The following is a 54,314-nucleotide window of genomic DNA, read 5'->3' on the forward strand; positions in this document are numbered from 1 at the left end:
GCTGCGCCTGAGCGACGACCAGGGCCACCTGCTCTGGCGCGCCACCCCGGACGACTGGGCCGCCGTGCGCGATCAACAAGGCGACACCGACCAGCCGATCCGCTTCCAGGGCCAGTACCATGACGAAGAAAGCGGCCTGTACTACAACCGCTACCGCTACTACGCCCCCGACCTGGGCCGCTACGTGAGCCAGGATCCGATCGGGTTGTTGGGGGGGATGAATGGGTATGGATATGTCGAAGAACAACCCTCATTAGGCTTTGACCCCTTAGGCCTAGAAGTCGCTGTTACTATCTGGCAACCGGTAGGGTGGGGCGAATCATCATTCGGACATGTATCCACTAATATAAATGGAACTACCTATTCCTTTGGGCCTGCGGGAATGAAGATTATTCCAACAGAAACCTATGTAGATATGAATTCCTTCCGCGAAGGGCAGGCCGTCATACTAGATATCAGTAAAGAGCAAGAGGTGAATTTGCAACAATGCCTTTCCAATTCCAGGAGAAAATATAATTTTCTAGATAATAATTGTGGTACTCCCATACAGGAGTGCCTAAGTAACATCGGAATTGAAACTCAAAAGCAAATAATGCCAGTATCCTTAGGAAACAAGCTTATTGACATGGGTATAGCAAAGAGCTATCGAAACTATGCCGCTACTAAACCTTCTAATGGCAGTAGCGCTCCATGGGCACATTAAGGAAAATATCTTTAGCGGTACTTACAGTTCTCGTCTTGCTCGGACTTGCATATGCCACGGGTCGATTACTCTCATCCGTCCAAAACGGCTACAGCTGGGAGGAAATGGACTGGGAACAAAAAGGTTATACGAGTTTTGATGATTTCTGGCGTGCGAGTGAAGTTGGCAAGCGCACTGCCATATCTAAGGGGAGAAAATGCTTCGATTATTTTTCATATAAAGACGGCATTACCATAAAAATGGTATGCCCTACTAATCAGTAGCCAATCGTGAGTTATGTATGACTTCACGCAGAAAAAAGACTGGTATAACCCTATAGGGCACCTCTAAAACCGCCCCCTGGAGCAATTACCGACCCCGTGCGCTACTGCGCACGGGTAAGTCTGGCCGAGGTGACTCGGCATCGGCCCGGATCAGGCCATTTCCAGCGGGCTCGTCATTCGTTTCAGGTTGTATACCGCTGACTTGAACGTCAGGCCAAACTCTGCCCGTGCCAGACCGATACCTCTGATCGCCTTGCCCCCCATCTGCGCCAAGCTGGCGAAGATATGTTCGACCCTCGCTCTGGGGCTGGCTATTCGCCGATTACGCGCTTGGTCGCGTACTCCAATCGGCTTGCCAGCCTTCCCCTCGCGCTGGATATGCGGCCGCCAGCCAATCGGCTTGAGCCAGCGCTCACAAGGGCGATCGTGATAACCCCGATCGGCCCAGACATCACGGCTGCTGTTGTGCCGATCCAGCACATCCACGAGATGCAGGGTATCAGCCACGCTGGTGTCACTGACCTTTACCTGTGGCGGATCAGCTTGTGCCGCCGGTCGACGCTGACCGAGAGTTTGTAGCCGAAATAAGACTTGCCATGCTTCTTCGTCCAGCGCGCCTGGACATCCTTTTGCCGACGCTTGACCGACGACACTCGACAGAAACCGCTTGGGCTTTGACCAATGCCTGCTCCTCAGAACGGTTGTGCTGGGTCGGTGCGCGGACGATGCTGGCGTCGATGATCTGCCCCTCGCGTGTGCTGAAGCCATACAGTTGAAGCTGGCGTTGCACTTCGTTAAAGATCAGGTGCTCAACCTTGGCTTTGACCAGCCGCTCACGGAAATTCCAGACCGTGTTGCGGTCCGGAACCCGTGCCGAGGTTTCCCCCGGTTAACCTTCGCGCCGGCCTGGCCGGCGCGTGCCGCATCAGAACTTGTAGCCGATGCCGACCATGTAGACCCAGGGGTCCACGTCCACGTCGACCTTGACCTTGCCCACGCCGTCCAGGTTGGTGGTGGCCTTGGTGTCGATGTCCATGTACCAGACGGCGGCGTTGAGCATCAGGTGGTCGGTCAGCATGTAGTCCATGCCGGCTTCCAGGGCCAGACCCCAGGAGTCGTCGAGGTCGAGGTTGCTGAAGCCTTGTTCTTTACGCTGGCCGGTGAGTTTCTCGTCGAAGAACACGGTGTAGTTCAGACCGGCGCCGACATAGGGCTGGAATGCCGAGTGCGGGTCCAGCGGGAAGTACTGCAGGTTCAGGGTCGGCGGCAGGTGCTTGATATCGGCCAGTTTGCCGTCGAGCGCGCCCAGGCCTTTCACGCCCACTTCATGCTTGAAGGGGGTCGCGGCGATCAGTTCGATACCCAGGTTATCGGTGAGCATGTAGGTGCCGGTCAGGCCGAGTTGGGTGTCGCTGTCGAGGGTGGCCTTGGTGCCGCCCACTTTGGAGCCGGCGATGGACAGCTTGGAGCTGTCTTCGTGCGGGTCGACGGTGGCGGCGCCGGCACGAATGATGACGTCGCCGGCCTGGTGCGCGTGCGCCAGCGGCGAGGCGATGGCCAGTGCAAGCAGGGAGGCGGTGAAAAGAGACTTACGCATGATGGGCTCCATCAGGTTATGAGCTGTGTTGGCTGAGTCCAATGTTAGGGGCCGTGACGCCGCCGGTCTTGATCCAGCTCAATGGATGGATGCGTGGCGGGCCCATCGAGTGAACGATTGGCCCTTGCCGTGGACTCAGTCGGGTATTTCGTACGGGTAAATGCGAGTGGCGCGCATCCGGTAGCCGGCATCCGCCAGTTCGCTCCGGGCGGCCTCTACCTTCAGCGCACCCTCGACCCAGAACGGCTGATACAGCGCATCGAGGGCGATGCCTTCGGCGCTTTCAACATAGACGATCTGGTTCGAAGGTGGCGGCGGAACGTGAATGCAGGCGCCGAAGTAAGGAACGAGGAGGAAGGACGTCGCTTTACCGGCTTCGCTGACCTCCAGGGGCACCACGTAGCCCGGTAGCTTGACGCCCAGACCGTCCAGCGCCTGCACCACCGGGGCATCCGGCTGGCGCTGCACGGCGGCCGGGCCGCTTTCGGCGGCGAGTGCATCGGCCAGTTGCGACAGGTCGTGCAGCGGCGCTTGCGCCTCGGGCCGCGAAGGCGTACCCGCCGGGATCAGCTCGTCCCAGGACAATTCCCGTAGCTCCGCCGAATGACAGGGCAGCGCGAGGGCCAGCGACAGGCACAGGGCCCACCCTTTCCCTTTCATCTTCGAGGACCGGTTCATAGGCGGATCGACAGGCCGTCCAGCAGCGACTGCCGGTAGGCGCGCCAGGCGGGTACGCAGCCCATCGCCAGCGCCGCGGTGAGGATGCCGCCGAGCAGGGTCCACTCGTAGGCGCTGGGGGCGTCCAGCGGCAGGTACAGGCCGTAGGCCGACTGCACGTAGCCTTGGCCGGCGGCGATCCCCAGGTACAGCAGGGCAACCCCGAGGGCGGCGCCCGCCAACGCCAGCGCCAGGGCCTCGAAGATCAACAGGCAGGCGACCTGCCAGGGGCGCGCGCCCACCGAGCGCAGGATCGCCATTTCCCGGCGCCGTTCGTTGAGGCTGGTGAGAATCGCCGTGAGCATGCCGATCAGCCCGGTCAGGACGACGAACAGGGACACCACGAACAGGGCTTTTTCCGCCGTTCCCATCAGGCTCCAGAGCTCTTGCAGGGCCACGCCGGGGAGGATCGCCAGCAAGGGCTCGCCGCGGTATTCGTTGATTTCCCGTTGCAGGGCGAAGGTCGCGACCTTGTTGTCCAGGCCCAGCAGCATCGCGGTGATCGCCTGGGGTTCGAGGTTCATCGTTCGCGCCTGCTCGGCGCTCACCTTGTCGGCCCCCCGCGCGGGCATGCCGTTGCGCCAATCGACATGCAGGGCCTCCATGCCTGCCAGGGAGATGTGCAGGGTGCGGTCCACCGGGGTGCCGGTGCGGGCAAGGATACCGACGACCCTGAAGGGCTTGTCGTCGTGCTTGGTCAGGCTGACCTGGCTCACCCCGTGGGCCAGCACGATGCGGTCGCCCAGTTCGTAGTGCAGGGCCTCGGCCACCTCGGCGCCGAGCACCACGTCGAACAGGTCGGCGAAGGCCGCGCCCTGGGCCAGTTGCAGCGCTCGCCCGCGGCCGTAGCGATAGTGCTCGAAATAACCGGAGTCGGTGCCCAGCACCCGGTAGCCGCGATGGGAATCGCCCAGGGACAGCGGCACGGCCCAGGCGACCTTGGGGTGATGGGCGAAGCGCTCGAAGCTGTCCCAGCGGATGTTGTTGGTGGCGTTACCGATGCGGAACACCGAGTACAGCAGCAGATTCACCGACCCCGAACGGGCACCGACGACCAAGTCGGTGCCGCTGATGGTGCTGGCGAAGCTGCTGCGCGCCTCGGTGCGGATGCGTTCCACGGCCAGCAGCAGGCACACCGACAGGGCGATGGCGAACACCGTGAGCAGGGCGGTGAAGCGGCGATTGTTCAGGCTGGCCAGGGCCAGGCGCATCAAGTACATGTCAGCGCTCCATGGGTTGGCTGGCGCGGTTGAGATCGCTCAGGGACAGGTCGCGGTCGAACAGCCCCGCCAGGCTGCGGTCGTGGCTGACGAACAGCAGGCTGGCGCCGGCCTCGCGGCATTCGGCGAACAACAGGCGCAGGAAGGCTTCGCGGGTGTCGGCGTCGAGCGCGGAGGTGGGTTCGTCGGCGATCACCAGTTCGGGTTGGCCGATCAAGGCTCGGGCGGCGGCGACCCGCTGCTGCTGGCCGATGGACAAGCTGTCCGCGCGTCGCTCCAGCATCCCCTCGGGTAGGCCCAGGTGGGTCAGCAAGGCCTCGGCGGCCCGGGCGACCCCGCCGTGGCGCTGGCTGGCCCGCGTGCGCCTGAGCCGGGAAAAGCGGCAGGGCAGCTCGACGTTCTCCCGCACCGACAGGAACGGCAGCAGGTTGAATTGCTGGAAGATGTAGCCGGTGTGCTCGACGCGGAAGCGGTCGCGCGCCCCGGCGGACAGGCTGCCCAGGTCTTCGCCGAGCAGGCGGACGCGACCGCGTCCGGGCGTCTGCACGCCACCGAGCAGGCCGAGCAGGGTGGTCTTGCCGCTGCCGCTAGGCCCCTTCAGAAACAGGGTTTCACCCGGGGCCAGTTGGAAGTGTGGAATGTCCAGCAACTCCGGCTGGCCTGGCCAGGCGAAGCCGAGGTCGGTGAGTTCGAGCAATGCAGTCATGGCGAGTCCGGTAGACGCTGGCGCGGGGAGGGCCGGCGCCCGCAGGATCCGCCGGCGCAGGGCGGGGCGGGTGTCAGAAGCTCACTCTCGGCTGGGCCGGCGTGAGCTCGATGCCCTGTTGGCCCTTCGGCCCGATCAGTTGCACGTGAAGGCTGTGGGTCTCGGGGAAGCGCTTGAAGAATGCCGTCAGGTCCAGGCCGGAGAGCGCGTCGGGGCGGGCGCAGGCGAGGCTGTAGTCGGCGTCGATGTCATTGTGGACGTGGCCGGGGTGGGCTTCCTCGGCCGCCTCGTGCGCAGGGGCGGCCGGCGCGTCGCCGAACAGCGGGCTTTTCAGCGCATGGCTGGAGAGGGCGCAGTCGGCCGCTGGCGGAATGCCGAACAGTTCCAGCGGCCGCTCCAGTTGCGTGCGCGCCGCGGCCAGGGTGGCTTTGTCGATGTCGCTGGAAGCGGCGTGTTCGAAGCCGAGGATGTTCATCGCGGGCGTTTCCAGCTCGATGTCCAGGGTCTTGTCTTCCAGCGCCAGATTCAGCGCCGCCACGCCATGCTCGTGCTTGCCGAGGCTGCCGTGGGCGTCCTCGTCAGGGTCGTGGGCCTGTGCCGAGAGGGGCAGCAGCGCGAAGGGCAGAAGGAGCAGCAGGTGGCGCATGGGAATCTCCGGAAGGGCTGAATTGGTTTGTTATAGTATTACTATTGCGGCGGCTTGACCAGATCGCTTGGCGCTGTTCGGATGGCATGGGAGCATGGGTTCTTTTGGCGGGGAACGACCCATGCGCATTCACGGCACGATCGGCGGGTGGCCGGTGGACTTGACCCTGGAACTGGACGAACACGAGTGGGCGGCCCTGGCTCCCGGGCTGTCGGGGCCGCCGACGGCCGTCGAGGCGCCCGTCCGCCACGAGCCCGCCGCGACGCCACAGGAGGGTCTCTGGCAAGGCGCGCAGGACCTGTTGCGCGAGGCCGGCTCCATGGAAGGCCCGCAGTTGCTGGCTGACCTCGAGGCCCTGGCCGGCGGTGCGGCGGCCGGCAAGCGCCTGCTGGTGCGCTTGCGCCACAGTCCCCAGGTACGGCTGGAGGCTGGCGTCGATGCGCCGGTCTATCACTGGATCGGCTGAGCCCTCGGCGGATCAGCGGTTGCGGTCGCCCGGATTGGCGTTGACGGGCATCCGCCCATGGGCCGCCCAGGACGACCCCGCGTGCGGTGGAGGGCTCGCGACGAGCCGACGGCGGGTGCCTCGTTGCGGAGCGGCCGCGAACTACGAAAAAGAGGGATGACGGGCTACGCGGCCGCCCGGGCGAGGATGCCGGCCGATGTCCGGCCGTCGTCGCGCGGACAGGGCGCGGACGACGGCCGAGGCGATCAGTAGATCGCCTGGTACAGCTTGCGCCGGTAGGCCGTGACCAGCGGGTGGGCACTGCCCAGCAGGTCGAAGACTTGCAGCAGGGTCTTGTGGGGCAGGCCGCCGGCGTACTCGCGGTTGCGCACGAAGATCCGCAGCAGCGCTTCCAGGGCCGGCTCGTACTGCTGCCGGGCCAATTGCTGGACCGCCAGTTGGTAGGCCGCCTCGTCGTCCTCGGGGTTCTGCGCCAGGCGACTTTTCAGGGTGGCCACGTCCGGCAGGTCGCCGGCCTGGCGGAGGAAGGTCAGTTGCGCGCGTGCCCCGGCCAGCGCCTGCTTGTGTTCGTCGCCCTGGACCGCGTCCAGCACGCTCTCCGCTTCGCCCAACTGGCCCCGCTCGGCCAGGCAGCGCGCGTAAAGGATCAGCGCCGCGGCGTTCTGGTTGTCATCCTCCAGCACCTGCTTGAGCAAGGCCTCGGCTTCTCCGATGCGGCCCTCGGCGAACAGCGCCTGCGCGCGTTCCAGCAGGTCGGCCTCGGGCTCGGGCGGCAACTGCACGTGGGGCGCCAGCATCGCGCGGATCGCCGACTCGGGCTGGGCGCCGGCGAAGCCGTCGACCGGCTGGCCGTCCTTGAACAGCACCACGGTGGGCAGGCTGCGCACGCCGAAGCGCATCACGATGTCCTGTTCGATGTCGCAGTTCACCTTGGCCAGCAGCAGTTCGCCCTGGTACTCCTCGGTGATCTTCGCCAGTAACGGCATCAGGGCTTTGCAGGGCGCGCACCACTCGGCCCAGAAATCCACCAGCACCGGTTTGTGGAAGGAGTTCTCGATCACCAGTTGATCGAATTGGGCCGTGCCGGATACGTCGAAGAGGTAGGGGAGATCGCTCATGGGGTGTCTCGAAGAAAGGTCTCTAGGGAAGACGATGGGCCATAGGCTATAGGTTGCGAGGGCGGCATAAAAGCGTTGGCGATCTGGATCGGCGCCTCAGGCCGGGAGCGCCTCGCGTCGCGCGTGGTACAGGCTCACCGTACGGAATTCCGCCGGCTCGGCCAGATCCGGCCAGGTGCAGGCCTCCAGGCGATCCAGCCGGCGGTAGAGCGGGTGCTGGAAGTCGCGCACCCGCGAATCGGCCACCAGGGCCTGCCGGCCGCGGCTGAGGAAATGGTCCAGCAGGGGCAGGTTGGCGCGGTCGTAGAGCACGTCGGCCACCAGGATCAGGTCGAAGCGGTCGGCCTCGGCGAAGAAGTCGGCGGAGTAATCGAGGGTCACGCCGTTCAGCGCGGCGTTGGCCCGGCAGGCTTCGAGCGCCAGCGGGTCGAGGTCGCAGGCCACCACATGCGCCGCGCCGGCCTTGGCCGCGGCGATCGCCGCGACCCCGGAGCCGGCGCCGAAATCCAGGACACGTTTGCCACGCACCCACTCCGGACGCGCCGCCAGCCAGCGCGCCAGCACCAGGCCGCTGGCCCAGCAGAAACACCAGTAGGGCGGTTCGTCGAGGATGCGCCGGGTTTCGTCGGGGCTGAATTCGCGGTCCATGTTCGCCGCGTCGATCAGCCACAGCGCCAGGTCCGTGCCCGGCAGGGTTTCCGCGACCAAGCGGGCGTCGCCGAGCAGTTCGTCCAGCGCCGCCCGCAGGGGAGCGGGTGCGGTCAAGGCGCGGCGTCCAGTTGCAGTTCGCCGAGGCTCTGGTTCTGCGCCTGGCGGATGGTCCGCGGTTGCAGGTGCTGGATCAGCAATCCCGACTGATTGACCCGGGCGCGCAGCTCGACGCGGGCATCGGCGGGGAACACCTCGGGGTTGAAGGTCAGGGCGAAGGGCAGCGGCTGGCCGGTGCCGGCGAGGGTCAGGTTGCCCAGCAGGCGCTGCGGGCGGTCGCGTTCGTCGATCACCAGCAGCGCCAGTTCCACTTCGCTGCCCGCCGGCGGAGTGGCCAGGCTGCCGCTCAGGGTGCGCAGGTTGGCCGGGGTGGCGGGGGCCGGTGCGGTCGGTTTGCTCACTGCCGGGACGGACTTGGACGGCGGCGGCTCGTGCACGCAGGAGGCCAGCAGGAAGGACGATAACAGCAGGCAGAGCAGACGCATCGACATCGCAGGAAACCATCGCAAGGGGACCGGGTGCCGGCCTGTATACCGCAAAGCCCGTGGCTTGTCTTGCCGTCCCGATGCGCTACCATGGGCCCTCTTTTGCCTACCTGTCGACCCCCATGCACTGTCCTTTCTGCGGCGCCAACGACACCAAGGTGATCGACTCGCGTCTGGTCGCCGAAGGCGAGCAGGTGCGCCGCCGGCGCGAATGCCTCGCCTGCGAAGAACGCTTCACCACTTTCGAGACCGCCGAACTGGTCATGCCGCGCATGATCAAGCAGGACGGCAGCCGCCAGCCGTTCGACGAGCAGAAGCTGCGCGCCGGCATGCAGCGCGCCCTGGAAAAGCGGCCGGTGAGCGTCGAGCGCCTGGAAGAAGCCATCGCCCACATCAAGCACAAGCTGCGCGCCACCGGCGAGCGGGAGATCAAGTCGCTGGTGCTCGGCGAGCTGGTGATGGTCGAGTTGCAGAAGCTCGACGAAGTCGCCTACATCCGTTTCGCCTCGGTCTATCGGCGCTTCCAGGACCTCAATGAGTTCCGCGAGGAAATCGAACGACTGGCCCGCGAGCCGGCCAAGGAATGAGCGCGAGCGATCAGGCCTACATGGCGCGGGCCCTGGAGCTGGCGCGCAAGGGCCTCTATTCCACCCATCCCAACCCCCGTGTCGGCTGCGTGATCGCCGCCGCCGGCGAGATCGTCGGCGAAGGCTGGCACGCCCGCGCCGGCGAGCCCCACGCCGAGGTCTACGCGTTGCGCCAGGCCGGCGCCAAGGCCCGCGGCGCCACCGCCTACGTCACCCTCGAACCCTGCAGCCACCATGGCCGCACGCCGCCTTGCGCGGACGCCTTGGTGGCCGCGGGCGTCGCCCGGGTGGTCGCGGCGATGCAGGACCCCAACCCCCAGGTCGCCGGACGTGGCCTGTTGCGCCTGGCCCAGGCCGGCATCGCGGTGCACAGCGGTGTCCTCGAGGACGAAGCGCGGGCCCTGAACGCGGGTTTCGTCAAGCGCATGGAGCAGGGCCTGCCGTTCGTCCGGGTCAAGCTGGCGATGAGCCTGGACGGGCGCACCGCCATGGCCAGCGGCGAGAGCCAATGGATCACCGGCCCGGCGGCGCGCTCCGCGGTGCAGCGCCTGCGGGCCCGCGCCAGCCTGGTGCTCACCGGGGCGGACACGCTGCTGACGGACGACGCGCGCCTTACCGTGCGTCCCGACGAGCTGGGCCTGAACGCCGAGCTGACCGCCCTGTCGATGACCCGGCCGCCCTTGCGCCTGCTGGTCGACGGCCGCCTGCGGGTCCCGTTGAGCGCCGCCTTCTACCAGGCCGGTCCGGCCTGGGTGGCCACCTGCGCCGCCGCCTCGGCGCGGGATCGCTTCCAGCTGGAGGGCCACGAGCTGCTGGCGATGCCGGGCAGCAACGGTCACGTCGACCTGCGCAAGCTACTCGCCGAGCTGGCCGCGCGGGGCATCAACGAGGTGCTGGTGGAGGCCGGGCCGCGCCTCGCCGGGGCCTTCGCCCGCCTCGGCCTGGTGGACGAATACCAGGTGTTCGTCGCCGCCAAGTTCCTTGGCTCCAGCGCCCGCCCGCTGCTCGACCTGCCGCTGGCGCGGATGGCCGAGGCGCGTCCGCTGAAGATCGTCGACATCCGCGCGGTGGGCGACGACTGGCGCATCGTCGCGACGCCGGCGACCGCCTAGCCCCCTGGCGAACGGCTTGGCCTGCCCGCGACCTCACGCGCCTCAGGGCGAACGGTCACCGCGTTTCCAGCGAATCCGCCCGCGCGCGCCGGGCGATGCCGGGTCCTGGCACCGACGCGGCGACCTTCCTCGGGGCTTTTTAGCGCTTTCGGCCCGGCGTCCATCTGTGTTAAAAAACCGACCGGTCCTTTCACGGGACCGAAAACGTTCTCAGGGCGGGGTGGAATTCCCCACCGGCGGTAATGGCCTCCAGGCCTAGCCCGCGAGCGCTTGGTACGGCCGCACGCCGCCCAAGGTCAGCAGATCCGGTGTGATTCCGGAGCCGACGGTTAGAGTCCGGATGAAGAGAGAGCGGGATGCCGAGCCGGCCGCCTTTCGCGCGTCCGCGAAAAATCCCTTTCGATCAGTCGCCCTGTTTTTCCCGAAAACAGGAGTTTCCTACATGACACATTTCCCGATCCGGGCCGCCGCGCAGCGCACTCGCGCGCCGGTCGTCGATCGCTCCCGCCTGTCCCGTCCGCCGCGTGGCGCGGTCGCCGAGGAGGTCGCATGTTCACCGGCATAATCGAGGCCATCGGCAGCGTCCGCGCGCTGACGCCCAAGGGCGGCGACGTACGCCTCTACGTGCACACCGGCAAGCTCGACCTGGGCGACGTCAAGCTCGGCGACAGCATCGCGGTGAACGGCGTCTGCCTCACCGCGGTGGAATTGCCCGGCGACGGCTTCTGGGCCGATGTCAGCCGCGAGACGCTCAGCCACACCGCGCTGGCCGAGCTGAAGAGCGGCAGCCCGGTCAACCTGGAGAAGGCGCTGACGCCCAGCAGCCGCCTCGGCGGTCACCTGGTCAGCGGTCACGTCGACGGCGTCGGCGAGGTGCTGGCGCGGGAAGAAAACGCCCGCGCGGTGCAGTTCCGCATCCGCGCGCCGCGCGAGCTGGCCAAGTACATCGCGCTCAAGGGCTCGATCACCGTCGACGGCACCAGCCTGACGGTGAACGCGGTGAACGGCGCGGCGTTCGAGCTGACCATCGTCCCGCACACCCTCGCCGAAACCATCATGGCCGACTACCGCCCCGGACGCCGGGTGAACCTCGAAGTGGACCTGCTGGCCCGCTACCTGGAGCGCCTGCTGCTCGGCGACAAGGCCGCCGAGCCCGCTGCATCCACCCTCAGCGAAAGCTTCCTGGCCGAACACGGCTACCTGAAGAATTGAAGGAAACGCCAACCATGGCACTCAATACGATCGAAGAACTCGTCGAAGACATCCGCCTGGGCAAGATGGTCATCCTCATGGACGACGAGGACCGCGAGAACGAAGGCGACCTGATCATGGCCTCGGAATGCGTGCAGGCCGAGCACATCAACTTCATGGTCAAGTACGCCCGCGGCCTGGTCTGCATGCCGATGACCCGCGAGCGCTGCGAACTGCTCAAGCTGCCGCTGATGGCGCCGCGCAACGGGTCCGGCTTCGGCACCAAGTTCACCGTCTCCATCGAGGCCGCCGAGGGCGTCACCACCGGCATTTCCGCGGCCGACCGGGCGCGTACCGTCCAGGCTGCCGCGGCGAAGGGGGCCAAGGCCGATGACATCGTCAGCCCCGGGCACATCTTCCCGCTGATGGCGCAGCCGGGCGGCGTGCTGGCCCGCGCCGGGCATACCGAAGCGGCCTGCGACCTGGCCCGGATGGCGGGTTTCGAGCCGAGCGGGGTGATCTGCGAGGTGATGAACGACGACGGCAGCATGTCGCGCCGCGCCGAGCTGGAGGCCTTCGCCGAGCAGCACGGGATCAAGATCGGCACCATCGCCGACCTGATCCACTATCGGCTGATCCACGAGCGCACCGTGGAGCGCATCGCCGAGCAGCCGCTGGACAGCGAGGTCGGCCCCTTCACCCTGGTGAGCTACCGCGATTCGGTGGAAGGCGACGTGCACATGGCGCTGACCCTCGGCACCATCAGCCCGGAACAGCCGACCCTGGTGCGGGTTCACAACATGGACCCGCTGCGCGACCTGCTGATGGTCCGCCAGCCCGGACGCTGGAGCCTGCGCGCGGCGATGGTCGAGGTGGCCAAGGCGGGCAGCGGCGTGGTGCTGCTGCTCGGGCATTCGCTGGACGGCAACGAGGTGCTGGCGCACCTGCGCGACGCCGGCGGCTGCGCGCCGAAGACGCCGAGCACCTACAGCACCGTGGGGGCCGGCTCGCAGATCCTGCGCGACCTCGGCGTGCGCAAGATGCGCCTGATGAGCTCGCCGATGAAGTTCAACGCGATATCCGGTTTCGACCTGGAGGTTGTAGAATACCTGCCCGCTGACTGATCCGCAGGGCGCCGCTTTCCGAACGGCGCCCTCGTTCTTTAAAGACACGAGAGTTCGTCCATGACCCTGAAGACCATCGAAGGTACCTTCATCGCCCCCCAAGGCCGTTTCGCCCTGGTGGTCGGCCGCTTCAACAGCTTCGTCGTCGAAAGCCTGGTGAGCGGCGCCGTCGACGCCCTGGTGCGCCACGGTGTGAGCGAAAGCGACATCACCCTGATCCGCGCGCCGGGTGCCTTCGAGATTCCCCTGGTGACCCAGAAAGTCGCCCAGCGCGGCGAATACGCCGCCATCATCGCCCTCGGCGCGGTCATCCGCGGCGGCACCCCGCACTTCGAATACGTCGCCGGCGAATGCACCAAAGGCCTGGCCCAGGTGTCCATGGAGTTCGGCATCCCCGTCGCCTTCGGTGTACTGACCGTCGACTCCATCGAGCAGGCGATCGAACGTTCCGGCACCAAGGCTGGCAACAAGGGCGCCGAAGCCGCGCTTTCCGCTCTGGAAATGGTCAGCCTGCTGGCGGCCTTGGAGGCCAAGTGAGCTTCAACAGCGATATCGATCACCCCGAGGAGCCCGCCGCCAAACCCAAGGGCAAGACCGCGGCGCGCCGCGCTGCCCGCAGCCTGGCGATGCAGGCGCTGTATCAATGGCAACTGGCCGGTCACTCGCTCAACGAGATCGAAGCGCAATTCCGCGTCGACAACGATTTCTCCAGCGTCGACGGCGCCTACTTCCGCGAAATCCTCCACGGCGTGGCGACCCAGAAGACCGAGCTGGACGAGGCCATCGCGCCCTGCCTGGACCGCCCGCTGGACGAGCTCGATCCGGTCGAGCTGTCGATCCTGCGGCTGTCCACCTTCGAACTGCGCAGCCGGGTCGACGTGCCCTACCGCGTGGTGATCAACGAAGGTATCGAGCTGGCCAAGGTCTTCGGCGCCACCGACGGGCACAAGTTCGTCAATGGCGTGCTGGACAAGCTGGCGCCCACCCTGCGGGCCGCCGAAGTCCGCGCCGGCCGCCGCTGACGGCGACAGGAGGGGCGGAGATGACCGAGTTCGAGCTGATCCGCCGTTTCTTCGCCGAATCCCCCAGCGCGCGCCCGGCCCCGGGCGTCGCGCGCGGCATCGGCGACGATTGCGCGCTGCTGGCGCTGCCGGCCGGCGAGCAACTGGCGGTGTCCACCGACACCCTGGTCGCCGGCGTGCATTTCCCCTCGGCCTGCGACGGCTTCCTGCTCGGCCAGCGCGCCCTGGCGGTTGCCGCCAGCGATCTCGCCGCGATGGGCGCCGCGCCCCTCGGCTTCACCCTGGCGCTGACCCTGCCGGACGTCGATCCGGCCTGGCTGGAGGCCTTCGCCCACGGGCTCGACCGCATGGCCTCGGCGTGCGGCCTGGCGCTGGTCGGCGGCGACACCACCCGCGGGCCCCTGAGTCTAACCCTTTCCGTCTTCGGTCGCGTACCGACGGGCCAGGCCCTCTGCCGGGACGGCGCCGTCGCCGGCGACCTGCTCTGCGTCGGCGGCTCCCTGGGCGACGCCGCCGGTGCCTTGCCGCTGGTGCTGGGCGAACGCCAGGCCGACGCGCAGATCGCCGAGGCGCTGCTGGCGCGCTACTGGACACCGCAGCCGCAGTTAGCCCTGGGCCAGGCGCTGCGCGGTCGGGCCAGCGCGGCGCTGGACGTCTCCGACGGCCTGCTGGCCGACTGCGGCCACATCGCCAGCGCCTCGCGCCAGGCGCTGTACATCGAACTGGAACGCCTGCCGTTGTCCGCGCCCTTGCTGGCCTTCGCCGGCGTCGAGGGCGCGCGTCGCTGCGCCCTGGCCGGCGGCGACGATTACCGGCTGGCGTTCACCTTACCGCCGGCGCACTGGCCGGCACTGCAGGCGGCCTGGCCGGATCTGCGGGTCATCGGCCGCGTGGCCGCGGGCAACGGGGTCCATCTCCTGGATGCCGAAGGCCGCGAGCATGCGGTCCCGGTTCATGGCTACCAACACTTTGGGCATTCCCGTGACTGATCGTCCCGATTCAAATCCCGCCGGGCACGCACCGCCGTCGGTATGGCGTGATCCCTGGCATTTCCTCGCCTTCGGGTTCGGCTCCGGCACCCTGCCGAAGGCGCCGGGCACCTGGGGCTCGCTGGTGGCGCTGCCCTTCGTGCCGTTGTGGCAGATGCTGCCGGACTGGGGCTACTGGCTGATGCTGGGGTTGACCATGCTGTTCGGCTTCTGGCTGTGCGGGAAGGTCGCCGAAGACCTGGGCGTGCACGACCATGAAGGCATCGTCTGGGACGAGATGGTCGGCATGTGGATCACCCTCTGGCTGGTGCCGGAAGGCTGGCAATGGCTGGCGGTGGGTTTCCTGGTGTTCCGGGTGATGGATATCCTCAAGCCCTGGCCGATCCGCTGGATCGATCGCCACGTGCATGGCGGCGTGGGCATCATGCTCGACGACGTGCTGGCCGCCGTGTTCGCCTGGTTGATCATGCAGGGCATCGTCCGGGTCACGGCGATTTTCTGGTCCTGAGCGGGAGGCGAGCATGCGCGCCTGGGTACTCTGTCTGCTGACACTCTGGCTGTTGCCGCTCCAGGCCGCGGAGCGCTTGCCCGAACGGGTACGCCTGGTCAGCGACGAATGGCCGGGGTACGCCGAACGCGACGGCAGCGGCCTGGCCTGGGAGATCATGCGGCTGGTCTTCGAGCCCGCCGGCATGCGCATCGACCACCGCACCGAGCCCTATACCCGCGGCGTCGGCCTAGTACAGCGCGGCGAGGCCGATGGCTGGCTGGGCTCCTACCGCGGCGAAGGCTTCGAGAAGGTCATCTATCCGCAGCGGACCTACGGGATCGACCCGGTCGCCGCCCTCGGCCTGGCGAGCGCCCCGGCGCCGGACCTGAGCGCGTTGAAGCGCTATCGGTTGGCCTGGATGCGCGGCTACGGCTACCAACGCTACCTGCCGGATGTCGGCGGCTACCAGGAAGTCCAGCGGCGCGTGGGCATCCTCGAGATGCTCGAGCGCGGCCGCGCCGACTACTACATCGACGCCCGTCCCGAGATACTCGACATGCTGGCGAAAAGCCCGGAGCCGCAGCGCTACCGCATCACCGACCTGCGCGGGATCCCGCTCTATCCGGGGTTCGCCGATACCGGGCTCGGCCGCGCGCTGGCCGCCCTTTACGACCGGCGCATGGAGGCGATCCTCGCCGACGGCAGCTTGCGCGCCTTGTATGCCCGCTGGAACCAGCCCTACCTCATCGATACCTATTCGGAGCAAACCGATGCATCCCATTGAGCGGCTCGCCGCCGGTCTCTGCCTGCTGCTCAGCCTGAGCGGCTCCCTGTGCGCCGCCCCCCAGGTCCAGGTGGTCGGCCTGTTTCCCAACGCCGCGGTGCTCAACGTCGATGGCGTGCGCAAGCTGGTGAAAGTCGGCCAGGTCGGGCCGGGCGGGGTCCAGGTGGTCAGCGCCGACAGCCACGGCGCGATATTGCGGGTGGGCGGCACCGAGCAGCGCTATGAAATGACCCGCGAGTACAACCAGGCCGGCGGCGCCGCGCCGCTGCGGGCCCAGGTGAGCATCGCCAAGGGCGTCGGCGGGCATTTCTGGGTGGCCGGCTCGATCCAGTCGCAGCCGGTGCAGTTCCTGGTGGACACCGGCGCCACTTCGGTGGCGATGAACGAATCGCAGGCCCGGCGCCTGGGCATCGATTACCGGGTGAATGGCCGGCCGATGATGGTCAGCACCGCCAGCGGCACCGCCAAGGCCTGGCAGATCAGCCTCAACAGCGTGAAGATCGGTGCTATCGAGGTCCTGGGCGTGGACGCCGTGGTGCTGCAGGGCGACTCGCCCACCGAGGTGCTGCTGGGCATGAGTTACCTCAACCGGGTGCGCTGGCGCGAGGAGCAGGGCGCTCTGCTGTTGGAGTCGAAAATCTGAGCGACGGTATCCACCGCCGCTGACCGCGGATCGAAGCCCGGGGCGTCGCGCCCATCGATGTTTTCGATCCTTGACCCCGGAAATTCGCGCTGACCGGCTGCGGAACCCTGCTGCTACAATGCCGGCCTCGCGAATTTCCCGTTTATTGCAGGAGTGCCTCTCCGGTGTCCGTCGTGTTCGTCGCCGCTTCCCAACTGCCGACCCCGTTCGGCGTGTTCACCATGCATGGCTTCCTCGATGAGGAGACCGGCAAGGAGCATGTGGCGCTGACCCTCGGCCGCGTCGACGACGGTGCGCCGGTGCTGGGTCGCCTGCACTCCGAATGCCTCACCGGCGATGCCCTGTTCAGCCTGCGCTGCGACTGCGGTTTCCAACTGGAGGCGGCCCTGCGCGCGATCGCCGACGAAGGCCGTGGCGTGCTGCTCTATCTGCGCCAGGAGGGGCGTGGCATCGGCCTGCTGAACAAGATCCGTGCCTATGAGTTGCAGGACGGCGGCGCCGATACCGTGGAGGCCAACGAGCGCCTGGGCTTCGGCGCCGACCAGCGCGACTACGCGATCTGCCTGCCGATGCTGCGGCACCTGGGCATCGCCTCGATCAAGCTGATGACCAACAACCCGCGCAAGGTCAACGCCCTGGAAGGCTTCGGCATCCGCGTGGCCGAGCGCCGGCCGTTGCAGATCGATCACAACCCGCATAACCAAAAGTACCTGGCGACCAAGGCCGGCAAGCTCGGCCACATGCTCGGTCAGCGGCACCAGGGCGAGGTGGAACCGCAGTGACGCGCAGCCAGGTCCGCCGCCGCCTCGCCCTCGAATGGTGGCGGCAATTGGCGCTGACCCTGGCGCCGCTGCTGGTGCTCACCCTGTCGTTCGGCGCCACGCGCGGCAACGTCGAGGTGTTGCAGATGCCGCTGTTCATCGCCGGCGCCGCCTCGATGTTCGTCAGCCTGCCGCTGTTCGGCGCCTACAAGCGCGCCCTGGTGGCCACCCAGCAGGCCCTCGACAGCGACGCCGAGCCAGCGGCCTGGATCGAACTGGCGCAGCGCCGGCGCATCGCCTTCCTCGGCGCCGGCCTGCCGGCCTGGATCGCCGCCGCGGCCTCGCTCACCGGTCTCAACGCGGTGGCGCTGGTGCTGCTGGCGCTGAGCAGCATCGTATTGCTCTACCTCTATCGCATTCCCCGTCAACTGGGCTGATGCGCGCGCTGCTCGCTGCCCTGGCGCTCGCGTTCTGCCTCGCGACGCCGCCGGCCTGGGCCGGGTTGCGGGTGGTCAGCCTGGCGCCTTCGCTATCGGAAATCATGCTTGATCTGCAGGCCGGCGACCTGCTGGTCGGGGTGCTCGACGGCGGTGAGCGGCCCGAGGCGCTGCGCGAGCTGCCGTCGGTGGGCCGGTACGGACACCTGGAGATGGAGCGCCTGCTGGCGTTGAAGCCGGACCTGATCCTGCTCTGGCCGAGCAGCGTGCCGGCGGCGCAGCGCGAGCAGTTGGCGCGCTTCGGGATTCCCACCTACGTCGCCGAGCCCCACGACCTGGCGCAACTGGCCGGGCAGTTCGCCGAGATCGGCGAGCGCATCGGCCGTGCCGCGCGCGGCCGGGAACTGGCGGCGCAAGCCACGGAGCGCCTGGCGGACATGGCCCGGCGTTACCGTCGCGACACGCCCCTGCGGGTCTTCTACCAGGTCTGGAACCGGCCGCTGTACACCGTCGGCGGGCGCCAGATCATCAGCGACGCCCTGCGCCTGTGCGGCGCGCGCAACCTGTTCGAGGATCTCGACCTGCCGGCGCCCCAGGTCAGCCTGGAGGCGGTGCTGGCGCGCGAGCCCCAGGTCATCGTCGCCGGCAGCCATGCCGAGCTGGATCTCTGGCAGGACTGGCCGCAGCTCGAGGCGGTGCGCCTGGGCCACCTGCTGACGGTCCCGGACAAGGGCCTGGAACGTCCCAGTTGGCAGATGCTGGAGGCCACCCACCGGCTCTGCGAGGCGCTGGCGCCGATCCGCTAGGGCGGCGCCTGTATCCTCTTCCCGGGCGTCGGCCAACGGCCCGTCGGCCGCCGCAACGCCCGCCCCGAATCGGCGGGGCGGGCCAGCGCTTCCCGCCTCGCCGACGTCACCGAGGACTCCGCGCACCGGCCTCCAGCCTTACAGCGTCGGCGTCCAGGTCACGGCCAGGGTGGCGCTGCGGCCTTCCGTGCGGTAGTCGTGGTTGGCGCCTTCGTAGCTGTACAGCGCGCGGCTGTAGGTTCTGTCCAGCAGGTTGTCCAGCTTCAGGTCCAGCTTCACTTCGCGGCTGGCTTGCCAGCCGCCGCGCAGGCCGAGCAATCCGTAGCCGCCGATGCGCTGGCGGTTGTCGGCGTCGTTGAAGCTGGAGCTCACCGCTTGCCAGCTGCCCCCCAGCGACAGGCTGCCGAAGCTGCGATCCAGGTCCAGGCTGAGGGTGCGCCGCGCGCGGCGGTTGAGGGTACGCCCGGTGTCGTGGTCGCGCGGGTCGACGAAGGCCACGCCCAGTTCGCCCTGCCAGCCGAACAGGTCCTGTTGCAGCGAGGCCTCGAAGCCATGGATGCGCGCCTCGCCGATGTTCTGCGGGATGTAGCGGGCGTCGCTGGCGATGGCGTCCTCGATCTGCGTGCGATACACCGAGGCCTCCAGGCGGGTGCTGTCGCCCAGGCGGCTGCGCCATTGCGCCTCGTAGCTCTTGGAGTGTTCGGGGCGCAGGTCGGGGTTGCCGTAGCCGGGGTAGTAGAGGTCGTTGAAGGTCGGCGCGCGGAAGCCTTCGGCGTAGGAGAAGATCAGGTCGTTGTCATCGTTCAGCGGCAGGGTCAGGGCGCCGCTCCAGGTGTTCTCGCTGCCGAACTGCTGGTTCTTGTCGTGGCGCAGGCCGATCTCGGTGGAGAACCCCTCGCCCTGGTAACGGTGCTGGACGAACAGCGCCTGGTTCCAGCGCGAGTCCTCGCCGAAGACGGTGCTGCTGTTGAGCCGGTCCTCGTACCAGTCGGCGCCGAGCAACAGGCTCTGGCGCTCGGTCAGGCTCAGGGTGTTGAGCCAGCCCAGGGAGTCGCGGTAGGTGTTGAACACGTCGTGGCCGGGGCTGAGCTTGTCGCGGCTCTTCTCGCGGTTCTCGCTGTGGCCGATCTCCACGCGGCTGTTCCAGGCCTCGGCCAGTTGCGCGTCCAGGTAGCCGGACAGGCTGCTCAGGTCGAAATCGCTGTAGGGCTGCTGGCCGAGAGAGTTGTAGGTGACCGGGTCGAAGCGACCGAAGGGGTTGTCGTACTCGCTGCGGCCGTGCTGGTCGAGGAGGTTGAGCCCGGCTTCGAGGCGCTCGTCGAAGCGGTGGCTGAGGCTCAGGCTGACCGCCTTGTTGCGGTAGGCGTCGTGGTCGGCGTCGGACGCGAACGAGGGGCCGGTGCGGTCGATGCCGTTGGTCTCGTCGAGGCTGCCGGCCAGGCTGAAGCGGGTCTGCGCGTCGCCCCCGGAGAGCCCGGCGCTGCGCTGCCAGCTGTCGCGGCTGCCGTAGGCCAGCTTCGCCCAGGGGCGCAGGCCCTCGGCGTCGCCGCGGCGGGTGAAGATCTGGATGACGCCGCCGATGGCGTCGGCGCCGTAGATCGCCGAGCGGCTGCCGCGCAGCACCTCGACCCGCTCGATCTGGTCGATGTTCAGGTGCTGCAGGTTGCTGTCGCCGGAGCTGGCCGAGCCGATGCGCATGCCATCCACCAGCACCAGGGTCTGCGCCGACTTGGTGCCGCGCAGGTAGACGCTGGTCTGGCTGCCGAGCCCGCCGGTCTGCACCGTCTGTACGCCCGGCACGCGGTTGAGCAGGTCGGCCACGCTGCGCGGTTGCAGGCGTTCGATGTCGGCGCGGGTGAACACGCTGCTGGCCGCCGTGCTGGCGCTGCGCGGCTGCGCCTCGCGGTTGGCGCTGATCAGCGTGTCGGAGAGCTTCAGCGCGTCGTCCTGGGGCGGCGCGGCGAAAGCCACGGCGTCGGGCAGCAGCACGACGGCGAGGGCGAGACGGGACAGTTTCATCGATGAATCCTCAAAAGTACGGAACGCTTTTGAGGAGGGCAGGGACAAGCGCCGGCCCGCCGCGAGCGACGGTGCGACGCTTGACGGTGATGCCCTCCGCAACACCAGTCGGATTCCGCCAGGCCGGTCTCCGGGCTCTCGACCGTCGGGCTTGCGCCCGTCACCCGCCCCCGCCTTCCCGGACGAACCAGTGGCGAGTGGGGGGAGTGCGACCCGGGGGGCCGCGGTCGATCACCGTTGCGGGGGCAGCGCCGGGATTGCTCGCAGGAGCGCACCGGCTTCCCGTTTAACGCCGTCCACGAGGGGAGGGCGCACCTTGGCGAAGCAAACGCCGCGCACCTTAATGCGCGGGCGGCGGCGGGCGCAAGCCCGGGTGCCGGGCAGGGGTTCGCGGGAGGGGCGGCGGTAAGGAGGGCGCCGAGGCGGCGCGGGGTTCCGCGGCGGGCCTGCGCCCGTCGCGGACGCCGGGCTCAGGCCGAGCGTTGCGCCAGGCGCGCGCGCACCGAGGCCTCGATGCCGGCGGCGTCGAGCCTGCATTCGCTGAGCATCTGCGCCGGCTTGGCATGCTCGACGTAGCTGTCCGGCAGGCCCAGATTGAGGATCGGCGCCAGGCGGTTTTCCCGGGCGAGGAACTCGTTCACCGCGGAACCGGCGCCGCCCATCACGGCGTTTTCCTCGAGGGTCACCAGCAGGCCGTGGCTGTCGGCCAGCTCGCGCAGCAGGGCTTCGTCCAGGGGTTTGACGAAGCGCATGTCGACCACCGTGGCGTCCAGCGCCTCGCCCACCTTGAGCGCCTCGCCGAGCAGCACGCCGAACACCAGCAGGGCGGTGTCGCGGCCCTGGCGGCGTACCTGGGCCTTGCCGATCTCCAGGGGTTCCAGGGTGGTTTCCAGGGGCGCGTCCGGGCCGTTGCCGCGCGGGTAGCGCACCGCCGCCGGGCCGGCGTAGCGGAAGCCGGTGCTGAGCAGGCGGCGCAGCTCGTTGCCGTCGCTGGGCGCCATCACCAGCATGCCGGGGATGCAGCGCAGGTAGGACAGGTCGAAGCTGCCGGCGTGGGTCGGTCCGTCTTCGCCCACCAGGCCGGCGCGGTCGATGGCGAACAGCACGTCGAGGTGCTGCACCGCGACGTCGTGGATCAACTGGTCGTAGGCCCGTTGCAGGAACGTGGAATAGATCGCCACCACCGGCTTGGCGCCGTCGCAGGCGAGGCCGGCGGCCAGGGTGACGGCGTGCTGCTCGGCGATGGCAACGTCGAAGTAGCGCGCCGGGAAGCGCTCGGCGAAGGCCACCAGGTCGGAGCCTTCCTTCATCGCCGGGGTGATCCCGACGAGGCGCTCGTCCTGCTCGGCCATGTCGCACAGCCATTGGCCGAAGACGCTGGAGTACTTGGGCCCGCTGGCTTTCTTCGGTGCCGCCGGGGCGTTCAGCGGTTCGAGCTTGGTGATCGCGTGGTAGCCGATGGGATCGGCTTCGGCGGGGGCGAAGCCCTTGCCCTTCTTGGTCACCACGTGGAGGAATTGCGGGCCCTCCAGGTCGCGCATGTTGCGCAGGGTGGTGATCAGGGTCGGCAGGTCGTGGCCGTCGATGGGGCCGATGTAGTTCCAGCCCAGTTCCTCGAACAGGGTGCCGGGCACCAGCATGCCCTTGGCGTGCTCTTCGGTCTTGCGGGCGATTTCCCAGGCGCCCGGCAGGCGCGAGAGCACCTTCTTGCTGCCTTCGCGCATGCTCGCGTAGGTGCGGCTGGAGAGAATCTTCGCCAGGTAGTTGGAGAGGCCGCCGACGTTGTGGGAGATCGACATGTCGTTGTCGTTGAGCACCACCAGCATGTTGGCGCGCACGTCGGACGCGTGGTTCAGCGCCTCGAAGGCCATGCCCGCGGTCAGCGCGCCGTCGCCGATCACCGCCACCGCCTTGCGCGTGCTGTTCTGCATGCGCGCGGCGATGGCCATGCCCAGGGCGGCGCTGATCGAGGTGCTGGAGTGGCCGACGCCGAAGGTATCGTATTCGCTCTCGCTGCGCCGCGGGAACGCCGCCAGGCCGCCCTTCTGGCGCAGGCTGTCCATGCGCTCGCGGCGACCGGTGAGGATCTTGTGCGGATAGGCCTGGTGGCCGACGTCCCACACCAGGCGGTCGTCCGGGGTATCGAAGACGTAGTGCAGGGCGATGGTCAGTTCGACCACGCCGAGGCCGGCGCCGAAATGGCCACCCGTTCGCCCGACCGTGTAGAGCAGGTATTGGCGCAGCTCGTCGGCCAGGGTTTCCAGCTCCGCTTCGCCCAGGTGCCGCAGCGCGTCCGGTGTCGCGGCGCGGTCCAGCAGGGGCGTCAGGGGGCGCTCGCGGGGAATCTCTTGGAACGTCGTGGGCATCGGGCGAATCGTTATAGGTAAAAAAGAGCCGCAGTTTACCCGATCGCGACCCGATGCTTGAAGGTGCATGCGGTTCGCGGCGGTCGGTCGCGCCACGATCGCCGCCGTTCGCGGCCTCCGCCTACCAGGTGTCGACGAACGGCCGCTTGCGCCCGGTCCGTGGCGGCTGCACCGGTGTGGCGTCGAGGCCGCGGCGCAGCCAGTCGCGGGTATCGGTCGGGTCGATCACCGCGTCGATCTCCAGGAAACTGGCCATGTTGATCGCCTTGCCGTTTTCGTAGGCCTTGGCCACCATCCGCTCGAACAGCGCCTGGCGCTCTTGGGGGTCGGCCACAGCCTCCAGTTCCTTGGCATAGCCCAGGCGAACCGCGCCTTCCAGGCCCATGGCGCCGAACTCGGCGCTGGGCCAGGCGACGGTGAACAGCGGCGAATGGAAGCTGCCGGCGGCCATGGCCTGGGCGCCCAGGCCGTAACCCTTGCGCAGCACCAGGGTGAACACCGGCACGCTGAGGCTGGCGGCGGTGACGAACATCCGCGCCACGTGGCGCACCGTGCCCTGTTTCTCGGCTTCCGGGCCGACCATGAAGCCGGGCGTGTCGCACAGCGACAGCAGCGGCAGGTCGAAGGCGTCGCACAACTGCATGAAGCGCGCGGCCTTGTCCCCGGCCGCCGCATCGATGGCGCCGCCCAGGTGCTGCGGGTCATTGGCCAGCACGCCGAAGGCGCGCCCCTCGATGCGGATCAGCGCGGTGACCAGGCCCGGCGCGAAGCCACGGCGCAGCTCCAGCAGCGAGTCGCAGTCGGCGAGGGTCTCGATCACCTCGCGGATCGCGTAGACCCGCAGGCGATTCTCCGGGATCAGGTGCCGCAGGCGGCGTTGGTCGGCGCAGCGCCAGTCCGCCAGCGGACCCTGGAAGTAGCTCAGGTAGCGCTGGGCGAGGCGCACCGCGTCGGCGTCGTCGCGGGCCAGCAGGTCGATCACGCCGTTGCCGCTGTGCACCGCCACCGGGCCGACCTCCTCGGCACTGTAGCGGCCCAGGCCGCCGCCCTCGATCATCGCCGGACCGGCCATGCCCAGGGTCGCCTCCGGGGTGGCGATGATGGTGTCGCAGCAACCGAGCAAGGCCGCGTTGCCGGCGAAGCAGCGCCCGGACAGCACGCCCACCAGCGGCACCAGCCCGGAGAGCCGCGCCATGCCGACGAAGGTGTGACAGTCCAGCCCGGCGACGCCGACGAAATCGCTGTCGCCGGGGCGCCCACCGCCGCCCTCGGCGAACAGCACCAGCGGTATCCGCCATTGTTCGGCCAAGTGCAGCAGGCGGTCGGTCTTCTTGTGGTTCATCACCCCCTGGGTGCCGGCGAAGACCGTGTAGTCGTAGGCCAGCACCATGCAGCGCGCCTCGCGCGCGCCGAACAGCGCGGCATTCACCGTGCCCAGCCCGGCCACCAGGCCATCGGCCGGGCTCTGCCGGATCAACTCCTCCAGGGAGCGCCGGCGCCGTTGCGCGGCCAGGGCGAGGGCGCCGTATTCGATGAAGCTGTCCGCGTCGAGCAGCTCGGCGAGGTTCTCGCGCACGCTGCGGCGCCCGCTGGCATGGCGCCGCGCCAGCGCTTCCGGGCGCTGCGCGTCGAGGGTCCAGGCCTGGCGTTCGAACAGTTCCGCCAGGTCGGCGCGTATCCGCTCCAGGTCCACGGCTTCCTCGTCGCGGGCGAGCTGCGCTTGCACCTCCCCCGGTTCGATGAACAGCAGGGCGTCGCTCTCGTTGAGCGCCGCCCCGGGCGCCACCGCGAAACCGCGCACCACGCCGCTGTGGGTGGCCTTGACCAAGGATTCCATCTTCATCGCTTCGAGCACGGCGACGGCCTGGCCGACCGCCACCGTCGCGCCCTCGGCCACCTCGAAGCTCACCAGCAGGCCGCCGCCCGGCGTCGTCTGCACCAGGCAGCCCGGCGGCGCGACGCGCCGTTCCGGCCCCCGCGCGAGCGGAGAGGCTTCGTCCGCCAGGGCGTGCAGGCAGGGACGTTCGGCCTCCGCCCGCAAGTGCGCCAGGTGCCGCTCGACGAAGCGCGTGTCGACCTCGTAGCGCTGCACCTCGGCCCGTTGCAACAGGTTGCGCAGCAGGCCGAGGTTGCTCGCCACGCCCTCCAGGCGGAATTCGCAGAGCCCGCGATAGGCGCGGCGCAGGGCGGTCGGATAGTCCGCGCCCTGGGCGATCAGCTTGGCCAGCAGGGCATCGTAGGCGGGGCTCACCGGGTAGCCGCTGTAGCCGTAGCCATCGACCCGCAGCCCCGGCCCGCTGGGCGGCTCGTAGCGCGCCAGGGTGCCGCTGGCGGGGTGGGCGTTGCCTTCGGCGTCCAGCCGTTCCAGGTTGATCCGCACCTGCACCGCATACCCCTGGGGCGCAGGTGCCTGGCTCAGGCCGAGCTCGGCGAGCCGGGCGCCGGCGGCCAGACGCAGTTGGGTGTGCAGCAGGTCGACGCCGGTCACCTGCTCGGTGACGGTGTGCTCCACTTGGATGCGTGGGTTGGCCTCCATGAAATAGAAGCGCTCCGGCCGCTCGGCGTCGAGGAGGAATTCGAAGGTGCCCAGGCCCTGGTAGCGCACCGCGGCGGCCATGCCCAGCGCGGCGGCGATCATCCGCTCGCGGGTCGCCGCCGGCAGGTTCGGGCTGGGCGCCACCTCGAGGATTTTCTGGTGGCGTCGTTGCAGGCTGCACTCGCGTTCCCCCAGGTGGCCGACCTGGCCGTCGGCATCGCCGAGCACTTGGATTTCCACGTGTCGCGCGTTGCGCAGCAGCCGTTCCACGTAAAGGCCGTCCTGACCGAACGCCGCCCGCGCCTCGGCCTGGCAGCGGGCGTAGGCCTCGGCCAGGTGCGCCTCCTCGAACACCTCGCGCATGCCGCGCCCGCCGCCGCCGGCGAGGGCCTTGAGCATCACCGCGGCGCCTTCGCCGAGGCCACGGAGGAAGTCGTGGGCTTCCGCCAGGCTCACCGCGCGGTCGATGCCCTCCAGCAGCGGCACGCCCTGGCTGCGCGCCAGCTCGCGGGCGCGGGCCTTGTCGCCGAGGCGTTCCAGCACGTCCGGCGAGGGGCCGACGAAACACAGCCCGGCCTCGCCGCAGCGCCGCGCGAAGGCGGCGTTCTCGGCGAGGAAGCCGTAGCCCGGATGCAGCGCGTCGCAACCTTCGGCGAGGGCGATGGCGATCAGCCGCTCGCCGTCCAGGTAGGCCGGCACGCCGCGCCCGTCCAGCGCCACGGCCCGGTCGGCATGCCGCAGGTGCAGCGAGGCGGCATCGTCCTCGGCGTACACCGCGACGCTGCGGATACCCGCCTCGGCGGCGGCTCGGGCGATACGGATGGCGATCTCGCCACGGTTGGCGATCAGCAGGGCGGAAAAGGGCATCGCGGGCTCCGGTCTTGTCGTTGTGCGGCCATCTTAGGCCCTGGACATGACCGCGAAAGCCAAGCGCGGGACGCGGAATGACGCCCATTGACCGCAGTGATGACGGGCGCGACGGCTTTGCTGCGGATGGACACCGAGCGGCGCGCGGGGGGAGGGCGGTGCGGACTTGGTCCGTCAGGCGGGTGGTCGGTGCGAGCGGGTTGCGCCGGGAGCGGCGCCGGTCTCAATGCCGGCGTTCGACGATGTAGCGCGCCAGGTTGCGCAGCGGTTCGGCATCCGGGCCGAGCCGGTGCAGCGCCTGCAAGGCCTGATCGCGCAGCTCGAGGGCATAGGCCTTGGCGCGGTCCAGGCCGAGCAGGGCGGGGTAGGTGGGCTTGTCGCGGGCGATGTCGGCGCCCTGGCGCTTGCCGAGGGTGGCGGTATCGCTTTCGACGTCGAGAATATCGTCCTGCACCTGGAACGCCAGGCCCACCGCCTGGGCGTAGCCCTGCAGCGCGGCGAGGTTGTCGGCGTCGGCGTTGCCGCTGGCCAGGGCGCCGAGGGCCACGCTGGCCTCGATCAGCGCGCCGGTCTTGTGCCGGTGCATGACCTCCAGGGCCGCCTGGTCGAGTTTCAGGCCGATGGAGCCGAGGTCGATGGCCTGGCCGCCGACCATCCCGGCGGGCCCGGCGGCCTGGGCCAGGCGTTGCAGCATGCGCAGGCGCGTCTCGGCGTCCTGGGGATTGCGCCGGGCATCGGCGAGCACCTCGAAGGCCAGGCTCTGCAAGCCATCGCCGGCGAGGATCGCGCAGGCTTCGTCGAAGGCTTTGTGGGTGGTCGGCTGGCCGCGCCGCAGGTCGTCGTCGTCCATCGACGGCAGGTCGTCGTGGACCAGCGAATAGGCGTGGATCAGCTCCACCGCGCAGGCCGCGCCGTCGGCGCGTTCGGCGTGGCCGCCGAGGGCCTCGCAGGCGGCGTAGACCAGCAGCGGGCGCACCCGCTTGCCGCCGTTGACCACGCTGTAGCGCATCGCTTGGTAGAGGCGCGCCAGTTCGGCGCGGGGGGCGTCGAACAGGTTGTCCAGGGCGGTGTCGACACGGGTCTGGCAACGCGCCTGGTAGGCCGCGATCATGCCTCGTCTTCCACGTCGAAGGGCGCTTCCTGCAATTCGCCGTCGCGCTCCAGGAGGATCTGCACCTTCTGCTCGGCCTGGGACAGGGCGCCCTGGCATTCGCGGGTCAGGCGAATGCCCTGCTCGAAGGCGCCCAGGGAGTCCTCCAGCGACAGTTCACCGCTTTCCAGGCGCTCGACCAGGGCTTGCAGGTCGGCGAGGGATTGTTCGAAATCGAGGGCGGCTTTCTTGCGGGCCATGGGCAGGGTCTCGGCGGGGGTTCACAACCGGCGGACACTAGCAGAGGCGGGCTTTACGGGCAAATCGACCGGCCCTCGCCGGCCTGGCCGTGGGCATGCGTCGCGGGCGTCTGGCACTGCCGGCGGCAGCGGGGCGGGTGCCGTTCAACCGCGCCGAATGAACATGCCGCGCCGGTTTAGCCCTCGTACCGGGAACCCGCGTTCATACCGTCGCCCCGGGAGGCGCCGCCCATTCCCCGGGGGTGCCGTCTTCGCCGTCGAAGCACAGCCGCTCGACGAGGAAGTCGACGAAGGCCCGCACCTTGGGCGAGCGGGTATGGCCCTGGGGGAACAGGGCGTTGAAGGCGGGGCGCGGGCCGTTCCATGCCGGCAGCACCCGGCGGACCAGGCCCTGCTGCAGGAAGGGGCGCATATTGATACCCATGGTCAGCAGGATGCCCTGGCCGGCCAGCAGGGCGCCGTAGAGCGCTTCCGGGTCGCTGGCGACCAGCGCCGGGTCGATCGGGTAGTCCTGCCGCTGCCCGTCGCTCTCCAGCGGCCAGGCGTATCCCTCGTGGCGCCGTGCCAGGGGCAGCGCGAGGGTGCGGTGGGCCAGCAGCTCGCGCGGGTGGGCGGGCTCGCCGTGGCGGCGCAGGTAGGCGTCGCTGGCGTACAGGTGCATGCCGAACACCGCCAGGCGCCGCGCCACCAGGGTCGAGTCGGGCAACGGCCCGAGGCGCAGGGCGATGTCGATGCGCCGGTCCAGCAGGTCCAGGCGTTCGTGGCCGAGCAGCAACTCCACCTGCACCGCCGGGTAGCGTTCGATGAACGGGCCCAGCAGCGGTGCGATCCAGCGCACCCCGAACGAATGCGGCGCGGCTACCCGCAGCCAGCCGCGCGGACCGTCGAGCATCTGCTCGATCTCCGCGCGCGCCTCCGCCAGCTCGGCGGCGGCGCGACGACCGTGTTCGTAATAGAGGCTGCCGGCCTCGGTGAGGCCGATGCGGCGCGTCGAGCGATGCAGCAGGCGGATACCCAAGCGCTGCTCCAGTTCCCGGACCTTGCGGCTCACGGTGGTCTTGGGCATGCCCAGCGCGCGGGCGGCGGCGGTGAAACCGCCGGCTTCCACGACCCGCACGAACACCAGGGTCTCGTTGGCATCCAGTGGCGTATCCATCGATTGTCCCGCATATGGTCCGATGATTCCCGCGCCAGCTTACTAAACCTTGGGCTCCCGGGGCCGCATGCTAGGCATTGTCCCGACGGACAGTGAATCCACCCCTCGACTATGGAGATTGCCATGACCTTTCGAACCAGCCTGCGCCATGCGCTGGCGGGCGCGCTGCTCGCCGGCCTCGGCCTGTCCGGCCTGGCGCCCGCCATCGCCCAAGCCGCCGCACCCCAGGTGCGCACCCAGGCACCCGGCTTCTACCGGATGATGCTCGGCGATTTCGAAATCACCGCGTTGTCCGACGGCACCGTTCCGCAGCACATGGACCGCGAGCTGCAAGGCGCCGCCCCCGGCCAGGTCGAGGCGCTGTTCGCCGGCGCCCACCAGACGTTGCCGGTGGAGACCTCGATCAACGCCTTCCTGATCAACACCGGCAAGCAACTCTTGCTGGTGGACACTGGCGCCGGCCACGCCTTCGGGCCCCATGTCGCCAATCGGCTGGTGAGCAACCTGAAGGCCGCCGGCTACCGTCCGGATCAGGTGGACGCAGTGCTGCTCACCCACGTGCATGCCGACCATTCCGGCGGGCTCACCCTCGACGGCCAGCCGGTCTTCCCCAAGGCACGGGTCTATCTGGATCGGCGGGAGCTGGACTACTGGTCCAGCGATGAAGCGCGGGAGCGGGCGCCGGCGCAGAAGAAACCCTGGTTCGCCGCCGGGCGCGCCTCCCTCGCGCCCTACGCCGAGGCGGGCCGCCTGCGCACCTTCAGCGCGCCGGCCGCGCTGTTCGCCGGGGTGACCGCTCTCACCGCGCCGGGTCACACGCCGGGCCACAGCATCTACGCCCTCGAGAGCCGGGGGCAGAAACTGGTGTTCTGGGGCGACCTGGTCCACGCCGGCGAAGTGCAGTTCCCGGTCCCCTCGATCACCATCTCCTACGACAGCGATGGCCCCGCTGCCGCCCGCCAGCGCCTCGCCGCCTTCGCCGACGCCAGCCAAAAGGGCTACTGGGTGGCCGCCCCGCACATCAGCTTCCCCGGCCTCGGCCACGTCGTCACCGACGGCGCCGCCTACCGCTGGCTGCCGGCGCCGTACAGCTTGGCGGTGGAGGCGCGGTAAAGAGCCAATCGCCCACCTATTCACCTACGTTCCTGCCGATTGCTGCGCAGCGCTGGGCCGGTTTGGGATGGCACCGAGTGGACAGGGTATGGGTTTAGGTTGCCGCCGGCTGGCGCCTAAAGGGTGGGGATTTTGACTAGAAAACGCTGCGCATTAAAAAAGCCGGCTTGTGGCCGGCTTTCAGGGAGAGGTTCCGGCTCGCTTCTGGTGAGCCGCAACCACCTTCGGATGCGTGTGAACCGGGCGGAGCCCGTTCGATGGGCGCAGACCCTAACAGATCGCCGGGCAATGCTCCAGCTTTTGCGAGGGAGGGCGACATGTGGAGACGTACGCTGGGCGACTCGCCGCCCAGCGCGCGCCTACGAAAAAGCCCGGATCGTTCCGGGCTTTTCCGTGTACCGGCGGGGCACCTTAGGGTTTGTAGGCGGCCACGGCCTTGATGATCTCGGCGCGGGCGGCTTCGGCGTTGCCCCAGCCTTCGACCTTGACCCACTTGCCTTTCTCCAGATCCTTGTAGTTCTCGAAGAAGTGCTTGATCTGCTCCAGCAGCAGCGGCGGCAGGTCGGTGTATTCCTTCACGTCCACGTAGAGCTGGCTGAGCTTGTCGTGGGGGACGGCGATCAGCTTGGCGTCGCCGCCGGCTTCGTCGGTCATGTGCAGGACGCCGACCGGGCGCGCGCGGATCACCGCGCCCGGGCTGACCGGGTAGGGGGTCACGACCAGTACGTCCAGCGGGTCGCCGTCGTCGGCCAGGGTGTTGGGGATGTAGCCGTAGTTGGCCGGGTAGAACATCGGGGTGGCCATGAACCGATCGACGAACAGGCAGTCGCTGTCCTTGTCGATTTCGTATTTGATCGGCGCATGGTTGGCCGGAATCTCGATGGCGACGTAGATGTCGTTCGGCACGTCCTTGCCGGCCGGGATCTTGCTGTAGCTCATGGGCGACTCCTGAACAGGTAAGCCAAAAAAAGTGGCCGGATTATAGGCGGATTCCCTGGGCCTTACTACGCCGGCCCCGCGCCGGGTAGCGTCGGGCTCAGCGGTGGTGCGGATGAGGCGGGGTGCGGTACTCGGGGTGCTCGGCGCGCAGCCGGCGCAGGCGGGCCAGCGGGTCCTGGCGGTAGAAAGCGCGCAACTGGGCATAGACCGCCGGCCAGGTGTGCTCCAGCAGGTCCGGTGCGCTGAAGAAGTATTCGCTGACCACGGCGAAGAACTCGGCGGGGTTTTCCGCCGCGTAGGGGTCGATGGCGGTGTCCGCGTCGGGATGGGCGTCCAACTGGGCGTTGAGGGCGTCGTAGGCGCTCTGCATGGCGGTGGCCCAGTCCGACGGGCGCATGTCGCGGTGCAGCGGCGGCTGACCGTTGGCGTCGCCGTTGAGCATGTCCAGCTTGTGCGCCAGTTCGTGGATCACCAGGTTGTAGCCTTCCCAGCCACCGCTGGCGAGCACCCCGGGCCAGGCGAGGATCACCGGCCCCTGCAGCCAGGCCTCGCCGCTGTGGCTGCCGTCCCATTCGTGTACCACGCCGCTGGAGTCGCGGTGGCGCTGGGGGCTGAGGAAGTCGTCCGGGTAGAGCACCAGCTCATGGAAGCCCTGGTACCAGTCGAGGTCGCCCAGGTGCAGCAGGGGCAGTTGTGCCTGGGCGGCGAGCAGCAGGCGCTCCTCGACGTCCAGCCGCAGGTCGCCGAGGGGGTTGAGCCGCTTGTCGTGGAGGAACAGCACGCTGCGCTCGCGCAGGTGGCGGTCCTCCTGTTCGTCCAGACCGTCGAGGAACGGCAGGCGCTCGCGCACCCGTGCCCAGAGCGCCGGGTCGACCGGGTTGCGGGCGAGGACGCGCCGCCTGCGCCAGGCACGGAACGACCACACGGCGGATCAGCGCTCGCTGTAGGGCGCGCTGGGGCGCAGGCGGTGGCGCAGCAGGCCGATGGCCATGGGCAGCAGCGAGAGGACGATGATGCCGATCACCAGCAGCGACAGGTTCTGCTTGATGAAGGGCACGTTGCCGAAGAAGTAGCCCAGGGTCACCAGGCCGCCGACCCAGGCCACGGTGCCGATCACGCTGAAGAAGGCGAAGCGCGGGTAGGGCATCTTCGCCATGCCGGCGACGAAGGGGGCGAAGGTCCGCAGGATCGGCAGGAAGCGCGCCAGGGTCACGGTCTTGCCGCCGTGCAGGTCGTAGAACTCGTGGGTGCGCCGCAGGTAGTCGCGGCGGAAGATCTTCGACTGGGGATTGCGGAACAGGCGTTCGCCGGCGGTTCGGCCGATGACGTAGTTGGTGCTGTCGCCGGCGACCGCGGCGAGCATCAGCAGGCCGCCCAGCAGCACCGGGTCCATGCCGCCGCCGGCGCAGATGGCGCCGGCGATGAACAGCAGCGAGTCGCCGGGCAGGAAGGGCGTCACCACCAGGCCGGTTTCGCAGAAGATCACCAGGAACAGGATCGCGTAGATCCACACCCCGTAGTCGTTGACCAGCAGGTTCAGGTAGGTGTCGAGGTGGAGGATGAGATCGATCGAGTTGAAGTCCATGTTTCGCCTGTTATCGAGCCTGCTGGCTGGTTTCCGAAGGCGGGCATTATAGGGATAAGCGCCGGGGCCGGGCGGCCAGTTTGTCGCACCGCGGCGTGGCGGGCGCCTGGGTGGCGCGATATTGAGGCGCTGGAGCCCTCGCGGGAATGTTGCGGGAGATTGCAAGGGTACGTGCCCTAGGGGGCGCGGCGTCCGAGGGAGCGGGTCGCAGCGATCGGCACCTGGCACCTGCACCGCCAGCGGGCCGGGATGGACGGAGGCCGCCCGCGGGCGGCCTCCGGCGGTTCAGCCTTCCAGGTCGAGGACCACGCGGCCTTCGATCTGCCCTTCGTGCATGCGCTGGAACACCGCGTTGATGTTTTCCAGCTTCTCGGTGGACACCGTCGCCTCGACCTTGCCCTCGCCGGCGAAGTCCAGGGCTTCCTGCAGGTCCTGGCGGGTGCCGACGATGGAACCGCGCACCGTGGTGCCGTTGAGCACCATGTCGAAGATCGACAGCGGGAATTCGCCCGGCGGCAGGCCGTTGAGGGCGATGGTGCCGCCCCGGCGGGTCATGCCGATGGCTTGCTCGAAGGCCTTCGGCGAGACCGCGGTGACCAGCGCGCCGTGGGCGCCGCCGATGCTGTCCTTGAGGTAGGCGGCGGGGTCCTGGGAGCGGGCGTTCACCGTGACTTCGGCGCCCAGGCGGCGGGCCAGGTCGAGCTTGGCGTCGTCGATGTCCACCGCGGCGACGTTCAGGCCCATGGCCTTGGCGTACTGCACCGCCATGTGGCCGAGGCCGCCGATGCCGGAGATCACCACCCACTGGCCGGGCCGGGTATCGGTCATCTTCAGGCCCTTGTAGACGGTGACGCCGGCACAGAGGATCGGCGCGATCTCGACGAACCCGACGTTGCCGGGCAGGCGCCCGACGTAGTTGGCGTCGGCCAGGGTGTATTCGGCGAAGCCGCCGTTCACCGAGTAGCCGGTGTTCTGCTGGGTCTCGCAGAGGGTCTCCCAGCCGCCCAGGCAATGTTCGCAATGGCCGCAGGTGGAATACAGCCAGGGCACCCCGACACGGTCGCCTTCCTTGATGTGGCTGACACCGGCGCCGACGCCGACCACGTGGCCGACCCCTTCGTGGCCGGGGATGAAGGGCGGGTTGGGCTTCACCGGCCAGTCGCCCTGGGCGGCATGCAGGTCGGTGTGGCACACGCCCGACGCGGCCACCTTCACCAGGACCTGTCCCGGGCCGGGTGTCGGCACCGTCACTTCACGGATTTCCAGCGGCTGGCCGAAGGCGTGGACGACGGCGGCTTTCATGGTTTTTTGCATGGGGAATCCCTCCTCGTATGCGGACGAACGAACAGAACGGACTGGGGTGGAGCGGGCGGGGCTCGCGCCCCGCCCGGTGTATCAGAAGAAGCCCAGCGGGTTGATGTCGTAGCTCACCAACAGGTTCTTGGTCTGCTGGTAGTGGTCGAGCATCATCTTGTGGGTCTCGCGGCCGACGCCGGATTTCTTGTAGCCGCCGAAGGCGGCGTGGGCCGGGTAGAGGTGGTAGCAGTTGGTCCACACCCGGCCGGCCTTGATCGCGCGGCCGACGCGATAGGCGCGGTTGATGTCGCGGGTCCAGAGGCCGGCGCCGAGGCCGAACTCGGTGTCGTTGGCGATGGCCAGGGCTTCCGCCTCGTCCTTGAAGGTCGCCACGCTCACCACCGGGCCGAAGATCTCCTCCTGGAACACGCGCATCTTGTTGTGGCCCTTGAGCAGCGTCGGCTGGATGTAATAGCCGCCGGCCAGGTTGCCTTCGAGTTTCTCCACGCCGCCGCCGGTGAGCAGCTCGGCGCCTTCCTGCTGGGCGATGTCGAGGTAGGAGAGGATCTTGTCGAACTGCTGCTCGGACGCCTGGGCGCCGACCATGGTGTCGGTGTCCAGCGGGTCGCCACGCTTGATCGCCTTGACCTTCTTCATCACCTCGGCCATGAACGCCGGGTAGATGGATTCCTGCACCAGCGCCCGCGACGGGCAGGTGCAGACCTCGCCCTGGTTGAAGAAGGCCAGCACCAGGCCCTCGGCGGCCTTCTCGATGAACGCGGGCTCGGCCTGCATGATGTCTTCGAAGTAGATGTTCGGCGACTTGCCGCCCAGCTCGACGGTGGAGGGGATGATGTTCTCTGCCGCGCACTTGAGGATGTGCGAGCCGACCGGAGTGGAACCGGTGAAGGCGATCTTGGCGATGCGCTTGCTGGTGGCCAGGGCCTCGCCGGCCTCCTTGCCGAAGCCCTGCACCACGTTGAGCACGCCGGGCGGAAGCAGGTCGCCGATCAGCTCCATCAGCACGGCGATGCCCAGCGGCGTCTGCTCGGCCGGCTTGAGCACGATGCAGTTGCCGGCGGCCAGGGCCGGGGCGAGCTTCCAGGCGGCCATCAGCAGCGGGAAGTTCCACGGGATGATCTGACCGACCACGCCCAGCGGCTCGTGGATGTGGTAGGCCACGGTGTTTTCGTTGATCTCGGCGGCGCCGCCTTCCTGGGCGCGGATGCAGCCGGCGAAGTAGCGGAAGTGATCGACGGCCAAGGGGATGTCGGCGTTGAGGGTTTCCCGGACCGCCTTGCCGTTGTCCCAGGTTTCGGTGACGGCCAGCAGTTCCAGGTTCTCTTCGATGCGGTCGGCGATCTTCAGCAGGACGTTGGAGCGGTCCTGCACCGAGGTGTGGCCCCAGGCGTCGGCGGCGGCATGGGCGGCGTCGAGCGCCTTGTCGATGTCCTCGGCGGTGGAACGGGGGAACTCGGCGATGGGCTGGCCGTTGACCGGCGAGGTGGTGGTGAAGTACTGGCCTTTCACCGGCGCGACGAATTCGCCGCCGATGTAGTTACCGTAGCGGGACTTGAAGGACACGATGGCGCCTTCGCTGCCGGGTTGTGCGTAACGCATGGTGGTTCTCCTGGCTCTTATGCTTATGTGGAGTACGCGCCTGGGGGCGCCGACCGGCTTGGCTGCCGCGCGGCGGATCGATGCGGGCGGCGTCGATCCTGGGCGCCGGGGGTCGGCTTCCCGGGAACTGCGGCCGATGGAGCAAGGGCCGGGCCAGAAACCGGGAGCGCGCGTGGCACTAAGTCTGGCACCGGATCGGCGAATCTGCCGGAAATCCCCGTGTCACGACGGCGATACAGCCTGGGGTGACACTTCGTATCGCGCCCGATACGGTGGATGACCCGTGGGTCATGGCGGCGTTGCAATGGCCGCCGCCCTGCGGGATGCTGGCCGGCATGGCCGCGACGCCGGGTGCGTACCCCGCCGCGCGCCGCCTGGGGCCGATCGCGGGGAGTGAAGGACTATGCCGAACCACCAGAGCCGCCACGTGCGTCAGGTGTTGACCGTGGCCCAGGGCCAGGCTCCGTCCGGGCAGGCCGTCGACCCGGCCATCGCCCGCTCCTGGCGCCGCTGCCTGGAGCAGCACCAGCTCGACCCGGCCCTGCCGCTGACCCCGGCGGTGCTGGAAACCGCGCGCATGCTGGAGCGCCGCGAACCCCTGCGACAGGTGCTGGAAATCGCCGCCGGCGAGATGCACGGCCTGCACCGCCAGTTGTCCGGCGCCGGCCACGCGGTGCTGCTCACCGACGCCCGCGGGCTGATCCTCGACTGCGTCACCCGCGAAGCCGAGCGCCCCGCCTTCGAGCGCGCCGGCCTGTGGCTGGGGGCCGACTGGAGCGAGTCCTGCGAGGGTACCAACGGTATCGGCACCTGCCTGATCGAGCGGCAGGTCCTGACCATCCACGAGGACGAACATTTCCGCAGTTGCCACACCCGCCTGACCTGTTCCGCCAGCCCGGTGTTCGATCCCCAGGGCGAGCTGCTGGCGGTGCTCGACGTCTCCTCGGTGCAGCGCCAGGTCTCCCGGCAGCGCCAATTCCACACCATGGCGCTGGTCGGCATGACCGCGCGGATGATCGAAAGCCGCTATTTCCTGCGCCGTTTCGAGGACGACTGGCTGCTGCGCTTCCACCTCCAGCCGGACGGCCTGGGCATGCTCAGCGAGGGCTTGCTGGCGTTCGATGGCGCGGGGCGCGTGCTGGCCCTCAACGGTGCCGCGCTGACCCTGCTCGGCCAGCCCCGCGAGGCGTTGCTGGGACGCCCGGTGGACGAGCTGTTCGATATTGCCCTGGACGAACTGCTCGGCCGGGCGGTGGCGCAGCCCGCCAGCAGTTGGCCGCTCTATGCGCGCAGCGGGCGGCAGTTGCATGCGTTGTTGCGTGGTCGTCCGCCGCGCCCTTCGGTGGCGCCGGTCGTCGCGCCCGCGGGCCGCGGCCCCGCGCTCTGCCTGGGCGATGCGCGCTTGCAGAAGGACTTCGGCCGCGCCTGCCGGGTCTACGAGCGGGACATTCCCCTGCTGATCTGCGGCGAGACCGGCAGCGGCAAGGAAGCCTTCGCCCAGGCGCTGCACCTGGCGTCATCGCGCGCCGGCAAGGCGTTCGTCGCCCTCAATTGCGCGGCGATCCCGGAAACCCTGATCGAAAGCGAGCTGTTCGGCTATCGCGGCGGCAGCTTCACCGGCGCGCGCAAGGAAGGCATGCGCGGCAAGCTGCAACAGGCCGACGGCGGCACGCTGTTCCTCGACGAGATCGGCGACATGCCGCTGGCCCTGCAGACGCGCCTGCTGCGGGTGCTGGAGGATCGCCAGGTGGTGCCCATCGGCGGTGAGGCGCAGGCGGTGAACGTGCGGCTGATCAGCGCCACCCACCGCGACCTGCGCGAGCGGGTCGCCCAGGGCAGCTTCCGCGAAGACCTCTATTACCGCCTGGACGGCTTGCGCATCGAACTGCCGCCGCTGCGCGAGCGCAGCGACCGCGCCGAACTGCTCGACCACCTGCTGGGCAAGGAGGCGGACGGCCAGCCGATCCGCCTGGACGAGGACGCCCGCCAGGCCCTGCTTGGCCATCCCTGGCCCGGCAACGTGCGCCAGTTGCGCAACGTCCTGCGCACCCTCGCGGCGCTCTGCGAGGATGGCCGGGTCCGGCTGGACGACCTGCCCGCCGAGATTCGCCGCGCCCCGCCGCCTGTCGAGTCCGGGAAGCCCGCGGCCCACGGCCTGGAGCACGCCGAGCGCGACGCGCTGCTGGCCGCCCTCGACGGCCAGCACTGGCACATGAGCCGGACCGCCGAGCACCTGGGCATCAGCCGCAACACCCTCTATCGCAAGTTGCGCAAGCACGCCATCGACACCGGGCGCGGATAGGGCCGCCGCCGCGGCCTGTCTTCTGCGGCGGGCGTGAGCCCTCGACGGACTTCTCCAGCTCCGGTTACGGCGCCTTCGGGCCTGCCGTCGCGACCGCGCCGCCCGACGGCATGGCGGCCGGCGCCGACCGCGGCCCGCGTCCTCTTGCGAACGGGTCGCGCCTGGGTCGGCCCGGCCCGCTGTGCTAACCTGCGGCGATCTTCCGGGCTGCCTCGGGCCCGCCACAGAGGTTCTCCATGCACATCCATATCCTCGGCATCTGCGGCACCTTCATGGGCTCGCTGGCGGTGCTCGCCAAGGCGCTCGGTCATCGGGTCACCGGTTCCGACGCCAACGTCTACCCGCCGATGAGCACCCAGTTGCAGGCCCAGGGCATCGAGTTGATGCAGGGCTACGAGCCGGCTCACCTCGACCCCGAGCCGGACCTGGTGGTGATCGGCAACGCACTGTCCCGCGGCAACCCGGCGGTGGAGTACGTGCTGGACAAGGGCCTGCCCTACGTGTCCGGCCCGCAGTGGCTGGCCGATCACGTGTTGCAGGGGCGTTGGGTGCTGGGCGTGGCCGGAACCCATGGCAAGACCACCACCAGCAGCATGCTGGCCTGGGTGCTGGAGCATGCCGGGATGAGCCCGGGTTTCCTGATCGGCGGTGTGCCGCACAATTTCGGCATCTCCGCGCGGCTCGGCGACACGCCGTTCTTCGTGGTGGAGGCCGACGAATACGACAGTGCCTTCTTCGACAAGCGCTCGAAGTTCGTCCACTACCGCCCGCGCACCGCGATCCTGAACAACCTCGAATTCGACCATGCGGACATCTTCCCCGACCTGGCGGCCATCGAGCGGCAATTCCACCACTTGGTGCGCACTGTGCCGAGCACCGGGCTGATCGTCCATCCGGCCGGCGAGGAAGCCTTGCAGCGGGTGATGCGCATGGGCTGCTGGACGCCGGTGCAGACCACCGGCGCGGGCGGGCAATGGCACGCGCGGCTGCTCAGCGAGGACGGCTCGCGCTTCGAGGTCAGCTTCGACGGCCAACCCCAGGGCGTGGTGGCCTGGGACCTCAGCGGCCAGCACAACGTCGCCAATGCGTTGGCCACGCTGGCCGCGGCGCGCCACGTCGGCGTGGTGCCGGCCCAGGGCGTGGCCGCGTTGTGCGAGTTCCGCAGCGTGAAGCGGCGCATGGAGAAGGTGGCCGAGGTGCAGGGCGTGACCCTGTACGACGATTTCGCCCACCACCCGACCGCCATCGCCACCACCCTCGACGGCCTGCGCAAGCGGGTCGGCGACGCGCCGCTGATCGCCATCATCGAGCCGCGCTCCAACTCGATGAAGCTCGGCGCGCACCGCGACGGCCTGCCGGAGTCGGTGAAGCTGGCCGACCAGGTGTTCTGGTACGCGCCGCCGAACCTCGGCTGGGACCTGGAAGCCACTTCGGCGGCCTGCAGCGTACCGTCCCAGGTGTGCGATTCGCTGGAGGCGATCATCGAGCAGGTACGGGCCCAGGCCACCCCCGGCACTCAGGTGGTGATCATGAGCAACGGCGGTTTTGGCGGGCTGCACGGCCGGCTGGCCAGCGCCCTGGCGCAATGAACGAGGACGAGGCATGAGCGGTCCCGAACGCATCACCCTGGCGATGACCGGCGCCTCCGGCGCCCAATACGGCCTGCGCCTGCTGGATTGCCTGGTGCGCGAAGAGCGCGAGGTGCATTTCCTGATTTCCAAGGCCGCGCAACTGGTGATGGCCACCGAGACCGACGTGGTGCTGCCGGCCAAGCCCCAAGCGATGCAGGCCTTCCTCAGCGAATACACCGGCGCGTCGGCCGGGCAGATCCGCGTCTACGGCAAGGAGGACTGGATGGCCCCGGTGGCCTCCGGCTCCGGTGCGCCCTCGGCGATGGTGGTGGTGCCCTGTTCCACCGGCACCCTGTCGGCCATCGCCAGCGGCGCCTGCAACAACCTGATCGAGCGTGCCGCCGACGTCGCGCTGAAGGAACGCCGCCAGTTGATCCTGGTGCCGCGGGAGGCCCCCTATTCGGTGATTCACCTGGAGAACATGCTCAAGCTGTCCCAGCACGGCGCGGTGATCGTGCCGGCCTCGCCGGGGTTCTATCACCAGCCGCAGACCATCGATGACCTGGTGGACTTCGTCGTCGCGCGCATCCTCAACCTGCTGGACATCCCCCAGGACATGTTGCCGCGCTGGGGCGAGCACCATCGGGTCAGCGGCGATGAGTGACGCGCTCCGGCCGGCGTGGCGATCCGCCCGCGGGCTGGCGCTGCTGATCGCCGTCCAGGGGCTGGGCGCCTGCGCCAGCGTTCGCATCCTGGACGCCGCCAAGCCCGGCGCGCCGCTGGTCTACGCCGGCACCCGGCTGGACTGGTACGCGCTGCACGACGGCTGTTGCCCGCTGGAGCGCTTCGGCGCCGAAGCGCCTGCCCGCGCGGGGCTGGACCTGCCGGCCAGCGCCCTGCTGGATACCCTGCTGCTGCCTTTCTCGCTGGCGGCCTCGTTGGGCGTGGGGCTGGGCGTCAGCGGCGGCCGCTGAGCCGCTTCTCACCGGGCGGTCCGTCAGTCCGCCGTCTCCTGCGCCTGGCACACGTCCACCCATTGCGCCTCGACCAGCTCGGCCATGCGCTCGGGCGCGAGACGCACGGCGCTGTGGATGGCGCCGGCGGCCGGCACTACCTCGTCGAAGGCGCGCAGCGACACATCGCAGTACACCGCCAGCGGGGTGGCCAGGCCGAACGGGCAGACGCCGCCCACCGGGTGCCCGGTGAGGCGCTCCACGCTGGCCGCATCGAGCATCTTCGCCTTGCCGCCGAAGGCGTCCTTGATCTTGCGGTTGTCGATGCGCGCATCGCCGCGCGCCACCACCAGCAGGTTGCGCTCGCCGACGCGGAACGCCAGGGTCTTGGCGATGCGCCCCGGTTCCACGCCATGGGCCTCGGCGGCCAGGTTCACGGTGGCGGTGCTGGTGGAGAGTTCGATGATCTGGATGTCCGCGGCCTTCGCGGCGAAGAAGGCGCGGACGGATTCGAGGCTCATGGTCGGTCTCCCGGCAAAAGCCCCATCCTTGTTGCCCGGCCGGCGATCGTCAAGCGCAAGGTCGACTCGCTTGCCCGGGGCCCATGCCAGGCCCGTTCTCCGTATCAGATGCCGCCAGCGCGACCCGAAGGCGTGTGGCGGGTTACCGAGCGCGCATCACCGAATGACGCCGCTGCGTTCGCCGGGATGACGCGGACTTCCCCGCGCACCAGGGCGAGACGGCGATGGTGCAAGGCGCGCTAGCGGCCCAGCTTGCGCAGTTCGTCGGACTCCACCACGCGCACGCCGCTGCCTTCTTCCAGGGCCAGGCGCCACAGCGCCCGTGCCAGCACCGTGACTTCGATGCCCTGGTACTTGCCCGGCAAGAGTTTGCTCAGCGGCGCGGCCAGGCGTTCGCCGAGGCGGGCTTCGTCGCGCGGGCCGAGCAGCAGGGAAGGGCGCGCCAGGGTCAGTTGCGGCCAGCCCTGCTCGCGCAGGGAGGCTTCCAGCTCACCCTTGACCCGGCTGTAGAACACCGAGGACTGCGGGTCGGCGCCCACCGCGCTGAGCACCAGGCAATGCCGCGCGCCCAGCGCGCGGGCGCGGCCGGCGAAGGCGAGGACCAGGTCGTGGTCCACCGCGCGGAAAGCCGCTTCCGAGCCCGCCTGCTTGATCGTCGTGCCCAGGCAGCAGAACGCGGTGTCCACCGGGCCGGTGAGGTGTGGCAGCAGCGCCGCCAGCTCGCCTACCGGGTTCTCCAGGTGCGGGTGCTCGGCGAGGGGCCGCCGGGTGGGCGCCAGCACCCGTTTCACGGTGGGCTCGTCGAGCAAGCGGTCGAGCAGGTGTTCTCCGGTCAGGCCGGTGGCGCCGGCGAGCAGGACATGCTGGGGCGTCAGGTGCATGGTGAATTCTCCGCCGGGCTCGGCTCAGGGTGTCTTGGGTTTTTGGACCGCGCGGCCGTCCGCTTGTGCGGCCAAGGCCTGTTTCGCCTGCTGCTCGCGCAGGGCGCGCCAGTGGCGGAGCACCGCCGGCGGTGCCCAGATCTGCGGCTCGGAAGGTTCGAAGCCCTGGGTCTTTTCCCGCTCGGCAACGGTCGCCTTGGCCAGGGCGAAGGCCTGTTCCAGGTCGTCGGTCTGGTTCAGCGCCTCGCCGAACAGCGCCCGGCCGAAATAGGTGAAGTCGTTCTCGTCGGAGCAGCCGAAGGACACCCGGTCGGCGCGGGACGCTGTGATCACCAGAGTCTTGTCGTCCTTGAGCGCGGGGATGAAACCGCCGGAATAGCAGGCCGAGATCACCACCACCTTGTGCCGGTCCTTCAGCGGCGCCAGGACCTGCGCCAGTTGCCAGGCGGGGAGGTCGCCGAGGGTCAGGCCGGGCTGGCGCAGGCTCAGTTCGTGCTGCGCCGAGCCGTGGCTGGTGAAATACAGGAACACCAGGTCTTCCGGGCCGCTGCGTTCGGCCAGGGCGCGCGCCGCGCGGGTCAGGCTCTCGCGGGTGGCCATCGGCCGGTCGGCCAGGTGATCGCGCTGGTTGACCAGGGTGATCCGCCCGCGCGCGCCGAAGCGCTCGCCGAGCAGCGTGGAGACGTAGTCGGCCTCGCGCATGAACACGCTTTGCTCGCCGTCGCCGCCCAGGCTCAGGGCGTAGAGGTCGATGGCCGGCGTCGACGCGGGCAGCGCGGCGATGGCCTGGTCGAGCAGCCGGCCCTGTTCCAGCAGGCCGACTTCCAGCGGGTCCGGCACTGCCTGGCCATTTCCGTCGCGCAGGCGTTTGCCGCGTTGCCAGAAGCCCTCCTGCAAGCTGCCGTCGGCCAGGCGCAAGCGGCCCTCGCCGGCGTAGCGGCCGCTCTTGAACTGGCCTTCGTAGAGGCTGCCATCGGCCCGTTGCAGGCGACCCTTGCCGTGGAAAAGGTTGTGGCGGAACTCGCCCCGGTAGGTGCTGCCGTCGCTGCCGCGGTAGTCGCCCTCGCCGCGCAGGCCGCCCTGCACGAAGCGGCCGTTCCAGACATTGCCCTCGGCATCCTCGTAGCGACCCTTGCCATGGAACTGGTCGTCCTTGAATTCGCCGCTGTAGCGTTCGCCCTCGCGGCCCAGGTAACTGCCTTCGCCGTTCAGCTTGCCCTTGCTGAAATGCCCGCTGCTCTGATTGCCCTCGGCGTCCACCCGGACACCTTCGCCCGCCGGTTCGCCATGGGCGAAGCGGCCCTGGAAGCTGGCGCCGTCCGGGGTTTCCAGGCGGCCGAGGCCGTGGTAGCGATCCTCCTTGAACTGGCCGCGATAACGCTCGCCGGAGGGCAGGGAGAGCTCGCCCTCGCCGGACAGGCGCGCGCGCTCGAAGTGGCCCTCGTAGGTGGTGCCGTCGGCATAGCGCAGCGTGCCCTGGCCTTCGAACAGGCCGAGATGGAAGTCGCCGACGTAGCGTTCGCCGCCGGGGCCGCGCCATTCGCCGGGGCCTTCCAGCAGGCCATCCTTGAACAGCCCGCGATACCAGCCGCCATTCGGGTAGTCGAGGCGGCCCTCGCCCTGCAACAGCCCCGCGACCACTTCACCGCGGTAGTGCGCGCCATCCGGCAGGCGGGCATCCGGCGGCGTCAGCGGTTCGCTGTCGCCGCAGGCACCGAGCAGCAGGGCGAAGGAGATAGGCAGCAAGAGGCGCATGGGAGACATCCGGGTCGGTGCGATCGCGCCAGTAAAGCGCAGCCGACCGGCAGGGCGCAAACCGGACGCGGCGCGGCGGGGCCCGGAGACCCGCGCCCGCCCCTCGCCCGCCCAGCCTCAGACGAAGCAGAGGCTCAGGGTCTCGGCGACGTAGGCGGGTTTTTCCTGGCCTTCGATTTCCAGGGTCGCGCGCGCCTTGAGCAGCCATTGCCCGGGCTTCTTCTCGAAGACCTCGAGCAACTCCAGGCCCAGGCGGACACGCGAGCCCACCGCCACCGGCTGGATGAACCGCACGCTGTCCAGCCCATAGTTGACCGCCATCTTCAGGCCCTCGGGCACCGGCAGCAGGCCTTTGCTGAGCGCGGGAATCAGCGACAGCGAGAGGAAGCCATGGGCGATGGTGCCGCCGAACGGGGTCTGCCGGGCTTTCTCCGCGTCGACATGGATGAATTGGTGATCGCCGGTGCATTCGGCGAACCGGTCGACGCGCGATTGCTCGAGGGTCAGCCACTCGGAATGGCCGAGCTCCTTGCCGACATAGTCCTGCAGCGCTGCAACGGGTACGGATGGCATAACTCCTCCTGGGGACGCGATGTTGTGCTTGTTGGAAACGCCCGGGGCGTCGCCGGCGCCGCGTCGGGCGGGGCCTGGCGGACTCAGGGCATCATGCGCCGCGCCGCGGGGTCAAGCGCCCCGCGCCCTGCGAATGGCGCGTCATAGCCGGGGCGGTGCTGGGATCGCGGAGGCCGCGCGTGCCTATAATGGCGCCTCGTTCCGTCGGAGGATTCCCATGCTGCTACGTGGCCTGACCTGGCTGGTGCTGTTCCAGTTGCTCGGCACCGGCGTCAACGTCCTGGTTCTGCCGATGCTGCCGGGCCCCATCATCGGCTTGTTGCTGCTGTTCGGTTTCCTGGCCCTGCGCGGCGAGGTCGGCGCCCCCCTGAGCCTGGCGTCGAGCGACCTGCTGCGCTACCTGCCGTTGCTGCTGGTGCCGCCGGCGGTGGGCGTGATGGCCTACGCCACGGAAATCTGGGCGGACTTCTGGGCACTGGTGGGCGCGCTGGTGCTGTCCCTGTTGCTGGCGTTCTTCTTCTCCGGCGTGCTGATGCAGAAGCTCATCGAGCGCCAACTGCGCCGCCGGGGGGCGCCATGACGCTGCCCTGGAGCGCCGCCTGGCAGGCGGTCACCCACCATCCGCTGTTCGGCTTCGCCATCACCCTGGGCGCCTATCAACTGGCCCTGGCGGCTTACGAGAAGACCCGTTGGATGTTCCTCCAGCCGGTGTTGGTCTCGATGCTGCTGGTGATCGGCGTGCTGCTGGCCTGTGGAATCCACTACGACGAGTACCGCCAGAGCACCACGCTGCTCAGCCTGTTCCTCGGCCCCGCCACCGTGGCGCTGGCGGTGCCGCTCTACCTGAACCTGAAGCGCATCCGCCAGTTGTTCTGGCCGGTGCTGCTCACCCTGGTGTTCGGCGGGTTGATGGCGACGCTCTCGGTGGTGGCGCTGGGCTGGCTGTTCGGCGCCGAGCGCATGATGCTGATGACCCTGCTGCCGAAGTCGGTGACCTCGCCGATCGCCATGCTGGTGGCGGAGCAGATCGGCGGCGTGGCGCCCCTGGCGGCGGTGTTCGTGCTGATCACCGGGGTGCTCGGCGCCATTCTCGGCCCGGAATGCCTGCGCCGTGCCGGCGTCACCCATCCGGCCGCCCAGGGCTTGGCCCTGGGCCTGAGCGCCCACGCCGTGGGTACCGCCCGGGCGTTGCAGGAGAACGAGGAATGCGGCGCGTTCGCCGCCCTGGCGATGAGCCTGATGGGCGTGGCCACCGCGGTGCTGCTGCCGCTGGCGGTCGCGATGATCGCCTGACCGGCCTCCACCAGGCTTGGGAGAAACCATGAACCTGCCGCTGTTTCCCTTGAATACCGTGCTGTTCCCCGGTTGCGTGCTCGATCTGCAGATCTTCGAGGCGCGTTACCTGGACATGCTCAGCCGTTGCCTGCGCCAGGGCCATGGCTTCGGCGTGGTCACCCTGCTCGAAGGCCACGAGGTCGGCGAGGCGCCGAGCCGTTTCAGCGGCCTGGGCTGCGAGGCGCTGATCCGCGACTGGCAGCAACGGCCCAATGGCCTGCTGGGCCTGCGCGTCCAGGGTGGCCGGCGGTTGCGCATCGCACGCACCGAGGTGCAGCGCGATCAGTCGATCCTCGCCGAGGTGGAGTGGCTGCCGGAATGCCCCGACAGCCCGGTGGGGAGCGCCGACGCCGATCTGCTCGCGCTGCTCGGCGCCCTGGCGGAACACCCGATGGTCGCCGCGCTGGACATGGGCGGGCAGGTGGACACCCAGGCCGCCCTGGCCCATCGGCTGGCCTACCTGCTGCCGTTCGAGCCCGAGCAGAAACTCGAACTGCTCGGCCTCGACGCACCCGAGGTGGCCCTGGCGCGAGTCCAGAGCCTGCTGGAGCGCTTGCAGGGCGACAGCCTGGGCTGAGCTCTTCCCGGGTGCCAGCGTGGGATCGAGCCATGACGATCCACGTCCCCCTGTGGGCGTTCCTGCCGTGCGGGTTCTCTCGCTCCGTGAGGGCGTTGGTGGATAAGCGGCGCGTTATCCACCCTACGGGTGTGGTGGTGCGCGGGGGCGGTTCGGGGTCAGCGATGTGCCTCCAACGTAGGGCGGATAAACGCTTGGCGTTATCCGCCGGCTTTGCCGGAAGTGGGGTGGGTAGGCCGCGCGTTTTCCAGCCTGTGTCCTCAGTGGTCGTAGCGTTCGATCGCCAGGGGAAGTGCCCAGGTGGCGTGCAGGGCGAGCAGGGCCAGGCAGGCCGGAAGGATCAGCCACCAGAGCCGCGTGCCCAGCGCCGGCAAGGGCTCGCGGGCCTGGGAAAGGGCCAGGCTGGTGGCGCAGAAGCTGCCGGCCAGCAGGGCGCCGGCGAGGATGTCGGTCGGCCAGTGCACGCCCAGGTAGACCCGCGACAAGGCGATCGCCAGCGCCGGCAGGCTGGCCAGCAGCAGCCAGGCCAGGCGCATGCGTGCCGGCTGGCCGCGTCCGGCGAGCACGCCGAGGGTGAGGAACAATGCGAAGGCGGCCGAACTGTGCCCGCTGGGCAGGCTGAAGGTGGTCAGGGGTTCGCTGAGCACGTCCGGGCGCGCGCGGGCGAACAGGTGCTTGAGTACGCCGTTGGCCAGTGCCGTACCGAGCAGGGTGCCGGCGGCGAAGAACAGGGCGCGAATGCACCGGGCGAACAGCAGGATCGCGCAGAGCAGGCAGCCGGCCAGCAGTTGCACGCGGAAGTCGCCGGCGCGGGTGATCAACACCATGAGACTGTCCAGGCTGGATTGGCGATGCTCCTGGATCAGGGTCATCAGGCCCTGGTCGAGGCTTTCCAAATAGGGCCAGCCGAACAGCAGGGCGGCCAACGCCGCCAGGCACAGGCCGGCGGCCATCGGCGTGGTGGAGCGCATGCCGCGCAGGCTGCCGTGGACGATCAGCCCGAGGGTCACCGCCAGCACCGCGGCGACCGCGCCCGCAGCGCCCCAGAAACCTTCCGGCAACGGCAGGCGCAGGGCGGCGCCGGTGGCCCAGCCAGGCAGGATATAGGCCAGCGCCCAGCCGGCGGAGGCCAGCAGGCTGACGATCACGAAGCGCGGGAAGGGCATGTCGAACATGCCCGCGACCATCGGCAGCATCGGCCGCAGCGGGCCGATGAAGCGGCCCACCAGCAGGCTGGCCACGCCGTAGCGGCGGAAGTAGGCCTCGGCCCCGCCCAGCCACTCCGGGTGGTCGCGCAGCAACGGCAGGCGGCGGATGTTCTGGTGGAAGCGCCGGCCGACCGCATAGGACAGCAGGTCGCCGCTGAGCCCGCCGAAATAGGCCAGCAGCAGGGTCTCCCACAGGCCCATGGCGCCGCCGCCGGCGAGTACCGAGACGGCGAACAACAGCACGGTGCCGGGCACCACCAGGCCGGCGATGGCCAGGCATTCGGTGCAGGCGATCAGCAGGATGGCCACGCCCAGCCATTGCGGATGCCCGCCCAGCCAGGCGGTGATGCTGTCGAACCAGTGGGTCATGGGTGGGGCTCCTGGGCATCGATCCATCGATAATCTCGTCCTTCGACCTGCCCGCGGCGCAAAGGGTTGCGTGTGCAGTGGCGCGCCCCCTCGACATCGACGAAGCGGTAGGCCAGGTGTTCGTCGCGGCCGCGGGGGATTCCCAGGCGGGTGGTCTGGACGATGCGTGCCGGGCGCAGGCCGACGTCATCGACGAAGAAGCGCTGCGGGTCGAAGCGCTGGGCGTTCCACTCCGGCACCTTCAGCCCCAGCGCCTTGCACAGCAGCGTCTGCCCGGCGCACAGCCGCTCGGGCGCGCGCGCGTGGCCCGCCGGCGTGGGGTTGTTGCGCTGCATCCGTTCCAGGCTGTCAGCGCCGGAGACGGCGTCCAGCCAGGGCAGGGCGGATTTGATCAGCACCGCGTTGCCGGCGCCGCCGACGCTGATGTTCAGGCTGTCGCCGCCGCGGGCGTAGTACATATAGATGTGCCCCGCGGCCATGAACATCGCCCGCCGCGAAGGCGTTTCGCCCAGGGAGGAATGGCTGCCCTTTTCCTCCAGGTAATAGGCCTCGGTCTCGATGATCCGTGCTGCCAGCCAGAGACCCGCGACCCGGTGCCGCAATACCTTGCCCAGCAGCTCGCGGGCGACCCCTTGGGCGTCGCGGTCGAAGAAGGCGTCGTCCAGCGGTCGGGCGCCGGGCCAGGGCAGGGAAGAAAGCGAATCCTGGGGCATGGGCGTGCTCACCGTCGTTGCGAAGGAAGGCGAAGTATACGGAAGGCGCCTGACGCGTCGCTGAACGGCCCTCGGCCGAGGTCGCTTGGGGCGCCTGCCGCCCACTTGGCCCTGTCCCATGCGGGCTTCCGGACCATCCGCCCGGCGCCGCTGGGCGCGGGCGGGGCACGCGGCTATAATCGCCCGATTTCCCTACTGCCGATCCCGAGACCATGACCGAGTCCGTCCTCGACTACATGACCCGCCTGGGTCGCGCTGCCCGCGAGGCATCGCGGCAACTCGCGCGGGCCAGCACCGCGCAGAAGAACCGTGCCCTGCAAGCCGCCGCCGCCGCCCTCGACGCCGCCCGCGCCGAACTGTCCGCGGCCAACGAGCAGGACCTGGCCAGCAGCCGCGCCAACGGCCTGGAGCCGGCGATGCTCGACCGCCTGACGCTGACGCCGGCGCGCATCGACGAAATGATCGAGGGCCTGCGCCAGGTCGCCGCGCTGCCCGACCCGATCGGCGAGATCCGCGACATGCGCTACCTGCCCTCGGGCATCCAGGTCGGCAAGATGCGCGTGCCGCTGGGGGTGATCGGCATCATCTACGAATCGCGTCCCAACGTGACCATCGACGCCGCCAGTCTGTGCCTGAAGTCCGGCAACGCCACCATCCTGCGCGGCGGCTCCGAGGCGATCCACTCCAACCGCGCTATCGCCCGCTGCATCCAGGCCGGGCTCGCCGAGGCGGGCCTGCCGGCGGCGGCCGTGCAAGTGGTGGAAACCACCGACCGCGAGGCCGTGGGCGCGCTGATCGGCATGCCAGAGTTCGTCGACGTGATCGTCCCGCGCGGCGGCAAGGGCCTGATCGAGCGCATCAGCCGCGACGCCAAGGTCCCGGTGATCAAGCACCTGGACGGTGTCTGCCACGTCTACATCGACGCGGCCGCCGACGCCGACAAGGCGATCCGCATCGCCGACAACGCCAAGACCCAGCGCTATTCGCCGTGCAACGCCATGGAAACCCTGCTGGTGCACGAGGCGATCGCCGCCCGCGTGCTGCCGCCCCTGGCCGCGATCTATCGCGACAAGGGCGTCGAGCTGCGCGGCTGCCCGCGGACCCGCGAACGGCTGGGCGACGACGTGCTGAAGGCCAGCGAGGACGATTGGTACGCCGAATACAACGCGCCGATCCTGGCCATCCGCATCGTCGACTCCCTGGACGACGCCATCGCCCACATCAATCGCTACGGTTCTCAGCACACCGACGCCATCGTGACCGAGAACTTCAGCGACGCGCGGCGCTTCATCACCGAAGTGGACTCCAGTTCGGTGATGGTCAACGCCTCCACTCGTTTCGCCGACGGCTTCGAGTATGGCCTCGGCGCGGAGATCGGCATCTCCACCGACAAGTTGCACGCCCGCGGCCCGGTCGGCCTGGAAGGGCTGACCAGCGAGAAGTACGTCGTCTTCGGCGACGGTCACGTGCGTAGCTGATGGCGGGCAAGCGTATCGGTGTGCTCGGCGGCACCTTCGACCCGATCCACATCGGTCACCTGCGCGGCGCGCTGGAGGTCGCCGAGCAACTGGCCTTCGACGAGCTGCGGCTGATCCCCAGCGCCCGCCCGCCCCATCGCGACACCCCGCGGGTGTCCGCGCAACAGCGGCTGGACATGGTCGCCCGGGCGGTGCAAGGTGTCGCGCCTTTGCGGGTGGACGACCGCGAGCTGAAGCGCGAACGGCCGTCCTACAGCATCGAGACCCTGGAATCCCTGCGCGCCGAGCTGGACGCCGAGGACCGCCTATTCCTGATACTGGGCTGGGACGCCTTCTGCGGCCTGCCGGGCTGGCACCGCTGGGAGGAACTGCTCGAACACTGCCACATCCTCGTGCTGCAGCGCCCCGATGCCGACAGCGAAGCGCCGGAAGCGCTGCGCGACCTGCTGGCGGCGCGCAGCGTCGGCGACCCGCAGGCCTTGAACGGCGCCTCGGGGCAGATCGCCTTCGTCTGGCAGACGCCGCTGGCGGTCTCCGCCACGCAGATCCGCAAGGCCCTGGGCGAAGGGCGCTCGGTGCGGTTTTTGGTCCCCGACGCGGTGCTGGCCTATATCCAGGCGAACGACCTGTACCGGGCGCCATGCTAGTGGGCCTGGCGGCTGCGTCCCCAACGAGGATTCACCCGGACGATTCATGCGCGCGCGGCCCGACGCCGAGCGACGCGACTTTTCACTGATGAGGTAGGCATGCACAACGAAGAACTCACCCAGGTCGCCATTGCGGCCCTGGAAGACTTGAAGGCTCAGGACATCACCACCATCGATGTCCGCGACAAGACCAGCGTCACCGATTTCATGGTGATCGCCAGCGGCACCTCCAGCCGCCACGTGAAATCCCTGGCCGAGAACGTGCTGGAGAAGGTCAAGGCGAACGGCGTCCGCCCGCTGGGCAGCGAAGGCCTGGAAGGCGGCGAGTGGGCGCTGCTCGACCTGGGCGACGTGGTGGTCCACGTGATGCTGCCGACCACCCGCCAGTTCTACGACCTCGAGCGCCTCTGGCGCGGGGCCGAGCAGAGCCGCGCGCAGGGCGCCGGGGAATAACGCCACTGTGCGGATCAAACTGATCGCCGTGGGTTCGCGGATGCCGCGCTGGGTGGAAGAGGGCTGGCAGGAGTACGTCAAGCGCCTGCCCGCCGAGTTGCCGCTGGACCTGGTGGAAATCGCCCTGCACACCCGCGGCAAGAATGCCGACGTGGCGCGGCTGATCCGCCAGGAAGGCGAGGCGATGCTGGGCAAGGTCCAGCCGGGCGAGCGCATCGTCACCCTGGAGGTCGGCGGGCGTCCCTGGAGCACCGAGCAACTGGCGGCCGAGCTGGACCGCTGGCGCCTGGAAGCGCGCACCGTCAACCTCATGGTCGGCGGCCCCGAGGGCCTGGCGCCGGAGGTGTGCGCCCGCAGCGAGCAGCGCTGGTCGCTGTCGCCGCTGACCCTGCCGCACCCACTGGTGCGGATTCTCGTCGGCGAACAGATCTATCGGGCCTGGACGGTGCTGTCCGGCCACCCGTATCACAAGTAGTGGGCGTTAGATGCCGCAGCCGATCCGCCTGAAAGACCACGAGAAAGACGCCCGTCTGGTGCGCAACCGGGTGATCGTCGGCGCGGTCGCCGTGTTGCTGCTGACCTGCGTGCTGATCGCCCGCCTGTATTACTTGCAGGTGATCCAGTACGAGTACCACTCGACCCTTTCGGAAAACAACCGGGTGCACGTGCAGCCGGTGCCGCCGACCCGCGGATTGATCTTCGACCGCAACGGCGTGGTGGTCGCCGATAACCGGCCGAGCTTCAGCCTGACCGTCACCCGCGAGCGCACCGGCGACTGGGAACAGGTCCTCGACGTGATCGTCGAGGTGCTCGGCCTCAGCGCGGACGACCGCGCGCTCTTCGAGAAGCGCATGAAACAGGGCCGCCGGCCGTTCGAGCCGGTGCCCATTCTCTTCGAGCTGAACGAGGAGCAGATCGCCCGTATCGCGGTGAACCAGTTCCGCCTGCCCGGCGTCGAGGTGGTCGCGCAACTGGTGCGGCACTATCCCCAGGGCACGCACTTCGCCCATTCGGTGGGCTACGTCGGGCGGATCAACGAAAAGGAAGTCAAGGAACTCGACCCGATCAACTACAGCGGCACGCACCATATCGGCAAGACCGGCATCGAGCGCTTCTATGAGCCGGAGCTACACGGCCAGGTGGGCTACGAGGAGGTCGAGACCAACGCCCGCGGGCGGGTGCTGCGGGTACTCAAGCGCACCGATCCACAGCCGGGCAAGGACATCGTGCTCAGCCTCGACATCCGTCTGCAGGAGGCCGCCGAGGCGGCCCTGGGCGGGCGCCGCGGCGCGGTGGTGGCGCTCGACCCACGTACCGGCGAGGTGCTGGCGATGGTCAGCCAGCCGAGCTACGACCCCAACCTGTTCGTCACCGGCATCAGCTTCAAGGACTACGCCGAGTTGCGCGACTCCATCGACCGCCCGCTGTACAACCGCGTGCTGCGCGGCCTCTACCCGCCCGGCTCGACGATCAAGCCAGTGGTGGCGGTGGCCGGCCTCGACAGCGGCGTGATCAACGCCTCGACCCGGGTGTTCGACCCGGGCTTCTACCAGTTGCCCAACTACGACCACAAGTACCGCAACTGGAACCGTTCCGGGGACGGCTGGGTGAACCTGGAAACCGCGTTGATGCGCTCCAACGACACCTATTTCTACGACCTGGCGCACAAGATGGGCATCGATCGGCTGCACGCCTACCTGAGCCGGTTCGGCATCGGCCAGCGGGTGTCCCTGGACATGTTCGAGGAAGCCCCGGGGCTGATGCCGTCGCGCGAGTGGAAACGCGCCACCCGGCGCCAAGTCTGGTACCCCGGCGAGACGTTGATCCTCGGCATCGGCCAGGGCTACATGCAGGCCACGCCGCTGCAAATGGCCCAGGCCACCGCCCTGGTGGCGAACAAGGGCAAGTGGATCCGCCCGCACCTGGCGCGCACCATCGAGGGCCAGCCGCCGGTCGATCCGGACCCGATGCCGGACATCGTCCTGCGCGACCCCGGCTACTGGGACCAGGCGCGCAACGGCATGGAACTGGTGATGCACGGCGCCCGTGGGACCGCGCGCAAGGTCGGCGAAACCGCCGCCTATCGCATCGCCGGCAAGAGCGGGACCGCCCAGGTGGTCGCCATCCGCCAGGGCGAGCGCTACGACCGCTCCAAGTTGCAGGAGCGCCATCGCGACCACGCCCTCTTTGTGGGGTTCGCCCCGGCCGAGAACCCCCGGATCGCCGTCGCGGTGATGGTGGAGAACGGCGAGTCCGGTTCCGGCGTGGCGGCGCCGGTGGTCAAGCAAGTGATGGACGCCTGGCTGCTCGGCGAGGACGGCCAGCTCAAACCCGAATACCGTTCGCCCCAGCCGAGCCCGGACCCTGCCCGATGACCACCAATTTCGATCGCACCCTGTCCAGCGAAGACGTGATGCGCCGCCGCGCCACGCTGCTGCAACGCCTGCATATCGACGGCCTGTTGCTGTTGCTGTTGCTGGTGCTAGCCTGCGGCAGCCTGTTCGTCCTCTATTCGGCCAGTGGCAAGAGTTGGGACCTGCTGACCAAGCAGGCCAGCTCCTTCGGCCTGGGCCTGGTGGCCATGGTGGTCATCGCCCAGTTCGAGCCGCGCTTCCTCGCGCGCTGGGTGCCGATCGGCTATGTGCTCGGGGTGTTGCTGCTGATCGTGGTGGACATCATGGGGCACAACGCCATGGGCGCCACGCGCTGGATCAACATCCCCGGGGTGATCCGTTTCCAGCCGGCGGAGTTCATGAAGATCCTGATGCCGGCGACCATCGCCTGGTACCTGGCCAAGCGCAGCCTGCCGCCGCGGTTGAAGCACGTGGTGGTCAGCCTGGCGCTGATCGTGGTGCCCTTCGTCCTGGTGGTGCGCCAGCCCGACCTGGGCACCTCGCTGCTGATCCTCGCCTCGGGCACCTTCGTGCTGTTCATGGCCGGCCTGCAATGGCGCTGGATCGCCGGCGCGGTGGCGGCGGTGGTGCCGGTGGCGGTGGGCATGTGGACCTTCGTCATGCACGACTACCAGAAGCAGCGCATCCTCACCTTCCTCGATCCGGAGAGCGACCCGCTGGGCACCGGCTGGAACATCATCCAGTCGAAAGCCGCCATAGGCTCCGGCGGCGTTTTCGGCAAGGGCTGGCTGCTGGGCACCCAGTCGCACCTGGATTTTTTGCCGGAAAGCCATACGGACTTTATCATTGCGGTCCTCGGCGAGGAGTTCGGCCTGGTCGGCATCTGCCTGTTGCTGCTGATCTACCTGCTGTTGATCGCCCGCGGGCTGGTGATAACCGCCCAGGCGCAGACATTGTTCGGTAAGCTGCTCGCCGGCAGCCTGACCATGACGTTCTTCGTCTATGTCCTGGTCAACATCGGCATGGTCAGCGGGCTGTTGCCGGTCGTGGGGGTCCCGCTTCCCTTCATTAGCTACGGTGGAACTTCGCTGGTGACGCTACTGTCAGGGTTTGGGGTTTTGATGGCGGTCCACACCCATCGCAAGTGGATCGCACAGGTTTGATAAGAGTGAAGAATTTGAAGCAAGCAGTGCGGGGATGGG

The 54,314-nt window shown here is 68.9% G+C and carries 55 protein-coding genes and 2 riboswitches; of the genes, 29 read left to right on the plus strand and 26 right to left on the minus strand.

Features of this window, described 5'->3' with window-relative positions:
* The coding region (locus OGL92_RS22175; RefSeq protein WP_276584041.1) for an RHS repeat-associated core domain-containing protein at positions 1–703 on the plus strand (703 nt) is incomplete at its 5' end.
* Positions 704–1,116: 413 nt separating this feature from the next.
* Here OGL92_RS22175 and OGL92_RS22245 read toward each other — a convergent pair.
* The 6 genes from OGL92_RS22245 to OGL92_RS18850 all read right to left on the minus strand — a co-directional run bounded on the left by OGL92_RS22245 (position 1,117) and on the right by OGL92_RS18850 (position 5,852).
* Positions 1,117–1,473 (minus strand): transposase, encoded by a 357-nt coding sequence (locus tag OGL92_RS22245; RefSeq protein WP_263146548.1) that lies wholly within the window; start codon positions 1,471–1,473, stop codon positions 1,117–1,119.
* A gap of 418 nt (positions 1,474–1,891) precedes the next feature.
* Entirely contained in the window at positions 1,892–2,563 is a 672-nt protein-coding gene (locus OGL92_RS18830; protein ID WP_263146551.1) for an OmpW family outer membrane protein, read from the minus strand.
* A gap of 135 nt (positions 2,564–2,698) precedes the next feature.
* Entirely contained in the window at positions 2,699–3,223 is a 525-nt protein-coding gene (locus OGL92_RS18835) for a DUF3299 domain-containing protein (RefSeq protein ID WP_263146553.1), read from the minus strand.
* 14 nt (positions 3,224–3,237) lie between these two features.
* Positions 3,238–4,500, minus strand: coding sequence for an ABC transporter permease (locus OGL92_RS18840; RefSeq protein ID WP_263146556.1), 1,263 nt, complete (start codon positions 4,498–4,500; stop codon positions 3,238–3,240).
* A 1-nt stretch (position 4,501) separates the two neighbouring features.
* On the minus strand, positions 4,502–5,206 hold the full coding sequence (locus OGL92_RS18845) for an ABC transporter ATP-binding protein (RefSeq protein ID WP_263146557.1): 705 nt from the start codon (positions 5,204–5,206) through the stop codon (positions 4,502–4,504).
* 73 nt (positions 5,207–5,279) lie between these two features.
* Positions 5,280–5,852, minus strand: coding sequence for a DUF2796 domain-containing protein (locus OGL92_RS18850; protein WP_263146559.1), 573 nt, complete (start codon positions 5,850–5,852; stop codon positions 5,280–5,282).
* A 121-nt stretch (positions 5,853–5,973) separates the two neighbouring features.
* Between OGL92_RS18850 and OGL92_RS18855 the strand changes: the two genes are divergently transcribed.
* The gene (locus OGL92_RS18855) at positions 5,974–6,318 is read left to right on the plus strand and encodes a hypothetical protein (protein ID WP_263146561.1); all 345 of its coding nucleotides are present in this window, start codon (positions 5,974–5,976) and stop codon (positions 6,316–6,318) included.
* Between the two features lie 245 nt (positions 6,319–6,563).
* Here OGL92_RS18855 and trxA read toward each other — a convergent pair whose 3' ends face one another.
* The 3 genes from trxA to OGL92_RS18870 all read right to left on the minus strand — a co-directional run bounded on the left by trxA (position 6,564) and on the right by OGL92_RS18870 (position 8,635).
* Entirely contained in the window at positions 6,564–7,436 is an 873-nt protein-coding gene (trxA, locus tag OGL92_RS18860) for a thioredoxin (RefSeq protein WP_263146564.1), read from the minus strand.
* 96 nt (positions 7,437–7,532) lie between these two features.
* Positions 7,533–8,201 (minus strand): 50S ribosomal protein L11 methyltransferase, encoded by a 669-nt coding sequence (locus OGL92_RS18865; RefSeq protein WP_263146567.1) that lies wholly within the window; start codon positions 8,199–8,201, stop codon positions 7,533–7,535.
* Positions 8,198–8,635 (minus strand): YbaY family lipoprotein, encoded by a 438-nt coding sequence (locus OGL92_RS18870; protein ID WP_263146569.1) that lies wholly within the window; start codon positions 8,633–8,635, stop codon positions 8,198–8,200. The genes OGL92_RS18865 and OGL92_RS18870 overlap by 4 nt, the downstream gene beginning before the upstream one ends.
* 116 nt (positions 8,636–8,751) lie before the next feature.
* Between OGL92_RS18870 and nrdR the strand changes: the two genes are divergently transcribed.
* From nrdR to OGL92_RS18935, 13 genes are all read left to right on the plus strand, one after another.
* Positions 8,752–9,216: a transcriptional regulator NrdR gene (gene nrdR, locus OGL92_RS18875; RefSeq protein WP_263146571.1), complete on the plus strand. Its 465-nt coding sequence runs from the start codon at positions 8,752–8,754 to the stop codon at positions 9,214–9,216.
* Positions 9,213–10,328, plus strand: coding sequence for a bifunctional diaminohydroxyphosphoribosylaminopyrimidine deaminase/5-amino-6-(5-phosphoribosylamino)uracil reductase RibD (ribD, locus tag OGL92_RS18880; RefSeq protein ID WP_263146574.1), 1,116 nt, complete (start codon positions 9,213–9,215; stop codon positions 10,326–10,328). The genes nrdR and ribD overlap by 4 nt, the downstream gene beginning before the upstream one ends.
* A 202-nt stretch (positions 10,329–10,530) precedes the next feature.
* Positions 10,531–10,685: riboswitch (FMN riboswitch) on the plus strand.
* 192 nt (positions 10,686–10,877) lie between these two features.
* Positions 10,878–11,540: a riboflavin synthase gene (locus OGL92_RS18885; RefSeq protein ID WP_263146577.1), complete on the plus strand. Its 663-nt coding sequence runs from the start codon at positions 10,878–10,880 to the stop codon at positions 11,538–11,540.
* A 14-nt stretch (positions 11,541–11,554) separates the two neighbouring features.
* Positions 11,555–12,643 (plus strand): bifunctional 3,4-dihydroxy-2-butanone-4-phosphate synthase/GTP cyclohydrolase II, encoded by a 1,089-nt coding sequence (gene ribBA, locus OGL92_RS18890; protein ID WP_263146579.1) that lies wholly within the window; start codon positions 11,555–11,557, stop codon positions 12,641–12,643.
* A 60-nt stretch (positions 12,644–12,703) separates the two neighbouring features.
* The gene (gene ribE / locus OGL92_RS18895) at positions 12,704–13,180 is read left to right on the plus strand and encodes a 6,7-dimethyl-8-ribityllumazine synthase (protein WP_263146581.1); all 477 of its coding nucleotides are present in this window, start codon (positions 12,704–12,706) and stop codon (positions 13,178–13,180) included.
* Positions 13,181–13,194: 14 nt separating this feature from the next.
* Complete coding sequence (nusB, locus tag OGL92_RS18900; protein ID WP_263146679.1) at positions 13,195–13,665, plus strand: transcription antitermination factor NusB; 471 nt, start codon at positions 13,195–13,197, stop codon at positions 13,663–13,665.
* Between the two features lie 20 nt (positions 13,666–13,685).
* Positions 13,686–14,654 carry a thiamine-phosphate kinase gene (gene thiL / locus OGL92_RS18905; protein WP_263146583.1) on the plus strand — a complete coding sequence of 323 codons (969 nt, stop codon included), beginning with the start codon at positions 13,686–13,688 and terminating at the stop codon, positions 14,652–14,654.
* A complete protein-coding gene (locus OGL92_RS18910) occupies positions 14,647–15,162 on the plus strand; it encodes a phosphatidylglycerophosphatase A (protein WP_263146584.1) in 516 nt (171 codons plus the stop codon). Before thiL ends, OGL92_RS18910 begins: the two co-directional genes overlap by 8 nt.
* Before the next feature lie 13 nt (positions 15,163–15,175).
* Complete coding sequence (locus tag OGL92_RS18915; RefSeq protein ID WP_263146587.1) at positions 15,176–15,928, plus strand: transporter substrate-binding domain-containing protein; 753 nt, start codon at positions 15,176–15,178, stop codon at positions 15,926–15,928.
* Entirely contained in the window at positions 15,915–16,571 is a 657-nt protein-coding gene (locus OGL92_RS18920) for a TIGR02281 family clan AA aspartic protease (protein ID WP_263146590.1), read from the plus strand. Before OGL92_RS18915 ends, OGL92_RS18920 begins: the two co-directional genes overlap by 14 nt.
* A 164-nt stretch (positions 16,572–16,735) precedes the next feature.
* The gene (gene ribA, locus OGL92_RS18925) at positions 16,736–17,353 is read left to right on the plus strand and encodes a GTP cyclohydrolase II (RefSeq protein ID WP_263146592.1); all 618 of its coding nucleotides are present in this window, start codon (positions 16,736–16,738) and stop codon (positions 17,351–17,353) included.
* Positions 17,350–17,769 carry an MFS transporter gene (locus OGL92_RS18930; RefSeq protein WP_263146594.1) on the plus strand — a complete coding sequence of 140 codons (420 nt, stop codon included), beginning with the start codon at positions 17,350–17,352 and terminating at the stop codon, positions 17,767–17,769. Before ribA ends, OGL92_RS18930 begins: the two co-directional genes overlap by 4 nt.
* Complete coding sequence (locus OGL92_RS18935) at positions 17,769–18,575, plus strand: cobalamin-binding protein (RefSeq protein WP_263146596.1); 807 nt, start codon at positions 17,769–17,771, stop codon at positions 18,573–18,575. The genes OGL92_RS18930 and OGL92_RS18935 overlap by 1 nt, the downstream gene beginning before the upstream one ends.
* A 138-nt stretch (positions 18,576–18,713) precedes the next feature.
* On the opposite strand, the gene OGL92_RS18940 is transcribed toward OGL92_RS18935, so the two are convergent.
* The 6 genes from OGL92_RS18940 to OGL92_RS18965 form a co-directional block, all read right to left on the minus strand.
* Positions 18,714–20,594 (minus strand): TonB-dependent receptor, encoded by a 1,881-nt coding sequence (locus tag OGL92_RS18940; RefSeq protein WP_263146599.1) that lies wholly within the window; start codon positions 20,592–20,594, stop codon positions 18,714–18,716.
* A gap of 103 nt (positions 20,595–20,697) precedes the next feature.
* A riboswitch (cobalamin riboswitch) is annotated at positions 20,698–20,928 on the minus strand.
* Positions 20,929–21,064: 136 nt separating this feature from the next.
* Positions 21,065–22,960 (minus strand): 1-deoxy-D-xylulose-5-phosphate synthase, encoded by a 1,896-nt coding sequence (gene dxs / locus OGL92_RS18945; RefSeq protein ID WP_263146601.1) that lies wholly within the window; start codon positions 22,958–22,960, stop codon positions 21,065–21,067.
* Positions 22,961–23,081: 121 nt separating this feature from the next.
* Positions 23,082–26,363 (minus strand): carboxyl transferase domain-containing protein, encoded by a 3,282-nt coding sequence (locus tag OGL92_RS18950; protein WP_263146604.1) that lies wholly within the window; start codon positions 26,361–26,363, stop codon positions 23,082–23,084.
* Positions 26,364–26,586: 223 nt separating this feature from the next.
* On the minus strand, positions 26,587–27,474 hold the full coding sequence (ispA, locus tag OGL92_RS18955) for a (2E,6E)-farnesyl diphosphate synthase (RefSeq protein ID WP_263146606.1): 888 nt from the start codon (positions 27,472–27,474) through the stop codon (positions 26,587–26,589).
* Positions 27,471–27,713, minus strand: a complete 243-nt coding sequence (locus OGL92_RS18960; protein ID WP_263146609.1) for an exodeoxyribonuclease VII small subunit — start codon at positions 27,711–27,713, stop codon at positions 27,471–27,473. The genes ispA and OGL92_RS18960 overlap by 4 nt, the downstream gene beginning before the upstream one ends.
* A 202-nt stretch (positions 27,714–27,915) precedes the next feature.
* Complete coding sequence (locus OGL92_RS18965) at positions 27,916–28,869, minus strand: LysR family transcriptional regulator (RefSeq protein WP_263146610.1); 954 nt, start codon at positions 28,867–28,869, stop codon at positions 27,916–27,918.
* 123 nt (positions 28,870–28,992) lie between these two features.
* Between OGL92_RS18965 and OGL92_RS18970 the strand changes: the two genes are divergently transcribed.
* Positions 28,993–29,982, plus strand: a complete 990-nt coding sequence (locus tag OGL92_RS18970; protein WP_263146612.1) for an MBL fold metallo-hydrolase — start codon at positions 28,993–28,995, stop codon at positions 29,980–29,982.
* 411 nt (positions 29,983–30,393) lie between these two features.
* On the opposite strand, the gene ppa is transcribed toward OGL92_RS18970, so the two are convergent.
* From ppa to OGL92_RS18995, 5 genes are all read right to left on the minus strand, one after another.
* Positions 30,394–30,921, minus strand: coding sequence for an inorganic diphosphatase (gene ppa, locus OGL92_RS18975; RefSeq protein WP_263146615.1), 528 nt, complete (start codon positions 30,919–30,921; stop codon positions 30,394–30,396).
* Between the two features lie 97 nt (positions 30,922–31,018).
* On the minus strand, positions 31,019–31,846 hold the full coding sequence (locus OGL92_RS18980) for a M90 family metallopeptidase (protein WP_263146617.1): 828 nt from the start codon (positions 31,844–31,846) through the stop codon (positions 31,019–31,021).
* Positions 31,847–31,852: 6 nt separating this feature from the next.
* Positions 31,853–32,506, minus strand: coding sequence for a DedA family protein (locus tag OGL92_RS18985; protein ID WP_263146619.1), 654 nt, complete (start codon positions 32,504–32,506; stop codon positions 31,853–31,855).
* 285 nt (positions 32,507–32,791) lie between these two features.
* Complete coding sequence (gene adhP / locus OGL92_RS18990) at positions 32,792–33,820, minus strand: alcohol dehydrogenase AdhP (protein WP_263146621.1); 1,029 nt, start codon at positions 33,818–33,820, stop codon at positions 32,792–32,794.
* Between the two features lie 81 nt (positions 33,821–33,901).
* Positions 33,902–35,422 (minus strand): aldehyde dehydrogenase family protein, encoded by a 1,521-nt coding sequence (locus tag OGL92_RS18995; protein WP_263146624.1) that lies wholly within the window; start codon positions 35,420–35,422, stop codon positions 33,902–33,904.
* Between the two features lie 403 nt (positions 35,423–35,825).
* Between OGL92_RS18995 and OGL92_RS19000 the strand changes: the two genes are divergently transcribed.
* The 4 genes from OGL92_RS19000 to OGL92_RS19015 all read left to right on the plus strand — a co-directional run bounded on the left by OGL92_RS19000 (position 35,826) and on the right by OGL92_RS19015 (position 40,269).
* The gene (locus OGL92_RS19000) at positions 35,826–37,724 is read left to right on the plus strand and encodes a sigma-54-dependent Fis family transcriptional regulator (RefSeq protein WP_263146627.1); all 1,899 of its coding nucleotides are present in this window, start codon (positions 35,826–35,828) and stop codon (positions 37,722–37,724) included.
* A gap of 236 nt (positions 37,725–37,960) precedes the next feature.
* Complete coding sequence (gene mpl / locus OGL92_RS19005; protein WP_263146630.1) at positions 37,961–39,313, plus strand: UDP-N-acetylmuramate:L-alanyl-gamma-D-glutamyl-meso-diaminopimelate ligase; 1,353 nt, start codon at positions 37,961–37,963, stop codon at positions 39,311–39,313.
* Between the two features lie 13 nt (positions 39,314–39,326).
* The gene (gene ubiX / locus OGL92_RS19010; protein WP_263146633.1) at positions 39,327–39,959 is read left to right on the plus strand and encodes a flavin prenyltransferase UbiX; all 633 of its coding nucleotides are present in this window, start codon (positions 39,327–39,329) and stop codon (positions 39,957–39,959) included.
* Positions 39,952–40,269 (plus strand): YceK/YidQ family lipoprotein, encoded by a 318-nt coding sequence (locus OGL92_RS19015; protein ID WP_263146636.1) that lies wholly within the window; start codon positions 39,952–39,954, stop codon positions 40,267–40,269. The genes ubiX and OGL92_RS19015 overlap by 8 nt, the downstream gene beginning before the upstream one ends.
* 23 nt (positions 40,270–40,292) lie before the next feature.
* Here OGL92_RS19015 and OGL92_RS19020 read toward each other — a convergent pair whose 3' ends face one another.
* The 4 genes from OGL92_RS19020 to OGL92_RS19035 all read right to left on the minus strand — a co-directional run bounded on the left by OGL92_RS19020 (position 40,293) and on the right by OGL92_RS19035 (position 43,978).
* A complete protein-coding gene (locus OGL92_RS19020; RefSeq protein WP_263146638.1) occupies positions 40,293–40,769 on the minus strand; it encodes a YbaK/EbsC family protein in 477 nt (158 codons plus the stop codon).
* A 239-nt stretch (positions 40,770–41,008) separates the two neighbouring features.
* Positions 41,009–41,650: an oxidoreductase gene (locus OGL92_RS19025; RefSeq protein WP_263146641.1), complete on the minus strand. Its 642-nt coding sequence runs from the start codon at positions 41,648–41,650 to the stop codon at positions 41,009–41,011.
* Between the two features lie 24 nt (positions 41,651–41,674).
* Positions 41,675–43,414, minus strand: a complete 1,740-nt coding sequence (locus tag OGL92_RS19030) for a C13 family peptidase (RefSeq protein WP_263146644.1) — start codon at positions 43,412–43,414, stop codon at positions 41,675–41,677.
* A 108-nt stretch (positions 43,415–43,522) separates the two neighbouring features.
* The gene (locus OGL92_RS19035; RefSeq protein ID WP_263146646.1) at positions 43,523–43,978 is read right to left on the minus strand and encodes a MaoC family dehydratase; all 456 of its coding nucleotides are present in this window, start codon (positions 43,976–43,978) and stop codon (positions 43,523–43,525) included.
* A gap of 217 nt (positions 43,979–44,195) precedes the next feature.
* Between OGL92_RS19035 and OGL92_RS19040 the strand changes: the two genes are divergently transcribed.
* Genes OGL92_RS19040 through OGL92_RS19050 form a run of 3 tightly spaced genes read left to right on the plus strand, consistent with a single transcriptional unit; the run spans position 44,196 to position 45,890 of the window.
* Complete coding sequence (locus tag OGL92_RS19040; RefSeq protein WP_263146648.1) at positions 44,196–44,558, plus strand: CidA/LrgA family protein; 363 nt, start codon at positions 44,196–44,198, stop codon at positions 44,556–44,558.
* Positions 44,559–44,560: 2 nt separating this feature from the next.
* Positions 44,561–45,271, plus strand: a complete 711-nt coding sequence (locus OGL92_RS19045) for an LrgB family protein (RefSeq protein WP_263146681.1) — start codon at positions 44,561–44,563, stop codon at positions 45,269–45,271.
* Between the two features lie 28 nt (positions 45,272–45,299).
* The gene (locus OGL92_RS19050; protein ID WP_263146651.1) at positions 45,300–45,890 is read left to right on the plus strand and encodes an LON peptidase substrate-binding domain-containing protein; all 591 of its coding nucleotides are present in this window, start codon (positions 45,300–45,302) and stop codon (positions 45,888–45,890) included.
* Positions 45,891–46,150: 260 nt separating this feature from the next.
* Here OGL92_RS19050 and OGL92_RS19055 read toward each other — a convergent pair whose 3' ends face one another.
* Together OGL92_RS19055 and OGL92_RS19060 are read right to left on the minus strand one after the other, a co-directional pair.
* The gene (locus tag OGL92_RS19055; RefSeq protein WP_263146653.1) at positions 46,151–47,467 is read right to left on the minus strand and encodes a bifunctional DedA family/phosphatase PAP2 family protein; all 1,317 of its coding nucleotides are present in this window, start codon (positions 47,465–47,467) and stop codon (positions 46,151–46,153) included.
* Positions 47,464–48,180: a DNA-3-methyladenine glycosylase gene (locus tag OGL92_RS19060; RefSeq protein WP_263146656.1), complete on the minus strand. Its 717-nt coding sequence runs from the start codon at positions 48,178–48,180 to the stop codon at positions 47,464–47,466. Before OGL92_RS19060 ends, OGL92_RS19055 begins: the two co-directional genes overlap by 4 nt.
* 212 nt (positions 48,181–48,392) lie before the next feature.
* Between OGL92_RS19060 and OGL92_RS19065 the strand changes: the two genes are divergently transcribed.
* The 6 genes from OGL92_RS19065 (at position 48,393) to rodA (ending at position 54,275) form a co-directional block, all read left to right on the plus strand.
* On the plus strand, positions 48,393–49,658 hold the full coding sequence (locus OGL92_RS19065; RefSeq protein WP_263146658.1) for a glutamate-5-semialdehyde dehydrogenase: 1,266 nt from the start codon (positions 48,393–48,395) through the stop codon (positions 49,656–49,658).
* Positions 49,658–50,305 (plus strand): nicotinate-nucleotide adenylyltransferase, encoded by a 648-nt coding sequence (gene nadD / locus OGL92_RS19070; protein WP_263146661.1) that lies wholly within the window; start codon positions 49,658–49,660, stop codon positions 50,303–50,305. The genes OGL92_RS19065 and nadD overlap by 1 nt, the downstream gene beginning before the upstream one ends.
* A 99-nt stretch (positions 50,306–50,404) precedes the next feature.
* Complete coding sequence (gene rsfS / locus OGL92_RS19075; protein WP_263146663.1) at positions 50,405–50,758, plus strand: ribosome silencing factor; 354 nt, start codon at positions 50,405–50,407, stop codon at positions 50,756–50,758.
* 7 nt (positions 50,759–50,765) lie between these two features.
* Positions 50,766–51,233, plus strand: a complete 468-nt coding sequence (gene rlmH, locus OGL92_RS19080; RefSeq protein WP_263146665.1) for a 23S rRNA (pseudouridine(1915)-N(3))-methyltransferase RlmH — start codon at positions 50,766–50,768, stop codon at positions 51,231–51,233.
* Between the two features lie 10 nt (positions 51,234–51,243).
* Positions 51,244–53,133, plus strand: a complete 1,890-nt coding sequence (gene mrdA / locus OGL92_RS19085) for a penicillin-binding protein 2 (RefSeq protein ID WP_263146668.1) — start codon at positions 51,244–51,246, stop codon at positions 53,131–53,133.
* A gap of 38 nt (positions 53,134–53,171) precedes the next feature.
* On the plus strand, positions 53,172–54,275 hold the full coding sequence (gene rodA / locus OGL92_RS19090) for a rod shape-determining protein RodA (protein ID WP_263146684.1): 1,104 nt from the start codon (positions 53,172–53,174) through the stop codon (positions 54,273–54,275).
* Positions 54,276–54,314: the final 39 nt, after the last annotated feature.

Origin of the sequence: Pseudomonas sp. RIT-PI-AD (assembly GCF_025642785.1) — a bacterium.
Classification (GTDB): Bacteria; Pseudomonadota; Gammaproteobacteria; order Pseudomonadales; family Pseudomonadaceae; genus Pseudomonas_T.

What these genes read in the sequence shown, in the direction of transcription:
- OGL92_RS18830 (WP_263146551.1), bottom strand. Translation starts at nt 2,563, where the DNA reads ATGCGTAAGTCTCTTTTCACCGCCTCCCTGCTTGCACTGGCCATCGCC.
- OGL92_RS18835 (WP_263146553.1), bottom strand. Translation starts at nt 3,223, where the DNA reads ATGAAAGGGAAAGGGTGGGCCCTGTGCCTGTCGCTGGCCCTCGCGCTG.
- OGL92_RS18840 (WP_263146556.1), bottom strand. Translation starts at nt 4,500, where the DNA reads ATGTACTTGATGCGCCTGGCCCTGGCCAGCCTGAACAATCGCCGCTTC.
- OGL92_RS18845 (WP_263146557.1), bottom strand. Translation starts at nt 5,206, where the DNA reads ATGACTGCATTGCTCGAACTCACCGACCTCGGCTTCGCCTGGCCAGGC.
- OGL92_RS18850 (WP_263146559.1), bottom strand. Translation starts at nt 5,852, where the DNA reads ATGCGCCACCTGCTGCTCCTTCTGCCCTTCGCGCTGCTGCCCCTCTCG.
- OGL92_RS18855 (WP_263146561.1), top strand. Translation starts at nt 5,974, where the DNA reads ATGCGCATTCACGGCACGATCGGCGGGTGGCCGGTGGACTTGACCCTG.
- trxA (WP_263146564.1), bottom strand. Translation starts at nt 7,436, where the DNA reads ATGAGCGATCTCCCCTACCTCTTCGACGTATCCGGCACGGCCCAATTC.
- OGL92_RS18870 (WP_263146569.1), bottom strand. Translation starts at nt 8,635, where the DNA reads ATGTCGATGCGTCTGCTCTGCCTGCTGTTATCGTCCTTCCTGCTGGCC.
- nrdR (WP_263146571.1), top strand. Translation starts at nt 8,752, where the DNA reads ATGCACTGTCCTTTCTGCGGCGCCAACGACACCAAGGTGATCGACTCG.
- ribD (WP_263146574.1), top strand. Translation starts at nt 9,213, where the DNA reads ATGAGCGCGAGCGATCAGGCCTACATGGCGCGGGCCCTGGAGCTGGCG.
- OGL92_RS18885 (WP_263146577.1), top strand. Translation starts at nt 10,878, where the DNA reads ATGTTCACCGGCATAATCGAGGCCATCGGCAGCGTCCGCGCGCTGACG.
- ribBA (WP_263146579.1), top strand. Translation starts at nt 11,555, where the DNA reads ATGGCACTCAATACGATCGAAGAACTCGTCGAAGACATCCGCCTGGGC.
- ribE (WP_263146581.1), top strand. Translation starts at nt 12,704, where the DNA reads ATGACCCTGAAGACCATCGAAGGTACCTTCATCGCCCCCCAAGGCCGT.
- thiL (WP_263146583.1), top strand. Translation starts at nt 13,686, where the DNA reads ATGACCGAGTTCGAGCTGATCCGCCGTTTCTTCGCCGAATCCCCCAGC.
- OGL92_RS18915 (WP_263146587.1), top strand. Translation starts at nt 15,176, where the DNA reads ATGCGCGCCTGGGTACTCTGTCTGCTGACACTCTGGCTGTTGCCGCTC.
- OGL92_RS18920 (WP_263146590.1), top strand. Translation starts at nt 15,915, where the DNA reads ATGCATCCCATTGAGCGGCTCGCCGCCGGTCTCTGCCTGCTGCTCAGC.
- OGL92_RS18935 (WP_263146596.1), top strand. Translation starts at nt 17,769, where the DNA reads ATGCGCGCGCTGCTCGCTGCCCTGGCGCTCGCGTTCTGCCTCGCGACG.
- OGL92_RS18940 (WP_263146599.1), bottom strand. Translation starts at nt 20,594, where the DNA reads ATGAAACTGTCCCGTCTCGCCCTCGCCGTCGTGCTGCTGCCCGACGCC.
- dxs (WP_263146601.1), bottom strand. Translation starts at nt 22,960, where the DNA reads ATGCCCACGACGTTCCAAGAGATTCCCCGCGAGCGCCCCCTGACGCCC.
- OGL92_RS18950 (WP_263146604.1), bottom strand. Translation starts at nt 26,363, where the DNA reads ATGCCCTTTTCCGCCCTGCTGATCGCCAACCGTGGCGAGATCGCCATC.
- ispA (WP_263146606.1), bottom strand. Translation starts at nt 27,474, where the DNA reads ATGATCGCGGCCTACCAGGCGCGTTGCCAGACCCGTGTCGACACCGCC.
- OGL92_RS18960 (WP_263146609.1), bottom strand. Translation starts at nt 27,713, where the DNA reads ATGGCCCGCAAGAAAGCCGCCCTCGATTTCGAACAATCCCTCGCCGAC.
- OGL92_RS18965 (WP_263146610.1), bottom strand. Translation starts at nt 28,869, where the DNA reads ATGGATACGCCACTGGATGCCAACGAGACCCTGGTGTTCGTGCGGGTC.
- OGL92_RS18970 (WP_263146612.1), top strand. Translation starts at nt 28,993, where the DNA reads ATGACCTTTCGAACCAGCCTGCGCCATGCGCTGGCGGGCGCGCTGCTC.
- ppa (WP_263146615.1), bottom strand. Translation starts at nt 30,921, where the DNA reads ATGAGCTACAGCAAGATCCCGGCCGGCAAGGACGTGCCGAACGACATC.
- OGL92_RS18985 (WP_263146619.1), bottom strand. Translation starts at nt 32,506, where the DNA reads ATGGACTTCAACTCGATCGATCTCATCCTCCACCTCGACACCTACCTG.
- adhP (WP_263146621.1), bottom strand. Translation starts at nt 33,820, where the DNA reads ATGCAAAAAACCATGAAAGCCGCCGTCGTCCACGCCTTCGGCCAGCCG.
- OGL92_RS18995 (WP_263146624.1), bottom strand. Translation starts at nt 35,422, where the DNA reads ATGCGTTACGCACAACCCGGCAGCGAAGGCGCCATCGTGTCCTTCAAG.
- OGL92_RS19000 (WP_263146627.1), top strand. Translation starts at nt 35,826, where the DNA reads ATGCCGAACCACCAGAGCCGCCACGTGCGTCAGGTGTTGACCGTGGCC.
- mpl (WP_263146630.1), top strand. Translation starts at nt 37,961, where the DNA reads ATGCACATCCATATCCTCGGCATCTGCGGCACCTTCATGGGCTCGCTG.
- ubiX (WP_263146633.1), top strand. Translation starts at nt 39,327, where the DNA reads ATGAGCGGTCCCGAACGCATCACCCTGGCGATGACCGGCGCCTCCGGC.
- OGL92_RS19015 (WP_263146636.1), top strand. Translation starts at nt 39,952, where the DNA reads ATGAGTGACGCGCTCCGGCCGGCGTGGCGATCCGCCCGCGGGCTGGCG.
- OGL92_RS19020 (WP_263146638.1), bottom strand. Translation starts at nt 40,769, where the DNA reads ATGAGCCTCGAATCCGTCCGCGCCTTCTTCGCCGCGAAGGCCGCGGAC.
- OGL92_RS19025 (WP_263146641.1), bottom strand. Translation starts at nt 41,650, where the DNA reads ATGCACCTGACGCCCCAGCATGTCCTGCTCGCCGGCGCCACCGGCCTG.
- OGL92_RS19030 (WP_263146644.1), bottom strand. Translation starts at nt 43,414, where the DNA reads ATGTCTCCCATGCGCCTCTTGCTGCCTATCTCCTTCGCCCTGCTGCTC.
- OGL92_RS19035 (WP_263146646.1), bottom strand. Translation starts at nt 43,978, where the DNA reads ATGCCATCCGTACCCGTTGCAGCGCTGCAGGACTATGTCGGCAAGGAG.
- OGL92_RS19040 (WP_263146648.1), top strand. Translation starts at nt 44,196, where the DNA reads ATGCTGCTACGTGGCCTGACCTGGCTGGTGCTGTTCCAGTTGCTCGGC.
- OGL92_RS19050 (WP_263146651.1), top strand. Translation starts at nt 45,300, where the DNA reads ATGAACCTGCCGCTGTTTCCCTTGAATACCGTGCTGTTCCCCGGTTGC.
- OGL92_RS19055 (WP_263146653.1), bottom strand. Translation starts at nt 47,467, where the DNA reads ATGACCCACTGGTTCGACAGCATCACCGCCTGGCTGGGCGGGCATCCG.
- OGL92_RS19060 (WP_263146656.1), bottom strand. Translation starts at nt 48,180, where the DNA reads ATGCCCCAGGATTCGCTTTCTTCCCTGCCCTGGCCCGGCGCCCGACCG.
- OGL92_RS19065 (WP_263146658.1), top strand. Translation starts at nt 48,393, where the DNA reads ATGACCGAGTCCGTCCTCGACTACATGACCCGCCTGGGTCGCGCTGCC.
- nadD (WP_263146661.1), top strand. Translation starts at nt 49,658, where the DNA reads ATGGCGGGCAAGCGTATCGGTGTGCTCGGCGGCACCTTCGACCCGATC.
- rsfS (WP_263146663.1), top strand. Translation starts at nt 50,405, where the DNA reads ATGCACAACGAAGAACTCACCCAGGTCGCCATTGCGGCCCTGGAAGAC.
- mrdA (WP_263146668.1), top strand. Translation starts at nt 51,244, where the DNA reads ATGCCGCAGCCGATCCGCCTGAAAGACCACGAGAAAGACGCCCGTCTG.
- rodA (WP_263146684.1), top strand. Translation starts at nt 53,172, where the DNA reads ATGCGCCGCCGCGCCACGCTGCTGCAACGCCTGCATATCGACGGCCTG.